The sequence below is a fragment of the Streptomyces endophytica genome (assembly GCF_026153355.1).
GTDB lineage: Bacteria > Actinomycetota > Actinomycetes > Streptomycetales > Streptomycetaceae > Streptomyces > Streptomyces endophytica.
The window spans coordinates 2,243,807-2,301,477 of sequence record NZ_CP110636.1 but is presented as its reverse complement, the minus strand read 5'-3'; the positions used below and the strand labels follow the sequence as shown (position 1 = coordinate 2,301,477).

Annotated in this window: 39 protein-coding genes, 8 tRNA genes, 8 pseudogenes and 1 riboswitch (2 of these 56 running past the window's edge); of the genes and pseudogenes, 25 read left to right on the top strand and 30 right to left on the bottom strand. The window is 72.4% G+C overall.

The features are described 5' to 3' along the window. Both OJ254_RS10385 and OJ254_RS10380 read right to left on the bottom strand, forming a co-directional pair. A pseudogene (locus OJ254_RS10385) lies at positions 1 to 661 on the bottom strand (aldo/keto reductase) (it extends 258 nt beyond the left edge of the window). A gap of 248 nt (positions 662 to 909) precedes the next feature. Continuing rightward, positions 910 to 2,157: a M23 family metallopeptidase gene (locus OJ254_RS10380; protein WP_265362114.1), complete on the bottom strand. Its 1,248-nt coding sequence runs from the start codon at positions 2,155 to 2,157 to the stop codon at positions 910 to 912. A 1-nt stretch (position 2,158) separates the two neighbouring features. After that, positions 2,159 to 2,301, bottom strand: a riboswitch (cyclic di-AMP (ydaO/yuaA leader). Positions 2,302 to 2,607: 306 nt separating this feature from the next. Between OJ254_RS10380 and OJ254_RS10375 the strand changes: the two genes are divergently transcribed. Continuing rightward, positions 2,608 to 3,927, top strand: a complete 1,320-nt coding sequence (locus OJ254_RS10375) for a DUF2332 domain-containing protein (RefSeq protein WP_265362113.1) — start codon at positions 2,608 to 2,610, stop codon at positions 3,925 to 3,927. A gap of 102 nt (positions 3,928 to 4,029) precedes the next feature. Here OJ254_RS10375 and OJ254_RS10370 read toward each other — a convergent pair. Next, positions 4,030 to 5,113 (bottom strand): annotated as a pseudogene (locus OJ254_RS10370) (PP2C family protein-serine/threonine phosphatase). 403 nt (positions 5,114 to 5,516) lie between these two features. On the opposite strand from OJ254_RS10370, the gene OJ254_RS10365 reads away from it, so the two are divergent. Both OJ254_RS10365 and OJ254_RS10360 read left to right on the top strand, forming a co-directional pair. Continuing rightward, complete coding sequence (locus OJ254_RS10365; RefSeq protein ID WP_265362112.1) at positions 5,517 to 5,999, top strand: hypothetical protein; 483 nt, start codon at positions 5,517 to 5,519, stop codon at positions 5,997 to 5,999. A 162-nt stretch (positions 6,000 to 6,161) separates the two neighbouring features. After that, the gene (locus tag OJ254_RS10360) at positions 6,162 to 8,372 is read left to right on the top strand and encodes a LysM peptidoglycan-binding domain-containing protein (RefSeq protein ID WP_265362111.1); all 2,211 of its coding nucleotides are present in this window, start codon (positions 6,162 to 6,164) and stop codon (positions 8,370 to 8,372) included. A gap of 109 nt (positions 8,373 to 8,481) precedes the next feature. Here the strand turns inward: OJ254_RS10360 and OJ254_RS10355 are convergent. Continuing rightward, positions 8,482 to 8,554 (bottom strand) — tRNA-Lys (locus OJ254_RS10355). 183 nt (positions 8,555 to 8,737) lie between these two features. Then, positions 8,738 to 10,957 (bottom strand): DEAD/DEAH box helicase, encoded by a 2,220-nt coding sequence (locus tag OJ254_RS10350; RefSeq protein ID WP_265362110.1) that lies wholly within the window; start codon positions 10,955 to 10,957, stop codon positions 8,738 to 8,740. A gap of 278 nt (positions 10,958 to 11,235) precedes the next feature. On the opposite strand from OJ254_RS10350, the gene OJ254_RS10345 reads away from it, so the two are divergent. Together OJ254_RS10345 and OJ254_RS10340 are read left to right on the top strand one after the other, a co-directional pair. Then, on the top strand, positions 11,236 to 11,484 hold the full coding sequence (locus OJ254_RS10345) for a hypothetical protein (RefSeq protein ID WP_265362109.1): 249 nt from the start codon (positions 11,236 to 11,238) through the stop codon (positions 11,482 to 11,484). A gap of 273 nt (positions 11,485 to 11,757) precedes the next feature. Beyond that, positions 11,758 to 11,982 (top strand): hypothetical protein, encoded by a 225-nt coding sequence (locus OJ254_RS10340; RefSeq protein WP_265362108.1) that lies wholly within the window; start codon positions 11,758 to 11,760, stop codon positions 11,980 to 11,982. 132 nt (positions 11,983 to 12,114) lie between these two features. Here the strand turns inward: OJ254_RS10340 and OJ254_RS10335 are convergent, their stop codons facing one another. Next, positions 12,115 to 12,465, bottom strand: coding sequence for a metallopeptidase family protein (locus OJ254_RS10335; protein ID WP_265362107.1), 351 nt, complete (start codon positions 12,463 to 12,465; stop codon positions 12,115 to 12,117). A 120-nt stretch (positions 12,466 to 12,585) separates the two neighbouring features. Here OJ254_RS10335 and OJ254_RS10330 point away from each other — a divergent pair, with 120 nt between their 5' ends. From OJ254_RS10330 to OJ254_RS10315, 4 genes are all read left to right on the top strand, one after another. Beyond that, complete coding sequence (locus OJ254_RS10330) at positions 12,586 to 14,304, top strand: metallophosphoesterase family protein (protein WP_265362106.1); 1,719 nt, start codon at positions 12,586 to 12,588, stop codon at positions 14,302 to 14,304. An 82-nt stretch (positions 14,305 to 14,386) separates the two neighbouring features. Beyond that, a tRNA-Glu gene (locus tag OJ254_RS10325) sits at positions 14,387 to 14,458 on the top strand. Between the two features lie 48 nt (positions 14,459 to 14,506). After that, a tRNA-Asp gene (locus OJ254_RS10320) sits at positions 14,507 to 14,581 on the top strand. A 4-nt stretch (positions 14,582 to 14,585) separates the two neighbouring features. Further along, positions 14,586 to 14,659: transfer RNA gene (locus tag OJ254_RS10315), tRNA-Phe, on the top strand. Between the two features lie 88 nt (positions 14,660 to 14,747). Here OJ254_RS10315 and OJ254_RS10310 read toward each other — a convergent pair. Continuing rightward, positions 14,748 to 15,878: an ABC-2 transporter permease gene (locus OJ254_RS10310; RefSeq protein WP_265362105.1), complete on the bottom strand. Its 1,131-nt coding sequence runs from the start codon at positions 15,876 to 15,878 to the stop codon at positions 14,748 to 14,750. Between the two features lie 123 nt (positions 15,879 to 16,001). Here OJ254_RS10310 and hrpA point away from each other — a divergent pair. The 3 genes and pseudogenes from hrpA (at position 16,002) to OJ254_RS10295 (ending at position 20,880) form a co-directional block, all read left to right on the top strand. After that, positions 16,002 to 20,113, top strand: a pseudogene (hrpA, locus tag OJ254_RS10305) (ATP-dependent RNA helicase HrpA). A 92-nt stretch (positions 20,114 to 20,205) separates the two neighbouring features. Beyond that, a tRNA-Asp gene (locus tag OJ254_RS10300) sits at positions 20,206 to 20,280 on the top strand. A 354-nt stretch (positions 20,281 to 20,634) separates the two neighbouring features. Then, on the top strand, positions 20,635 to 20,880 hold the full coding sequence (locus OJ254_RS10295; protein ID WP_265362104.1) for a DUF6274 family protein: 246 nt from the start codon (positions 20,635 to 20,637) through the stop codon (positions 20,878 to 20,880). A gap of 540 nt (positions 20,881 to 21,420) precedes the next feature. Here the strand turns inward: OJ254_RS10295 and bldC are convergent. Both bldC and OJ254_RS10285 read right to left on the bottom strand, forming a co-directional pair. Continuing rightward, positions 21,421 to 21,627 carry a developmental transcriptional regulator BldC gene (gene bldC / locus OJ254_RS10290; RefSeq protein ID WP_003949541.1) on the bottom strand — a complete coding sequence of 69 codons (207 nt, stop codon included), beginning with the start codon at positions 21,625 to 21,627 and terminating at the stop codon, positions 21,421 to 21,423. Positions 21,628 to 22,141: 514 nt separating this feature from the next. Beyond that, positions 22,142 to 22,977: pseudogene (locus OJ254_RS10285) on the bottom strand (DUF8083 family protein). Positions 22,978 to 23,197: 220 nt separating this feature from the next. Between OJ254_RS10285 and OJ254_RS10280 the strand changes: the two are divergent. Next, positions 23,198 to 24,316: a Leu/Phe/Val dehydrogenase gene (locus OJ254_RS10280; protein ID WP_265362098.1), complete on the top strand. Its 1,119-nt coding sequence runs from the start codon at positions 23,198 to 23,200 to the stop codon at positions 24,314 to 24,316. A gap of 313 nt (positions 24,317 to 24,629) precedes the next feature. Then, positions 24,630 to 24,881 (top strand): DUF3073 domain-containing protein, encoded by a 252-nt coding sequence (locus OJ254_RS10275; RefSeq protein WP_261956911.1) that lies wholly within the window; start codon positions 24,630 to 24,632, stop codon positions 24,879 to 24,881. Positions 24,882 to 25,073: 192 nt separating this feature from the next. Here the strand turns inward: OJ254_RS10275 and purM are convergent, their stop codons facing one another. Then, a complete protein-coding gene (purM, locus tag OJ254_RS10270; RefSeq protein WP_265362097.1) occupies positions 25,074 to 26,144 on the bottom strand; it encodes a phosphoribosylformylglycinamidine cyclo-ligase in 1,071 nt (356 codons plus the stop codon). 34 nt (positions 26,145 to 26,178) lie between these two features. Beyond that, positions 26,179 to 27,738, bottom strand: a complete 1,560-nt coding sequence (gene purF / locus OJ254_RS10265; RefSeq protein WP_265362096.1) for an amidophosphoribosyltransferase — start codon at positions 27,736 to 27,738, stop codon at positions 26,179 to 26,181. A gap of 127 nt (positions 27,739 to 27,865) precedes the next feature. Here purF and OJ254_RS31570 point away from each other — a divergent pair, with 127 nt between their 5' ends. Both OJ254_RS31570 and OJ254_RS10260 read left to right on the top strand, forming a co-directional pair. Beyond that, positions 27,866 to 27,985: a putative leader peptide gene (locus tag OJ254_RS31570; protein WP_362146486.1), complete on the top strand. Its 120-nt coding sequence runs from the start codon at positions 27,866 to 27,868 to the stop codon at positions 27,983 to 27,985. A 297-nt stretch (positions 27,986 to 28,282) separates the two neighbouring features. After that, a complete protein-coding gene (locus OJ254_RS10260; protein ID WP_265365110.1) occupies positions 28,283 to 29,752 on the top strand; it encodes a sulfatase family protein in 1,470 nt (489 codons plus the stop codon). Positions 29,753 to 29,799: 47 nt separating this feature from the next. Here the strand turns inward: OJ254_RS10260 and OJ254_RS10255 are convergent, their stop codons facing one another. From OJ254_RS10255 to purS, 4 genes are all read right to left on the bottom strand, one after another. After that, complete coding sequence (locus tag OJ254_RS10255; protein ID WP_265362095.1) at positions 29,800 to 30,597, bottom strand: maleylpyruvate isomerase family mycothiol-dependent enzyme; 798 nt, start codon at positions 30,595 to 30,597, stop codon at positions 29,800 to 29,802. 158 nt (positions 30,598 to 30,755) lie between these two features. Beyond that, positions 30,756 to 33,005 carry a phosphoribosylformylglycinamidine synthase subunit PurL gene (purL, locus tag OJ254_RS10250; protein ID WP_265362094.1) on the bottom strand — a complete coding sequence of 750 codons (2,250 nt, stop codon included), beginning with the start codon at positions 33,003 to 33,005 and terminating at the stop codon, positions 30,756 to 30,758. Then, positions 33,005 to 33,685, bottom strand: coding sequence for a phosphoribosylformylglycinamidine synthase subunit PurQ (gene purQ / locus OJ254_RS10245; RefSeq protein ID WP_265362093.1), 681 nt, complete (start codon positions 33,683 to 33,685; stop codon positions 33,005 to 33,007). Before purQ ends, purL begins: the two co-directional genes overlap by 1 nt. Next, complete coding sequence (gene purS / locus OJ254_RS10240) at positions 33,682 to 33,927, bottom strand: phosphoribosylformylglycinamidine synthase subunit PurS (protein WP_261956905.1); 246 nt, start codon at positions 33,925 to 33,927, stop codon at positions 33,682 to 33,684. The genes purQ and purS overlap by 4 nt, the downstream gene beginning before the upstream one ends. Positions 33,928 to 34,226: 299 nt before the next feature. Between purS and OJ254_RS10235 the strand changes: the two genes are divergently transcribed. The 4 genes from OJ254_RS10235 to OJ254_RS10220 all read left to right on the top strand — a co-directional run bounded on the left by OJ254_RS10235 (position 34,227) and on the right by OJ254_RS10220 (position 35,379). Then, positions 34,227 to 34,547, top strand: a complete 321-nt coding sequence (locus OJ254_RS10235; RefSeq protein ID WP_261956904.1) for a histone-like nucleoid-structuring protein Lsr2 — start codon at positions 34,227 to 34,229, stop codon at positions 34,545 to 34,547. Between the two features lie 119 nt (positions 34,548 to 34,666). Next, positions 34,667 to 34,738 (top strand) — tRNA-Gly (locus OJ254_RS10230). A gap of 74 nt (positions 34,739 to 34,812) precedes the next feature. Further along, positions 34,813 to 34,885 (top strand) — tRNA-Gly (locus OJ254_RS10225). A 418-nt stretch (positions 34,886 to 35,303) separates the two neighbouring features. Next, positions 35,304 to 35,379: transfer RNA gene (locus OJ254_RS10220), tRNA-Gly, on the top strand. A gap of 71 nt (positions 35,380 to 35,450) precedes the next feature. On the opposite strand, the gene OJ254_RS10215 is transcribed toward OJ254_RS10220, so the two are convergent. Further along, the gene (locus OJ254_RS10215; RefSeq protein ID WP_265362092.1) at positions 35,451 to 36,350 is read right to left on the bottom strand and encodes a phosphoribosylaminoimidazolesuccinocarboxamide synthase; all 900 of its coding nucleotides are present in this window, start codon (positions 36,348 to 36,350) and stop codon (positions 35,451 to 35,453) included. 87 nt (positions 36,351 to 36,437) lie between these two features. After that, positions 36,438 to 36,776, bottom strand: coding sequence for a DUF3140 domain-containing protein (locus OJ254_RS10210; protein WP_265362091.1), 339 nt, complete (start codon positions 36,774 to 36,776; stop codon positions 36,438 to 36,440). Positions 36,777 to 37,042: 266 nt separating this feature from the next. On the opposite strand from OJ254_RS10210, the gene OJ254_RS10205 reads away from it, so the two are divergent. Continuing rightward, positions 37,043 to 37,492: a DUF2267 domain-containing protein gene (locus OJ254_RS10205; RefSeq protein WP_265362090.1), complete on the top strand. Its 450-nt coding sequence runs from the start codon at positions 37,043 to 37,045 to the stop codon at positions 37,490 to 37,492. Between the two features lie 82 nt (positions 37,493 to 37,574). On the opposite strand, the pseudogene OJ254_RS10200 reads toward OJ254_RS10205, so the two are convergent. From OJ254_RS10200 to purD, 3 genes and pseudogenes are all read right to left on the bottom strand, one after another. Further along, positions 37,575 to 39,055: pseudogene (locus tag OJ254_RS10200) on the bottom strand (N,N-dimethylformamidase beta subunit family domain-containing protein). A 206-nt stretch (positions 39,056 to 39,261) separates the two neighbouring features. Beyond that, the gene (locus OJ254_RS10195) at positions 39,262 to 41,073 is read right to left on the bottom strand and encodes a hypothetical protein (RefSeq protein WP_265362089.1); all 1,812 of its coding nucleotides are present in this window, start codon (positions 41,071 to 41,073) and stop codon (positions 39,262 to 39,264) included. Positions 41,074 to 41,418: 345 nt separating this feature from the next. Continuing rightward, positions 41,419 to 42,684 carry a phosphoribosylamine--glycine ligase gene (gene purD, locus OJ254_RS10190; RefSeq protein ID WP_265362088.1) on the bottom strand — a complete coding sequence of 422 codons (1,266 nt, stop codon included), beginning with the start codon at positions 42,682 to 42,684 and terminating at the stop codon, positions 41,419 to 41,421. A gap of 334 nt (positions 42,685 to 43,018) precedes the next feature. Between purD and OJ254_RS10185 the strand changes: the two are divergent. Then, positions 43,019 to 43,585, top strand: a pseudogene (locus tag OJ254_RS10185) (SLATT domain-containing protein); the annotation flags it as partial. Positions 43,586 to 43,834: 249 nt separating this feature from the next. Here the strand turns inward: OJ254_RS10185 and OJ254_RS10180 are convergent. The 6 genes and pseudogenes from OJ254_RS10180 to OJ254_RS10155 form a co-directional block, all read right to left on the bottom strand. Continuing rightward, positions 43,835 to 44,485, bottom strand: coding sequence for a hypothetical protein (locus tag OJ254_RS10180; RefSeq protein WP_201811584.1), 651 nt, complete (start codon positions 44,483 to 44,485; stop codon positions 43,835 to 43,837). A gap of 139 nt (positions 44,486 to 44,624) precedes the next feature. Then, positions 44,625 to 45,293 (bottom strand): GntR family transcriptional regulator, encoded by a 669-nt coding sequence (locus tag OJ254_RS10175; RefSeq protein WP_265362087.1) that lies wholly within the window; start codon positions 45,291 to 45,293, stop codon positions 44,625 to 44,627. Positions 45,294 to 45,478: 185 nt separating this feature from the next. After that, positions 45,479 to 46,849 carry an aspartate aminotransferase family protein gene (locus OJ254_RS10170; RefSeq protein ID WP_265362086.1) on the bottom strand — a complete coding sequence of 457 codons (1,371 nt, stop codon included), beginning with the start codon at positions 46,847 to 46,849 and terminating at the stop codon, positions 45,479 to 45,481. 152 nt (positions 46,850 to 47,001) lie between these two features. Next, positions 47,002 to 47,811, bottom strand: coding sequence for a VTC domain-containing protein (locus OJ254_RS10165; protein ID WP_265362085.1), 810 nt, complete (start codon positions 47,809 to 47,811; stop codon positions 47,002 to 47,004). A gap of 201 nt (positions 47,812 to 48,012) precedes the next feature. Then, a pseudogene (locus OJ254_RS10160) lies at positions 48,013 to 48,765 on the bottom strand (RNA-guided endonuclease InsQ/TnpB family protein); the annotation flags it as partial. 438 nt (positions 48,766 to 49,203) lie between these two features. Further along, a complete protein-coding gene (locus OJ254_RS10155; RefSeq protein ID WP_261956893.1) occupies positions 49,204 to 50,490 on the bottom strand; it encodes an adenylosuccinate synthase in 1,287 nt (428 codons plus the stop codon). Between the two features lie 235 nt (positions 50,491 to 50,725). Between OJ254_RS10155 and OJ254_RS10150 the strand changes: the two genes are divergently transcribed. Then, positions 50,726 to 51,793, top strand: a complete 1,068-nt coding sequence (locus tag OJ254_RS10150; protein WP_265362084.1) for a diacylglycerol kinase catalytic domain-containing protein — start codon at positions 50,726 to 50,728, stop codon at positions 51,791 to 51,793. 257 nt (positions 51,794 to 52,050) lie between these two features. Here OJ254_RS10150 and OJ254_RS10145 read toward each other — a convergent pair. Further along, a pseudogene (locus OJ254_RS10145) lies at positions 52,051 to 52,572 on the bottom strand (GbsR/MarR family transcriptional regulator); the annotation flags it as partial. Between the two features lie 94 nt (positions 52,573 to 52,666). On the opposite strand from OJ254_RS10145, the gene OJ254_RS10140 reads away from it, so the two are divergent. Continuing rightward, complete coding sequence (locus OJ254_RS10140; RefSeq protein WP_265362083.1) at positions 52,667 to 53,611, top strand: ABC transporter ATP-binding protein; 945 nt, start codon at positions 52,667 to 52,669, stop codon at positions 53,609 to 53,611. Continuing rightward, positions 53,608 to 55,245 carry an ABC transporter permease gene (locus OJ254_RS10135; protein ID WP_265362082.1) on the top strand — a complete coding sequence of 546 codons (1,638 nt, stop codon included), beginning with the start codon at positions 53,608 to 53,610 and terminating at the stop codon, positions 55,243 to 55,245. Before OJ254_RS10140 ends, OJ254_RS10135 begins: the two co-directional genes overlap by 4 nt. Before the next feature lie 183 nt (positions 55,246 to 55,428). On the opposite strand, the gene OJ254_RS10130 is transcribed toward OJ254_RS10135, so the two are convergent. The 3 genes from OJ254_RS10130 to OJ254_RS10120 all read right to left on the bottom strand — a co-directional run. After that, on the bottom strand, positions 55,429 to 56,085 hold the full coding sequence (locus OJ254_RS10130; RefSeq protein WP_030414463.1) for a response regulator: 657 nt from the start codon (positions 56,083 to 56,085) through the stop codon (positions 55,429 to 55,431). Beyond that, complete coding sequence (locus tag OJ254_RS10125) at positions 56,082 to 57,443, bottom strand: sensor histidine kinase (RefSeq protein WP_265362081.1); 1,362 nt, start codon at positions 57,441 to 57,443, stop codon at positions 56,082 to 56,084. The genes OJ254_RS10130 and OJ254_RS10125 overlap by 4 nt, the downstream gene beginning before the upstream one ends. A 100-nt stretch (positions 57,444 to 57,543) precedes the next feature. Then, positions 57,544 to 57,671, bottom strand: partial view of an alpha/beta hydrolase gene (locus tag OJ254_RS10120; RefSeq protein ID WP_265362080.1) — the 3' end only. The gene runs 634 nt beyond the window's last position; 128 of the gene's 762 nt are visible here — the last part of the coding sequence; its start codon lies beyond the right edge, outside the window; it ends in the stop codon at positions 57,544 to 57,546.

Here is a 57,671-nt window from a genome sequence, read left to right as displayed (position 1 = left end):
TCGACCGCGGCACCCGGCCGGTACTTGCCGGTCAGGAAGCCGGAGGCCAGGGCGTAGTACGGCACCGCGGACACGCCGTTGCGGGCGGCCACATCGGCGAGTTCGCCCTCGTACGTGTCGCGGGAGACCAGGTTGTAGTGCGGCTGCAGGGCCACGTACCGGGCCACGCCCTCGCGGTCGGAGAAGGCGAGGGACTCCGCGAGGCGCTGCGCGGAGATGTTGGAGGCGCCGATCTCCCGGACCTTGCCGGCCCGGACGAGGTCGTCCAGGGCGGTCAGGAACTCGCCGACCTCGACCGACTCGTCGTCGTAGTGGGTGTAGTAGAGGTCGATGTAATCCGTGCGGAGACGGGTGAGGGACTCCTCGACCGCGGACTTGATGGTGGCGGCGGACAGCCCCTTGTAGTCGGGGTGCGCGCCGACCTTGGTGGCGATGACGATGTCGTCGCGATGGCCGCGGGAGGCCAGCCAGTTGCCGAGGACCGTCTCGGATTCGCCGCCCTTGTTGCCCGGCACCCAGGCCGAGTACACGTCGGCGGTGTCGATGAAGTTGCCGCCGCCCGCCACGTACGCGTCGAGTACGGCGAACGACTCGGCCTCGTCGGCGGTCCAGCCGAAGACGTTGCCCCCGAGGGAGAGGGGGAGACGGACAGCGAGCCCAGGGCCCTGGGGTGCGGGAATTGTTGCTTGTCGCGCTCATGGTGGGGCAGCGTCGCGGGGCGGGTGGTTATTCCCGCTGACGGAGTTGTTCCCGGTCCTCGGGCATCCCCGTTTCTCGGGCATGTTCGTTACTCGGACATCCCCTTTTCTCGGGCATCCCCGTTCCGCGGACATTCCTGTTCCGCGGACGGCGGCCACCGTCGCACCGTGGCCGCCCGTCCCGCCCCGCCCCGCCTCGCCCGTCAGGTGTTCAGACGTTGACGCCGTGGTCGCGCAGCCAGGGCATCGGGTCTATCGGGTCGCCGGCGCCGGGACGCACCTCCAGGTGGAGGTGGGGGCCGGTGACGTTGCCCGTGGCGCCGACCCGGCCGATGACGTCGCCGGTGCTGACCTTGCCCGAGGTCTTGACCATCGAGGACAGGTGGCAGAACCAGAGCTCGGTGCCGTCGTCGAGGGTCAGGACGATGCGGTAGCCGTACGAACCGGCCCAGCCGGCCTGGGTGATGGTGCCGGAGTGCACCGCCCTCACGGGCGTGCCGGTCGGGGCGGCGAAGTCCTGGCCGGTGTGGTCCGCGACCCAGCGGTCACCGGCCTGCCCGAAGCCCGCGGTGAGGGTGTACGAGGAGACCGGGGTGATGAAGCTCTGCGCCAGTTTCGCGAGGCGTTCGGCCTCCGCCTTCTGGCGGGCCTCCTCCTCGGCCTTGCGCCGGGCCTCGGCCGCCGCCTCCTTCTTGGCGGCCGCGGCCTTCTCGGCGGACTTCAGGTCCGCGGCGGCGTCCGTCGCGGCCTGCTTGATCGCGGCCTGCTCGGCGGCCTCGCGGGCCTCCTGTTCGGCGGCGCCCTGCTGGGTGTCGGCCTGCTGGAGGATGCGGCTGCGCAGCGCCTCGCCGGCGTTCGCGCCGGAGCCCGCGTCCGTGCCCGTGCTCGATCCCGCGTCCGTGTCCCTGCCCGGGCCGGTGAGCGGGTCGGCGGAGGTGGCGGCGGAAGCGGTGTGCGCGCCGCCGTCGTCGTGCGAACCGCCGTCGGATATCAGGTCGCCGACGCCGGGCAGGGAGGCGGCGTCCGGGAGGTGGTCGGCGACCGCGTCGGCCACTCCGCCGAGGTCGGGCATCGAGATCGGCACCGGCGGCCGGCCCTCGGCCGTGGCCATCCCGCCCGCCCCGACCGCCGCGATGACGCCGACGCCCAGGACCGTGCCGCCACGGGCGAGTCCACCGCCGCGCTGCTTGGCCACCCGGTGCTTGCCGCGGACCGGACGGACGGACTCCTCGGTGGGGTTCCATTCCTCCCACTGGCCGTCGGCGTCACCCTTCGTCCTGTCGGCCGTCGCGAAACGGGTGTCGGTGACGAAAGCGGGGTCAGTGACGAAAGCGGGGTCGCCGGAAGCCGCGAAGGCGTGGGGGGCGCCCGACGCGTACGGGGCACCCGGGCCCCGGTCGTCGGACTCGTAGGTGGACGGAGCCTCGGGAGGGGCCTGTTGGACGCCACGGGGGCGCACTCCTTTCCTTCCTTCTCGCCTACCGGGTTAGCTGACGGGTTCGGAGCAGGAAGGTCTCCTACGGGCACCCTCTGGCGAAGGCGTCCGATTCACCCCAAGGTGGTGGTTCCCCGGTTCCCTTGGTGCAGTTCGAGATGCTGGAGATGCGTGAAAAGCGCGTGCGGGATTCGGCGTCGGCGCGCGGTGCCGCCTCTTGCGGCGGCTGGGACGACCGCGCTGCGTTATCGGACAGTAATAGAGATCGCAGCGGTTTTCCAAGCCTTCCCGGGAATCCATATGCCTCGCGCACCAGCTTTGGCGTGGTCTTTTCCGGTCACCATGGCCATAAATCGGGCGAGTTGGCCGCACCACCCCGTGCCGCGCCTAAACGATCTCTCGGTGATTGTGCGTCAGTTGTTATGCGGAGGGGTGCCTGCCCCTTACGGAACGTGAAGACAGTAACGTCGGATCATGGTCGTCAACGCCGAGCGCCCTGGACACTCCGAGCGCCCCGGACACTCCGAAAGTCCCGGATACGCCGAGAGCCCCGGACCCGCCGAACGCCTCCGCAACACCGGTCCCGGCCGCCACGGCCGTCCCGGCCACCGCGGTGGCACGACCGGAAGCGCCCAGGACGTGGCGCGGCGGTACCAGGAGTTCTCCTGGCGTGAGGCGCGCGGGCGGTCCGACGCCCACGAGGAGTTGAGCGCACGGATCGGCCAGGACCAGGAGTTGTGCGAGCTGCTGGCGGGGTCGCTGCCGCCCGGCAACAAGCAGCAGCCCCAGCTCCTGCTCGCCGCCGTCCGCCATCTCGACGGCCCGCACGCGGAGCAGGGCCCGCGCGGCGCGGCGGCGTACGGCCGCTGGCGCGAATGGACGATCCGGCACTGGGACCAGGTGCGGGACGTCATCATGCGCCGCGGCACCCAGACCAACGAACCGGCCCGCTGCGCCACCCTGCTGCCGCTGCTCGCCCGGCTGCCCCAGCCGCTGGCCCTGCTGGAGGTCGGCACCTCGGCCGGGCTGTGTCTGCACCCGGACCGCTATCGGTACACGTATGCATACGGATCCGAAGACGGCTACGGGTACGAAGACGGGCACGGATACGGGGACGCGGGCGCGCCGGGTCCCGGCCACCCGGGCGGGCGCGGAACGGGAGCCCACCACCGGGTCGTCGACGCCGGAGCGCACGCCCCGTTCGTCGAAGTGGGCGCACCCGACAGCCCCGTGGTCTTCCCCTGTCAGGTGCAGGCACCGGCGCCGGCAGGGCAGGGACCGCACGTCCCCGCCCGTCTCCCCGAGGTCGTCTGGCGGGCCGGGATCGATCTCGCACCGCTCGACCCGGTCGCCGAGCCGGACGACCTGCGCTGGCTGCGGTCGCTCGTCTGGCCCGGCGACGAGGCGCGGGCGGACCGGCTGTCCGCGGCCGTCGACGCGGTACGGGCGGTGCCGCGGCCGCGGATCGTCCGCGGGGACCTGATCGACGAACTGCCCGCGCTGGCGGCCGAGGCACCGGCCGGGGCGACGCTGGTCGTGTTCCACACCTCCGTGCTGAGCTATCTGCCGCTCGCCCGGCGCGAGGAGTTCGCCCGGCTCGTACGGTCGGTCCTCGACGGGCGGGAGGGCGGCGGGCACTGGGTCTCCCAGGAGCACCACTCCGTGCTGCCGTGGCTCCCCCTGCCCGCGCACCGCACCCCGCGCCCGGACGACCCGCTGCAGCTGACCCTCGCCCTGGACGGGCACCCGGTCGCGCTCACCGGCCCGCACGGACAGAGCTTCCGCCCGCTGTAGTGGGCCCCTGACAGCCCTCCGGCAATCCCTTGTCAGAGCGTCGGCCCGCTGGAGCGCGCCGGGCCGGCGGCCTTGCGCGTACCCCCGCGGGTCGCCGCGCTCTCACTCCCCCATCGGCCGCTGCAGCGCCAGCAGGGCCATGTCGTCCGCCGGGGCCCCGCCGGTGTGCCGGGCGACGTCCTCGATGAGGGCGTCCAGGAGGCTGCCGGGGCCCGGGAAGTGCCGGCCGCGGAGCTTGTCCGCGGGGTCGTAGAAGCGGCCGCGCAGGTCGCGGGCCTCGGTCACCCCGTCGGTGAAGAAGAGGAGCAGCGCGCCGGCCGGGAAGAACGACTCGTCGGAACGGTCCGGCCAGCCCGCCACCTCGCTCATCCCCAGCGGCAGCGCCGGCGCGGCGGGCGTCAGCTCGCACAGCCCGCCGTCCGGGCCCAGCAACAGGGGCGCCGGATGGCCGCGGTTGAGGACCCGCAGCACCGACCGCCCGCCGGCCGGGATCTCGGCCAGGACCGCAGTGGTGAACCCCTCGTACCGGTCGAGCCCCGCGCGCCGCCCGCCCTCCCGTTGCAGTGCCCGCTCCAGCCGGCCGGCCACCGCCTCCAGGGTGGCCTCCTGTTCCGCCGCCTCCCGGAAGGCGCCGATGACGACCACGGCGGCCTCCACCGCCTCCAGGCCCTTGCCGCGGACGTCGCCGACGATCAGCCGTACGCCGTGCGCGGGTGTCCTGCACGGCGTAGAAGTCGCCGCCGATCCGGGCGTCCGCCCGTGCGCCCACGTACCGGGCGGCGACCGCGAGCCCGCCGAGCCGCTCGGGCGGCGCCGGCAGGACGGCCCGCTGCGCGGCCTCCGAGACGTCCCGTACGGACGCCAGGTGGGCGTCGGAGATCCGGACGACGCGGTTGATGGCGAGCGCCAGCAGGGCGACCACGAAGACGGTCGCGATCTCGGTCACCGACTCGTGGGTGTCCTGGGCGGCGCTGCGGTACGTCACCACCATGGACTCACCCGCCATGGCGGCCAGGGCGGTGAGGGCGGTGGCGGGCAGCGAGAAGAGCGGCGCCGCCACCAGCGGGGCGGCGGAGAAGAAAGGGGCGGCGGTATAGCTGGGCGGCGTCGCCATGTCGAACGCGAGGCCGCCGATGATGAGGACGGCGGGGAGCCAGCAGGCCAGGCTCCGGCCCACCGGGGACATCCGCGCCCGGCGCGCCCGGCGCTCCCCGTCGCCCGTGGAGGGCCCGTCGCCCTGCAGCATCCGCACCGGCCTGGCCTCTCCCCGCTCCGCCCGTCCGCCGTACGAGCACCGGCATACCGGCCGCATGCCGACGTCACCTCGACGTCCCCAGGCTGTCCGCTCCGGGACGGCCCGGCGAATCCACGGGGGCCGGACGGGTCGCTGCGGAACGGTTCCGCCGGCCCCGGTCGCTGATCGGCCGTATCAGGGTGGTGGCGCGGTGCGGGGGCGTCCATGGTGAAGCTGACCGCTTGCGCGGGCTCGGGCCGGGCCGCGGCGGTGGTCCTCCCGATCCGGTCCCGCCGAGGTGCGGCAGGCGCCGGGAGGACCGCGGAGGGCCGGTGACGACTGCTGGAGGCTGACTGTGCCATTGACCGAGAGTGTTCTGCTGGCGGCTGATGACGGCCGGCTGGAAGAGGTGTTCCGGGCCGCTCCGGCCGGTGAGGTGCCCCGCGGTCCGATGGAGGGCACCGCGATCCTGGGGGCCGGTACCAGCCTGGTGCAGCCGATCGCGGCACTGGTGCGGCTGGCCGTGTGGCGGGGAAAGGTGTTCAGCCCGGAGGGCGGCTACCTGAGCAACCGGCTCGGGCCGTTCGACACGTTGGCGGTGCTGGCCAGGGTGGCTCCGGGCCCGAGCCTGCTGGACGAGCGGGAGTGCATCGTCATCGACTACTCGCGCACGTCCTTGGTCGCGCGCGAGGTACGCGATGAGATCCGCCAGGTGGAGCCGGGCCTGTACCTGGGCGCGATCTGGCTGTCCGGCGCGTCGAGGATCGGCTGGTTCACCCTCCGCACGCCGGAGACCGACAGGGGTGCGGGCGGTGCCCCGGGCCGACCGGAAGGATGAGCCGGCCCGCCCGGGGCCGGCGTCCGTCCCGACGGCGCAGCACGCGTGGCGTTCCGGACGCCTGGACGTGGTGGATCCGGTATGCGCAGCACCCGCCCCGTTCAGCGGTGACATCCGTGCCCGGCCGGCCCTGCTGCGCCTCGTGGAAAGGCTTGTGACGCCATGACCGGACCCGCCGTACGCCGGCACGCTTTCCGCCGGCACGCCTTCCGGCGCCCCGCCCGGCGCCGCCGGCCGCGCTGGGCCCGGCCGGTGCCGGCGGCCGGCGCCACCCTCGCCGCGGCGTCGGCGGCGGTCACGCTGGCACTGGCCGCCGGCCCGTCAGGCGCACGGCCGGTCACGCCGTCGGGCGGCACGGTGCACGGCGCGGTGACCGGCGCGGGACAGCCGCTGCGCGGGGTGTCGGTGCGGTTGTGGGCGGGCTCGCAAGAGGGCAGCAGGGAGCTGGGCCGGGCCCGCACCGACGCGGCCGGGGCCTTCCGGATCCGGTACGCCCGGCCCGCCGGCGGGGTCCTGTACGTGGAGGCCACCAGCGGGCGCAGGCTGCGGCTGCGGGCGGTGGTCGGGGTCGGGTCCGGTGGCGCCGTCCGGCCGCGGACCCTGGACCGGGTGACGGTCGATGAACTCACCACCGTGGCGGCCACCTACGCGCTGGCGCAGTTCGACAGCGGCCGCCAGGTGGCCGGGCCCGCCCCGGGGCTGGAGAACGCCGCGGCGACCTCCTTCAACCTCGCCGACCCGACGACCGGAAAAGCCGGCCGGGTGGTCACCGGCGCCGCCAACGGTGCCCGCAACGAAACCCTGGCCACGCTCGGCACCCTGGCCGACCTCGTCTCCGCATGCACGACGGACGGCCCGCGGTGCGCGCGACTGCTGCGCCTGGCCACACCCCGCGGCGGCCCCGCCCCCACGGACACGGTGCAGGCCCTGCTGGCCCTGGCCCATCATCCGACCCTCTCCACCGCCGGCCTGTACGCCCTGGCCCGCACCACCGGCGGCCACACCCCCGCGCTCACCGCGCCCCCCGAAAGCTGGCTCCTGGCCCTGCGCTACACCGACACCGATCTGTACGCCCCCGGCCGCATCGCCTTCGACGCACGCGGCAACGCCTGGGCGACCAACAACTGGCTGCCGGGCACCCACACCGCCAGCCGCTACGTCAGCGTCCTGGACCCCACCGGCCACCCGGTCCTCGGCAGCCCCCTCAGCGGCGGGGGGATGAACGGCGGAGCGTGGGGCATCGCCGTCGACCACGCCGGTTCGGTGTGGGCACCCAGCTACGTCACCGGCGCCATGACGAAGTACTCGGCCACCGGCACCCCACTCTCACCCCCCACGGGGTGGGCGAACGGCGGATTCGACCGCCCGCAGGGCGTCGCCGTCGACCAGCGCGGCAACCTGTGGATCGCCAACTCCTTCGGCCTGCGGGGCAAACCGGGTCTGGGCAGCGTCGTCGTCTATCCGCACGGCGACCCCGCCAAGGCCTTCACCCTCCCCCACAGCGGCCTCAACCACCCCTTCGGCCTCCAGATCGACGCCCGCGGCCGGGCCTGGATCACCAACAGCCAGATGGACTTCGGCCAGCTCCTGGACTCCCGCAGAGCCGGTACTCCCGGCCGGCTCGGCGGCAGTGTCACCCTCATCGGACCGGACTTCACGACCCGGACCACCATCAACAGCAGCTCGTTCCAAGGGCCGTTGGGGCTCGCCCTGGACTCCCACGGCAACGCCTGGGTACCCAGCTTCTTCAACAGCACCGTCACCGAACTGCGCCCCGACGGCACCGTCGCGGGCGTCCACCGGCTGGCCCGGACCGTCTTCCCCTGGTCGATCGCCGTCGACGGCTCCGACCGGGTGTGGGTCGCCGGCTTCGGCAACGCCTCGGTGTCACTGCTGTGCGGCGAGAACCTGACCGCCTGCCCGCCCGGCGCCACCACCGGCACCACCCTGTCCCCCGCCACGGGCTTCCACCACAAGGCGATCCAGCACCTGACCGCGGTACAGATCGACCCCTCGGGCAACGTATGGCTGGCCAACAACTGGTCCGCGCTCCTGCCGCCCACCGGCGGGGTGGGCCTGGTCCAACTCATCGGCGCGGCCACCCCCGTCTGCACGCCCCTGACCCCCCAGCCGGTACGCCCCACGGCCACCGCCCAGCACCCCTGCCCGCAGCAGCCCGCCCCGGACCCGTCCGCCGGCCGGGCACCCGGCACCACGAGCCCCCACCGCTACACCGTCCGCCCCGGCGACACCCTCGGCAGCATCGCCGCCACCCACGGCACCACCTGGGCCCACCTCTACCGCACCAACACCGACACCCTCGGCACCGACCCCGACCGGATCCTCCCCGGCCAGGTCCTCGGCCTCGACTGACCCCCGACACGCCGGTGCGGCACGTACGGCAAAACGGAACGCCCCGGCCGGGGAATTCCGGCCGGGGCGTGGAACCGCACCTCAGGCGACGTGTCCTGGGGTGTTCCGGTGGGCCATCAGGGGCTCGAACCCTGAACCAATGGATTAAAAGTCCACTGCTCTGCCAATTGAGCTAATGGCCCGCACCGAGCAGCATAGCCCGAGGTCGTGCCGCAGCCCGAAGGCATTACCGAACGGCCAGGTCACAGGGGTGCCGCGGGCCGTGCGGCGGCCCCTCGGGCGGGGCGGTGCGACCGTACAACGCACCGGGCCCGTACGGCACTTGCGTGCGTACGGGCCCGGTGGTGAGCGGCGTCGGTCAGCGATCAGCCGTTGCGCTTCCAGCGCGGCTTGTCCTCGCGGCGGCCGTAGGAGCCGGCGGTGGCGCCACGGTGGTCGTCGCGGCGGCCGTAGGGGCGGTCACCGCCGGAGCGGTGGCCACCGGAGGAGGGGCGGCCGCCGGAGCGGTCATCGCGGTTGAAGGGCCGGTCGCCGCCACCGGAACGGTAGCCGCCGGAGCGGTCGTCGCGGTGGAACGGGCGGCTCGGGCGGTCGTTGCGGTCGCGGTTGAAGCCCCGGTCGTTGCGGTCGCGGTTGAAGCCGCCGCGGTCGTCCCGGCGGAAGCCACCGGAGCGGTCGTCACGGCGGTCACGGTCGAAGGACCGGCCACCGGAACGCTCGTCACGGTTGAAGCCACCACGGTCGTCGCGACGGTCGTCACGACGGTCCCGGCGCTCGAAACCACCCCGGTCGTCGCGGCGGTCACGGTCGAAGGAACGGCCACCGGAGCGGTCGTCACGACGGTCGAAGGAACGGCCGCCGGCACGGTCGCCGCGGTCGTCCCGGCGGAAGCCACCACGGTCGTCACGACGGTCACGGTCGAAGGACCGGCCACCGGAACGCTCGTCACGGTTGAAGCCACCACGGTCGTCGCGACGGTCACGGCGCTCGAAGTTGCCCCGGTCGTCGCGGCGGTCGGAGGCGGCCGGGCGACGCTCGTCGGCGGCGCTCCGCTCGGCGGCCTCGGCCTCGGCGGCGACCTCCGCCGCGGTGGTCTCGGCGGCGGCGGCCAGCACCTCGGCCGGGTCCTCACCGCGCTCGCGGGCGGCCCGCGCGGTCAGCCGGTCGGCGTCCTCGCGCAGCTCGGCGGCCCGGCGCTGCAGGCGCTCCAGCTCACGGGTGAGCTGGGCGACCTCGCGCTCGGCCTGCTTGGCGGAGTTGTTGGCGGACTCGGCCTGGACCTCGGTGAGCGAACGGGCGCCGGTGATCCGGGCGACGTCCTCGTCGAAGACGCCGGAGCCGACGATGTGCCGGGAGGCGTCCACACCGGCGTCCTCCATCAGGCGGAAGATCTGCCGGCGCTGGTGGGGCAGCGAGAGCGAGACGACCGTGCCGGACTGGCCGGCGCGGGCGGTACGGCCCGAGCGGTGCAGGTAGTCCTTGTGGTCACCGGCCGGGTCGACGTTGAGGACCAGGTCGATGCCGTCGACGTGGATGCCGCGGGCCGCGACGTCGGTGGCGACCAGCGCGTTGACGTAGCCGTCCTTGAAGTCCGCGAGCACCCGGGTGCGCGCGCCCTGGGTCATGCCGCCGTGCAGCGCGTCGGCCTTCACGCCGGACTCGACGAGCAGCTCGGCGATGCGGTCGGCGCCCAGCTGGGTGCGGACGAAGATGATGGTGCGGCCCTTGCGGGCGGCGATGGCGGCGGTGACCGGCGCCTTGTCCTTCGGCTTCACGACCAGGACGTGGTGGGTCATGGTGGTGACGTTGCCCTGGGCGCTGTCGACCTCGTGGCTGACCGGGTCGGTCAGGTAACGCTTGACCAGCGTGCCGATCTCGTTCTCCATCGTGGCGGAGAACAGCATCCGCTGACCGCCGGACGGCACCTGGTCCAGCAGCTCGGTGACCTCGGGCAGGAAGCCCAGGTCGGACATCTGGTCGGCCTCGTCGAGGACGGCGACCTGGACGTCCTCCAGGGAGCAGGCGCCGCGGTTGATGATGTCCCGCAGCCGGCCCGGGGTGGCGACGAGGATGTCGACGCCGCGCTCCAGGGCGTAGATCTGGTTGCCCATGGACGTACCGCCGCAGACGACCTTCATCTTCAGGCCGAGCACGTCGCCGTAGGGCTGGAGGGCGTCCGCGACCTGCATGGCCAGCTCACGGGTCGGCGTGAGGATGACGGCGCGCGGCTTCTTCTTCTCGGTGCGGCCGTCGGCGAGCCGGGCCAGGGTGGGCAGACCGAAGGAGAGGGTCTTGCCGGAGCCGGTGCGGCCGCGGCCGAGGATGTCCTTGCCGGCCAGCGCGTCCGGGATGGTCGCGGCCTGGATCGGGAAGGGGACCGTCACGCCGTTCTGCGCGAGCTTGCGCACGACGCCCTCGGGGAGGCCGAGGTCGGCGAAGGTGATGGCGTCGGCGTCGGCGTCGGCCTGGGCGTCCGCCGCGGCTTCGGCGTCGGACGTGTCCGTGGCCTCGGTCACCTCGGCGGCCGGCCGCTCGTCCTGCTCGTCGTGTGCGGGCATGACGGACTGATCAGTGGAAATGGACATGCGAAATGCGAAACCTTCCGGAGTCTCGGCACGCGCCCAAACTCCGTGTGTTTCACAACGACCGCCTCAATGCGGTCAGCCACGGCAAGGGAGAGAACGCGCCACGCGGCGCGCTTCTGTTCTGGCGCCGGGCAAATGGGATCAAACGATCTACCACCATACGCACTCCTCCCCCGGATGGCAAATGAGCCGCTGACCAGGGCTTTCGGGCCGGGCTCTGGGTCCGCCCGGTCCCACCCCGCGCCTTTCGGCCCACTTCTCCGCCTCCGCTCCCCCTTGTGAGCTCCGCCTCAGGCCCCCTCGTCCATGGTGCCCGGGTCCCCGGCTCCCCCGGTTCGGCCAGCGACGACATCGGCGAGACCGGGGACGGCCCGGACGCCTGCGCGGTCGGCGGGGGTGCCGGGGTGCTCGGCGGCGGGGTCGGGGCGGCGGTGGGGGTGCTGGGGGGCGTGGGGGTCACGGGCGGGGAGGACGGCCGGGCGGAGTGGGACGGCGAGGGGCCGGCGGGTCCGTGCGGTCCGCCGTAGCCACCGCTGTCGCCCGCGCCGGGTTCCGGGCCCGAGGGCTCCACCGGACCGGGGGTCGTCCCGGCCTCGGACGCCTTCGGCTTGGCGGACTTCGACTTCTTGCCCGGCTTCTCGTCCCCGTCGGCCGGGCGGGCCCCGCCGTTGCGGCCCAGCTGCCGCGCTCCGGCGCCGCGCCCGTCGGCGGTCGGCCCGCCGGGTCCGGGCCGCGCGCCCTTGCCGTCGTGCCGCGCGGCGCCGCCGGACGGCTTGGGCTCCCCCGGGTCGCTGACGCTCATGCAGCCGGCCAGGGACGCGGCCAGCGCGGTGACGGTCGCGGCGGCGACGGCGACCCGGGACAGCGCCCGGCCGGCCGGCGACCGCGGGACGGACGGCTGCGCGGCCGGCGACCGGGAGGCGCACGGCTGCACTGCGGGCGGCTGCGGCGACGGCACCGGTGGCTCCGGTGGCCGCGCCACCACGGGGGCGGACGGCGGTGTCGGGGACGGTGAGGGGCGGTAAGGGCTCGGGCGCACGGCGGGACCTCCGGATCCGGAGCGCAGGGACGGCGGCACGGACGCCCTGCCCAACTCCCGCCCCCCGCTTGAGGACACGCGCCCCGCGCCGCCGATCACGCCGGGGCGCCGCCGCGACTCAGCCGTAGCCGAGCGAATGCAGCCGGGCGTCGTCGATGCCGAAGTGGTGCGCGATCTCGTGAACGACCGTCACCTCCGCCTCGGCGACCACGTCCTCACGCGTCGCGCACATCCGGAGTGTCGGCCCCCGGTAGATCGTGATCCGGTCCGGCAGCACGCCCGCGTACCACTCGCCCCGGTCGGTCAGCGGCGTCCCCTCGTACAGCCCGAGCAGCTCGGGTTCGTCGGCCGGCGGCTCGTCCTCGACGAAGACCGCCACGTTGTCCATCAGCCGGGTGAGCTCCGGCGGGATCCGGTCCAGCGCCTCGGCGACCAGTTCCTCGAACTCCTCGCGCGTCATTTCCAGCACACCACCATTCTCCGCCACCGTTCCCCGCCTCCGATCGTCGCCGCCCGCCCGAAATCCCGCACCACCACTCGAGTCGCCGCACCCTGATTGACGGCCGCCGCCTCCGGGCATACGGGGCCAATGGCCCGTGCTGAGCGCTCCCGGACATCGGCCCCCGACCCACCGCGAAACCCCCTGCTCCGGTGGCTTCCCCGCCCGTTCCGCCCGCCGTGGCGTCCGGGCCGGGACCGGCCGCGCGGCGTATCCCCGCCGCCCGGAGCCGTCCGCCGCCCCTCCCGCTTGTGCCGTACGGAACCCGCCGTCGGCCCCCTCGACCCGCCGCGCCCGCTGGCCCGTTCGCTCGGCCTGATAGCCGTGGCCGCGCTCGGCTCCTGGCTGGGGCTGATCCTCATCGGCACCGTGCACGCCCCCGTCGGCCCGATGGACACCAGCATGGCCCTGCGCCCCTCATTGACCGGCGGGACCCGGATCGACGTCGCACCGCTCGGCGACCTGGAGCTGAGCAGCCACTACGCGCCGCTGCGGCTCGACGTCGACGTCGACCGGCTGGACCCGGTCCGCTCGCAGGCGCTGGTCTCCCACCCCGAACGGTTCGCCGGCCTGCAGGACGAGGTCGCCCATGACGTCACCCGCGGCGCCCTCGGGCTGGCGGTGCACTCCTGCCTCGCCGTGGCCGCCGGCGCCACCGCGCTGGGCCTGGTCGTCTACCGCCGCCCGCGCCGCGCGCTGGCCGCCGGCGGCCTGGCGCTCGCCCTGCTCGGCGCCTCCGCCGGCACCGCGTACGCCACCTGGAACCCGGACTCCGTCCTGGAGCCGAAGTTCTCCGGACTGCTGTCCTCGGCCCCGTCCGTGGTCGGCAACGCGCGCAACATCGTCAGCGAATTCGACGTGTACCAGAAGGAGTTGGCCCGGCTGGTCACCAACGTCACCAAGCTCTACGACGCCACCTCGACGCTGCCGGCGTACCAGCCCGACCCCAGCACCCTCCGCGTCCTGCACGTCTCCGACATCCATCTGAACCCGGCGAGCTGGCAGATCATCGCCTCCCTGGTGAAGCAGTACCGGATCAACGTGATCGTCGACACCGGCGACACCATGGACCACGGCTCGGCCGCCGAGAACCACTTCCTCGACGCGGCGTCCACGCTCGGCGCGCCCTACGTGTGGGTGCGCGGCAACCACGACTCGCGCACCACGCAGAGCTACCTGTCCGGCCGCCGGCACGTCACCGTCCTCGACAACGGCCGGGTGGTCCGGGTCGCCGGGGTGCGGATCGCGGGCACCGGCGACCCGCAGTTCACCCCGGACCGCTCGGTCGTGGCGGCCGGGGACGGCGCCGAGCGAGCCGCCGGCCGCCGGCTCGCCGACGTGCTGCGCACCGAGCGGCTGGCCGGGACGCCGGTCGACCTCGCGCTGGCGCACAACCCGGCCGCCGCGGCGGAGACCGACGGGCTGGTCCCGCTGGCGCTGGCCGGCCACATCCACCACCGCGAGAACACCACGCTGCCCGGGGGCACCCGGCTGATGGTCGAGGGCTCCACCGGTGGCGGCGGGCTGCGCGCGGTGCAGAACAGGAAGCCCGCCCCGGTCCAGGCGTCGGTGCTCTATCTGGACCGCAGGACCAAACGGCTGCAGGCGTGGGACGAGATCACCCTGGGCGGGCTGGGCCTGTCCCGCGCCGAGGTCAGCCGCCACCTCCCGCGGGAGAACCAGCCCGGCGCCACGCCGGCGCCGACCCGCTCCGCTCACCCGTCCGGCCCGCACGCCGGGCCGTCGGCCGGCCGCTCACCGGGGCCTTTTTCGCGGCCGACCAGGACCCCTTCCGACGGCTCCGGGTAAACCGTTTTGGCGAACGGTCCTCCCATCCCATATGCTTCTCACGTCCCCGACGGCGCCGGTAACGACGCCAAGGAGGCCACCAGCCCTCATCGTCTAGTGGCCCAGGACGCCGCCCTTTCAAGGCGGTAGCACGGGTTCGAATCCCGTTGGGGCACGCATTACCGTGTGTGAGAATGGTTCAGGCCGCTTTCACGCAATGCAAGGTCCTGTGGAGCAGTTTGGAGTGCTCGCCACCCTGTCAAGGTGGAGGCCGCGGGTTCAAATCCCGTCAGGACCGCTGCGGCTGGGTAGCTCAGTTGGTACGAGCGATCGCCTGAAAAGCGATAGGTCGCCGGTTCGACCCCGGCCCCAGCCACACCCATTGGACGAAGGCCCCGGTTCCCCGAACCGGGGCCTTCGTCGTTCCACCACCCGGCAGAATCCGTTCCGCAGCCCTCCGCCGCTCAGCCGTCCGCCGCATGGGCCGCGCCGGTCTCGCGGCCGCCCGGGTGGCGGTGGCGCCAGACCCAGAAGACCGTGCAGGAGAGCACCGACCAGCCGGCCAGCACGAGGGACGGGAAGGCGTGCTGGTGGCCGCCGAAGTAGACCGCGGTGTGCTGGGCGTTGACCGAGGCGCCCGGCGGGAGCCAGCGGCCGATGTGGCCGAGGACGGACGGCAGCAGCGGCCAGGAGACCGCGCCGCCGGAGGAGGGGTTGCCCAGCAGCACCATCAGGCCCCAGGTCGGGATCATGGCCCAGCGCCCGATGAGGGTGTTGAACATGGTGAAGACCATGCCGGAGGTGAACATGGTCAGGGCCAGGATCAGCCAGGACTCCAGGAACGGCAGCCGCAGGGCGCCCAGCCACCAGTCGACCACCGCCGCGATGGCGAACGCGCCGAGGAGCGCGTAGACGATCGTGCAGGCGGTCCGCTCGGCCGGGTTGAGGGCCCGGGCGTGCACGCTGAGCTGGATCGCGCCGACGAAGCCGATGATCACCGCGGCCAGGGAGATGTAGAAGAGGGCGAGACCGCGCGGGTCGCCCTTCTGGAGCGGGGTGATGTCCCGGATGCGGACGTCCACGCCGGTCGCCCGGCCGACCCGGGCGCCGGATTCGGCCAGCAGCTGGGCCACCGTGGCGCCCGAGGCGCCGGAGACGTCCAGTTCGACACCGCGTCCGTGCGCGCGCAGGACCGCGAACTCGCGCTGGTCGTCGATGGCCGCGCGGGCCGCGCCGTACGAGGGGTACTCGGTCAGCCGGAGCGAGGCGTGCAGGTCCTTCTCCATCCCTACGGCGAACGCCTTCACCTGCGGGGCGGAGGGGGAGCCGACCACCGCGGTGGGGATGTGCCGCGGCGCCGGGTTGGCCATGGCGTAGGTGTACGAGCCGGCGAAGAGGCCGGCGGCCGCGGCGAGGATGAAGACCAGCACGGTGGCGGGGAAGAACGGGGACCTCTTGTAGGCGGCCCACTTCTCCGCGCCGGTCCGCGGCCGGCCGTGGACACCGTGCGGGGGCGGGGCGTCCTGGTGGGGTCCCTCCTGGTGGGACGCGTCGGGTTCGCCCTGGGGGCCGGGGTCGCCGCGATCGTCGGACATGCGCACACGCTAAGCCACTGATGTCAGACATTCCCGTACAAGAGGCCGCATGCGGGCGGGCACCCGGCCGGGCCGGCAAATGGTTCGCCAGTCCTTCACCCGAGGTGAGATCCTGGGGGACGTATGTCCAGTCAGCCTGCCTCCGCCCTGCCCGACGGCATCTCCTCCACCCCGCCCGGCACCGCTGCTCCCACCCTCCCCGCGCTGAGCGCACGCCTGCCCGAGCTGATGCTGCGCGACGCGCAGCGGCTGGGGCGCCGGCTCGACGGCGCGCGCCGGATCCGTAAGCCCGAAGCCCGGGCGGCCGTGCTCGCCGAGATCGCCGACGGCATCGACGAGGCCGAGCTGCGGGTCGCCCAGCGGCGGGCCGCGCTCCCGGAGATCACGTATCCGGAAGAGCTGCCGGTCAGCCAGAAGAAGGACGACATCCTCGCGGCGATCCGCGACCACCAGGTCGTGATCGTGGCCGGCGAGACCGGTTCCGGCAAGACGACCCAGATCCCGAAGATCTGCCTGGAGCTCGGCCGGGGCGTGCGCGGTCTGATCGGGCACACCCAGCCGCGCCGGATCGCGGCCCGTACGGTCGCCGAACGCGTCGCGGAGGAGCTGAAGACCCCGCTGGGCGAGGTGGTCGGCTGGAAGGTCCGCTTCACCGACCAGGTCGGCGCCGACACCCTCGTCAAGCTGATGACGGACGGCATCCTGCTCGCCGAGATCCAGACCGACCGCGAGCTGCGCCAGTACGACACGATCATCATCGACGAGGCGCACGAGCGCAGCCTCAACATCGACTTCATCCTCGGCTATCTGGCGCAGCTGCTGCCCCGGCGCCCCGACCTGAAGGTCGTGATCACCTCCGCGACCATCGATCCGGAGCGGTTCGCGCGGCACTTCGGCTCGTTCGCCACGGTCGGGGCGGCGGACGCCACCGCGGACGACGGCGACGCGGCCCCCGGCGCGCCGATCGTCGAGGTGTCCGGCCGTACGTACCCGGTGGAGGTGCGCTACCGCCCGCTGCTGGAAGAAGGCGGCCAGGACGCGGACCGCGACCAGATCACCGCGATCTGCGACGCGGTGGACGAGCTGCAGGCGGAGGGGCCGGGCGACATCCTGGTCTTCCTCTCCGGCGAGCGGGAGATCCGCGACACGGCGGACGCGCTCAACAAGAAGCAGCTGCCGCAGACCGAGGTCCTGCCGCTGTACGCCCGGCTGTCGCACGCCGAGCAGCACCGCGTCTTCCAGCGCCATACCGGCCGGCGGATCGTGCTGGCCACGAACGTCGCCGAGACCTCGCTGACCGTGCCGGGCATCCGGTACGTCATCGACCCGGGCATGGCCCGGATCTCCCGCTACAGCTACCGCACCAAGGTCCAGCGGCTGCCCATCGAGCCGGTCTCGCAGGCCAGCGCCAACCAGCGCAAGGGCCGCTGCGGCCGGACCAGCGACGGCATCTGCATCCGGCTGTACTCCGAGGACGACTTCCTCTCCCGTCCCGAGTTCACCGACGCGGAGATCCTCCGGACGAACCTGGCCTCCGTCATCCTGCAGATGACCGCGGCCGGCCTCGGTGACATCGAGAAGTTCCCGTTCATCGATCCGCCGGACCGCCGCAACATCAAGGACGGCGTGCAGCTCCTCGAAGAGCTCGGCGCGCTCGATCCGCGGCAGAAGGACCCGAAGAAGCGGCTCACGCAGACCGGGCGCAAGCTGTCCCAGCTGCCGGTCGACCCGCGGCTGGCGCGGATGGTGCTGGAGGCGGACCGCAACGGCTGCGTCCGCGAGGTCATGGTCATCGCGGCCGCGCTGTCCATCCAGGACCCGCGCGAGCGGCCCTCCGACAAGCAGCAGCAGGCCGATCAGCAGCACGCCCGCTTCAAGGACGAGACCAGCGACTTCCTGGCGTTCCTGAACCTCTGGCGCTATGTGCGCGAGCAGCAGAGGGAGCTGTCCTCGTCGGCCTTCCGCCGGATGTGCCGCAACGAGTTCCTGAACTACCTGCGGATACGCGAGTGGCAGGACATCTACTCCCAGCTGCGCACGGTCGCCAAGACGATGGGGATCCATCTGAGCGAGGAGGACGCGGCACCGGACCACATCCACACCTCCCTCCTCGCTGGTTTGCTTTCGCACATCGGCCTGAAGAACGCAGGGCTGGAGGGCGGGAAGGAGGGGACCGCCAAGAACGAGTACCTCGGCGCCCGGAGCGCCAAGTTCGCGGTCTTCCCCGGCTCCGCGCTCTTCAAGAAGCCCCCGCGCTGGGTGATGTCCGCCGAGCTGGTCGAGACCTCCCGGCTGTGGGCGCGGGTGAACGCGAAGGTCGAGCCGGAGTGGATCGAGCCGCTCGCCCAGCACCTGGTCAAGCGCACGTACAGCGAGCCGCACTGGGAACAGAAGATGGCCGCGGTGATGGCTTACGAGCGGGTCACGCTCTACGGCGTGCCGATCGTCGCCCAGCGCAAGGTCAACTACGGCCGGATCGATCCGGAGACCTCGCGCGAGCTGTTCATCCGCAACGCCCTGGTGGAGGGCGATTGGCGCACCCACCACCAGTTCTTCCATGACAACCGCAAACTCCTCGGCGAGGTCGAGGAGTTGGAGCACCGCGCCCGGCGCCGCGACATCCTCGTGGACGACGAGACGCTCTTCGACTTCTACGACCGGCGGGTCCCCGACCACGTCGTCTCCGGTGCCCACTTCGACTCCTGGTGGAAGACCAAGCGCCGGGACGAGCCGGAGCTGCTGAACTTCGAGCACTCGATGCTCATCAACGAATCCGCCGAGGCCGTCACGAAGGACGACTACCCGGATTCCTGGCGGCAGGGAAAGCTGAAGTTCAAGGTCACGTACCAGTTCGAGCCGGGCGCGGACGCGGACGGCGTGACCGTCCACATCCCGCTGCAGGTCCTCAACCAGGTCGCCTCCGACGGCTTCGACTGGCAGATCCCGGGCCTGCGCGAGCAGCTGGTGACGGAGCTGATCCGGTCGCTGCCCAAGCCGATCCGGCGCAACTACGTGCCGGCGCCGAACTTCGCGGCCCGCTTCCTGGACTCCACGGTGCCGCTGCAGGGCTCCCTGACGGCCTCGCTGGCCGCCGGGCTGCAGCGGATGGTGGGCGTGCCCGTCGACCCGGCGGACTTCGACGTGGCCAAGGTTCCCGACCACCTCAAGATCACCTTCCGGGTGGTCGACGAGCGGCGGCGCAAGCTCGCCGAGGCCAAGGACCTGGAGGCGCTGCGGCACAAGCTCAAGCCGAAGACCCAGGAGGCCATCTCCAAGGCCTTCGAGCAGGCCGCCGAACGGCCCGGCCGGGCCCGCAAGGGCGGCGGGCCGCGGCCGACGAGGCGGCGCCGGCCGGCGTGGAGCAGCGCACCGGCCTCACGTCCTGGACGATCGGCGCGCTGCCGCGCACGGTCGAGACCCGGCGGGCGGGCCAGCCGCTGAAGGCGTATCCGGCGCTGGTGGACGAGGGCGGCAGCGTCGCGGTCCGGATCTTCGACACCGAGGCCGCGCAGCAGTCGGCGATGTGGGCGGGCACCCGCCGCCTCATCCTGCTCAACATCCCCTCCAACCCCGCCAAGTTCGCCCAGGACAAGCTGAGCAACCAGCAGAAGCTCGCGCTGTCCCGCAATCCGCACGGCTCGATCGGGGCGCTCTTCGACGACTGCGTGACCGCCGCCGCGGACCGCCTGATCGCGGCGCGGGGCGGCCCGGCGTGGGACGAGGAGTCCTTCCGCAAGCTGTTCGACGCCGTCCGGTCCGACCTGGTGGACGTCACGCTGCGGACGATCCAGCAGGTGCAGGAGGTGCTGGCCGCCTGGCAGGCGTGTGAGCGCCGGCTGAAGGAGACGTCCTTCCCCTCGCTGCTGCCGTCGCTGGCGGACGTCAAGGAGCAGCTGGCACAGCTCATCAAGCCCGGCTTCGTGACCGCGCACGGCGCCAAGCGGCTGCCGGACCTGATGCGCTATCTGATCGCCGTCGACCGCCGTCTGACGCAGCTGCCGACCAACGCCGAGCGGGACCGCACCCGCATGGCGAAGGTGAAGGAGATGCAGGACGAATACGCCTGGCTGCTGGAGCAGTTCCCGCCGGGCCGTGCGGTGCCGGCCGAGGCCCGCGAGATCCGCTGGATGATCGAGGAGCTCCGGGTCAGCTACTTCGCGCACGCCCTGGGCACCGCGTACCCGGTCTCCGACAAGCGGATCATGAAGGCGGTGGACGCGGCGGTGCCCGCCTGAAGGGCGGGCACCGGCATCGAGTTCGACCGCACCCCCTGACCTGCTGTACAGTCTTGCTTCGCAGCCCGCCGCAAGCGGAAAGCGAAACGCAAGGTCCTGTGGAGCAGTTTGGAGTGCTCGCCACCCTGTCAAGGTGGAGGCCGCGGGTTCAAATCCCGTCAGGACCGCTTTTTTACGGCCCGTATCCCCTGGGGATGCGGGCCGTACTGCTGTCCGGAGAGGCCGCGCCCGCGGCGCAGCCGCCACCGGAGACCGCAAATCCCCTCAGGACCGCAGCTGTTCGGCCCGCATCATCCTTCTTCGATGCGGGCCGTTCCGCGTTCGCGTGCCACGTTCGCGGGCGCCGTGCATGTCCGCCGTCCGCCGCGTGCCGTGCGCCGGTCCGGTGCCCGCCCGCCGCTGCCGCCGTTCGCGCGCCGTCGGCTGCGGGGGGTGACTGCTTTGCTGCCCGCTGTATTGACGGGACCTCCTGGCGCCGGTACTCACTTGGGGAGGTTGTGGGGGCCGGGGAGGTATGCGCGATGACGACTGCGGTACGACACGAAACCAGGGCGCTGTTGCGAGCCCATCTGGCCGCGGCCACGGGCTACCGCCATCTGACGCGGCACTGCCCCATCTGCCATCAGCTGCTGCGGCTCGCCATGGAGCCGCACACGGCCCGCTCCGGGCCCGCCACGCCGCCGTCCGCACCCGCTCCCGCCCCGGCCCCCGCGCCGGCCGTCAGCGAGCCGCCGGCGGCCGAGGACAAAAGTCCCGCGCCGCGGTGACCAAGGGCGCCTGCACGACGTCTTGTCCGGTGGCAGTGTGGGGAGTGGAAGGACCTCGCGGTAGGGGGCAACTCCCCTACCGCAGCGGGCGGATCGCTACAAGCAGCGCGCCGTGTGACGGGAGTCACCGAACAAGTTTCGCCGGGTAGGGAACTTACACCCGCCCTACAACGGGTCAATTTAATATGTGCAATTGCACCACCCTCCAGGCGCATCGAATGCCCTTTCCCGGAGTCACTCCTGAAGGCCCCCGGAGGGCCCCTGAAGGCACCGTGCGCGCCGCCGGGCGCCGGCCCCGGCGCCAGGTGGCCCGAGCCTCCTGACCGGCCCTGGAGCGGCCGTACACAAAAAAAATCGCGCTGGACCCGGCGGAGTCCAGCGCGATCGGTGACGTACCCAGGTGGAGCGGGTGTGGGCCTGTTGGGTCAGGCGCCGCGTCGTATGAAGCTGTGTGAAGCGTGGTGGAGCAGGTCGAGCCTGGTGCGCGAAGTGGGCGTTTTCGGGTTGGGGGCCCCGAAAACGGCCTGGCTACGCGGCTTTTCAGGCCTCGCTGCGCTGCTGCGGAATACCCGCCAGCAGTGCGCGGACCTCAGCCTCGCGGTAACGCCGATGCCCTCCGAGCGTGCGGATGGACGTGAGCTTGCCTGCCTTGGCCCAGCGGGTGACCGTCTTGGGGTCGACACGGAACATCGTGGCAACCTCGGCAGGGGTCAGCAGCGGCTCGGCGTCAGGGGTGCGAGCGGTCATGAGCGGCCTCCTCGGGAGAACCGAACCATCACGGTTCTTTCCTCTAAATTCTGCACCTTGACCCACGTTGCCCGAAATGGCGGACGCGGGCCGAGTCGGTTATAGGACGAACGGCTTGTCCTCGGCACTACAACTACACCATCTGTCCAGCCACGTCGGCCAAACCGATGGAATTGCCCTCTCAGGTGTTCAACCTCGGCGGATGCCGATGGACCGTGCCATAGCGGACAGTCACACCGCCGTGACGATCAGTCACAACGGGCTCAGCCGCCACGAGACCCCTCAAGGACCGCAATACCGATCTATCCGCCCTTAGTTGGACGGAAGGAGCCCGGGTCGGGCTCCTTGTCCTATTTTGGCACGAGGAAGAGGCTTGCTAGCAAGACCCGAAGTCAGTGCTTTAGGTCACGCTTGAGGCAATCGCCCGGTTAAGGACCTACGTCCCTTACCGCCCGACCACCGTGAAGCGAGCACCGTACGACAGCACCGTGAACTCGGGAAAGCGTTCGGGCGGTCAGCTCGAGAACTGACGTTCGCGGACCGCGCGCCACCGCTGGGAGAGCTTCTCGTACGCGGCACCGGCCCGCTCGCCGTCCCCCTCGCGCAGCGCCGCCAGTCCCTCCGCCACCTCGGCGGCGGAACGGTCCTCGGCGAGCTGCCCCTCGGGCACCGCGTGCACCAGCCCTCCGTAGTCCAGCTCCACGAGCGAGCGTGGGTGGAATTCCTCGAGCCAGCGCCCCACATCTACCAGGCCGTCGATCAGCGGCCCTCTTCCAGGGCGCTCCGCAGCGTCCGCAATCCGCGCGCGACCCGCCGCCTGGCCTGCACCATCGGCGTGCGGTAACGCAGCACGGCCCCCTGGTCACCCTCCGTGTACTCCCGCTCGGCGTCGTCGAAGAGGACGAACCAGCGGACCGGGACGTGCCAGGTCGCGCCGCGGATCCACGGCCGGGCGTCGGGGTTGCGTTCGCGCCACCGCTCGTAGTCGGTGGCAGCCTGCCGGCGCACCACCGGGGGCAGCGCCGCGTCGAGCACCGCCGCCGGCAGCAGCTCCTCCAGCCCCTCCAGGGCCTGCCAGCCGCGCAGCCGGGTGCGCCAGGGGCAGACGCACACGACCTCGTTCACCACCGCGACGAAGGCGTCCGCGCTCTCGTGGACCGGGACCGGCACCGGCGGGGTCGGCAGCAGGTCGGCCAGCGCCCGGCGCTGCTCGTCCTGGGCGGTGGGGGTGTCCTCCCGCTTGGCGTAGCGCGCCCAGTGGGAGCGCTCCGGCTCGGGGAACGCTGCCAGCGGCTCGTAGACCCGCAGGTATGCCATGTACGGGACCTGCACCGATGACGCCAGGGCCACACCCGCTCCTTACGAGGAAGTCCACCGCCCGAGGACCCGCCGCACGGCGTGCCCGACACGCCCGAGGGCCTCCGACCGGCCTGCGATACGACCAGATCGTCCCACGTCCGTCCCCCGGGAGAGGGTGATCCTCGGCACCTGACCGATCAACCGCCGCCGCAGGTCTTACGCTCTTCCCAACCGGCCCTCCCCACCCGTAGGAGGGCGTCCTTCGCGACTTATGGGAGTCACCACCGTGACTGACGTACGTCCGGCCCCCGCCGGCACCGACGGCGGCGTTCTGCACACCCTGTTCCGATCGGAACAAGGGGGCCATGAGCAGGTCGTTCTCTGCCAGGACCGGGCCAGTGGCCTGAAGGCAGTGATCGCCATCCACAGCACCGCGCTGGGTCCCGCGCTCGGCGGCACCCGCTTCCACGCCTACGCCTCCGAGGAGGAGGCCGTGCTGGACGCCCTGAACCTGTCGCGCGGCATGTCCTACAAGAACGCCCTCGCCGGGCTGGACCACGGCGGCGGCAAGGCCGTGATCATCGGCGACCCCGATCTGATCAAGACCGAGGAACTCCTGCTCGCCTACGGCCGGTTCGTGGCCTCGCTCGGGGGCCGCTACGTCACCGCCTGCGACGTCGGCACGTACGTCGCCGACATGGACGTGGTCGCCCGCACGAACAAGTGGACCACCGGCCGCTCCCCCGCCAACGGCGGCGCCGGCGACTCCTCCGTCCTGACCGCGTACGGCGTCTTCCAGGGCATGCGCGCCTCGGCGCAAACCCTCTGGGGCGATCCGACGCTGCGCGGCCGCAAGGTGGGCATCGCCGGCGTGGGCAAGGTCGGCCACCTCCTCGTCGAGCACCTCCTCAAGGACGGTGCCGAGGTCGTGATCACGGACGTCCGCGCCGACGCGGTGGCGCGGGTCCGCGCCGAGCACCCGCAGGTCACCGCGGTCGCGGACACCGAGGCGCTGATCCGCACCGAGGGCCTGGACGTGTACGCGCCGTGCGCCCTGGGCGGGGCGCTCAGCGACGACTCGGTGCCGGTGCTCACCGCGAAGGTGGTGTGCGGCGCGGCCAACAACCAGCTCGCGCACCCCGGTGTCGAGAAGGACCTCTCCGACCGCGGCATCCTCTACGCCCCCGACTACGTCGTGAACGCCGGCGGCGTCATCCAGGTGGCCGACGAACTGCACGGCTTCGACTTCGACCGCTGCAAGACCAAGGCGGCGAAGATCTTCGACACCACGCTGGCGATATTCGCTCGTGCGAAGGCGGACGGTATCCCGCCGGCGGCGGCCGCCGACCGGCTGGCCGAGCAGCGGATGGCGGAGGCGCGGAGGAGCTGACCGAAGGTTCCGGCCAGGGCGGCCGGAAACACCACCTTGCGCGGCCCGCCACGGCCGGTCGGGGAGACATCCCTCACCACCCGTCGGCGGGTCGCCGTACGGGACAGGTTAAAATCGCAGTTGACCAGCGGGGACGGGGCACCCTGCGGGTCGTGCCGAGCGGCGGGTGATGCGGGCGACGTACCGTATGGCCGCGGAAGCAGGTACCGTTAAAGCTCTACGGGCCGGTCTCTCTGTCGAGAGCCCGCTCTGATCCATGAACGCGTGTCAAGACTCTGGGGCCATCGAGCCCCGTCACTGAGGGGGTCGACCCATGGGGCGCGGCCGGGCCAAGGCCAAGCAGACAAAGGTCGCCCGCCAGCTGAAGTACAACAGCGGTGGGACGGATCTCTCAGCACTGGCCAGCGAGCTGGGTGCAAGTACGGCACCGTCGAGCCAGCAGCCTCCGAACGCGGAGCCGTTCGAGGATGCCGAAGACGACCCGTACGCACGGTACGCAGAGCTGTACAACGACGACGATGACGAGGATGAGGGCGACTCCTCACAGCAGCGTCGTCGTGCTTGACGTTCTGCGCGCTCGCGGCACCCGCTAGCAGCATCACGGACCCGGTCCTGGGCATTGCCCGGGCCGGGTTTTGTGCTGCCCGGAACGAGAGCGTCCGGGCGCCGGCCCGTCGGGAACCGGCCGTACCGGTCCACCGGAGGTGCGCCGCAGCGGCGGCCGCACCGGTGGGTCCCGGTGCGGCGGCCGGTCCGCTCAGGCGGCGTAGTCACCGGTCAGGGTCACCGCGTCGGCGTGGTCGCCGCGCTCGACGATCTCACCGCTGACCCAGGCGTCCACCCCGCGGTCGGCGAGCGTGGTCAGCGCCACGTCCACCGACTCCTGCGGGACGACGGCGATCATGCCGACGCCCATGTTCAGGGTCTTCTCCAGCTCCAGGCGCTCGACCGAGCCGGCCGTGCCGACGAGGTCGAAGACCGGGCCCGGCGTCCAGGTCGCGCGGTCGACGGTGGCGTGCAGTCCGTCCGGGATGACCCGGGCGAGGTTGTTGGCCAGTCCGCCGCCGGTGATGTGCGAGAAGGCGTGGACCTCGGTCGTGCGGGTCAGCGCCAGGCAGTCCAGCGAGTAGATCTTCGTGGGCTCCAGGAGCTCCTCGCCCAGCGTCCGGCCGAACTCGGCGACTTCCTGGTCGAGGGCCATCCCGGCCCGGTCGAAGAGGACGTGCCGGACCAGGGAGTACCCGTTCGAGTGAAGTCCGGACGAGGCCATCGCGATCACCGCGTCGCCCGTACGGATGCGATCGGCGCCCAGCAGCCGGTCCGCCTCGACGACGCCCGTGCCGGCGCCGGCCACGTCGAACTCGTCCGCGCCCAGCAGGCCCGGGTGTTCGGCGGTCTCGCCGCCGACCAGCGCGCAGCCGGCCAGCACGCAGCCCTCGGCGATGCCCTTGACGATCGCCGCGACCCGCTCCGGGTAGACCTTGCCGACGCAGATGTAGTCGGTCATGAACAGCGGCTCGGCGCCGCACACGACCAGGTCGTCGACGACCATGCCGACGAGGTCGTGGCCGATGGTGTCGTAGACGCCCATCTTGCGGGCGATGTCGACCTTGGTGCCCACGCCGTCGGTGGCCGAGGCCAGCAGCGGGCGTTCGTAGCGCTTGAGGACGGAGGCGTCGAAGAGGCCGGCGAAGCCCCCGAGCCCACCGACGACCTCGGGGCGGGTGGCCTTCTTCACCCACTCCTTCATCAGGTCCACGGCGCGGTCGCCGGCTTCGATGTCGACGCCCGCGCTCGCGTAGCTGGCGCCGGAAGGTTCAGCGGACATGGCTGAGAACTTTCGTGTCGTGTGTGTACGAGCTCTACGGGCGACGCAGCGCGTCGGCCCCGCCGACCCCGGCGGTGAGCGTCTGGACGCCGTCCACGTCGGACTTCGTCGGTGCCGCGGTCTCCGACTCCAGGAGGTGCTTGCCCAGCAGCTCCGGGTCGGGCAGCTCCATCGGGTACTCGCCGTCGAAGCAGGCGCGGCACAGGTTCGGCTTGGCGATCGTGGTCGCCTCGATCATGCCGTCGATGGAGATGTACGCGAGCGAATCGGCGCCCAGCGACTTGCCGATCTCCTCCACGCTCAGCCCGTTGGCGATCAGCTCCGCGCGGGTGGCGAAGTCGATGCCGAAGAAGCACGGCCACTTGATGGGCGGCGAGGAGATCCGGATGTGGACCTCGGCCGCACCGGCCTCGCGCAGCATCCGCACCAGCGCCCGCTGGGTGTTGCCGCGGACGATCGAGTCGTCGACGACGACCAGCCGCTTGCCGCGGATGACTTCCTTGAGCGGGTTGAGCTTGAGGCGGATGCCGAGCTGGCGGATGGTCTGCGAGGGCTGGATGAAGGTCCGGCCGACGTAGGAGTTCTTGACCAGGCCGGAGCCGTAGGGGATGCCGCTGGCCTCGGCGTAGCCGACCGCGGCGGGGGTGCCGGACTCCGGTGTCGCTATCACCAGGTCCGCGTCGGCGGGCGCCTCGGCGGCCAGCTTGCGGCCCATCTCCACGCGGGAGAGGTAGACGTTGCGGCCGGCGATGTCGGTGTCCGGGCGGGCGAGGTAGACGTACTCGAAGACACAGCCCTTGGGGCGGGCCTCGGCGAACCGGCTGCTGCGCAGGCCGTCCTCGTCGATGGCGACCATCTCGCCGGGCTCGATCTCCCGGATGAAGCTGGCGCCGACGATGTCCAGGGCGGCGGTCTCGGAGGCCAGCACCCAGCCGCGCTCCAGCCGGCCGAGGACCAGCGGGCGGATGCCCTGCGGGTCGCGGGCGGCGTAGAGCGTGTGCTCGTCCATGAAGCAGAGCGAGAAGGCGCCCATGACCTTGGGCAGGACGCGCGGCGCGGCCTCCTCGACGGTCAGCGGCTTGCCGTCCTCGTCGACCTGGCCGGCGAGCAGCGCGGTCACCAGGTCGGTGTCGTTGGTCGCCGCGACCTGGGTCGCGCGGCCGCCCTCGCGGGGCAGCGCGGCGACCATCTCGGCCAGCTCGGCGGTGTTGACCAGGTTGCCGTTGTGGCCGAGCGCGATGGAACCGTGCGCGGTGGCGCGGAACGTCGGCTGGGCGTTCTCCCACACCGAGGCACCGGTGGTGGAGTAGCGGGCATGGCCCACGGCGATGTGGCCCTGGAGGGAGCCGAGGGAAGTCTCGTCGAAGACCTGGGACACCAGGCCCATGTCCTTGAAGACGAGGATCTGGGAGCCGTTGCTCACCGCGATGCCCGCGGACTCCTGTCCACGGTGCTGCAGCGCATACAGCCCGAAATAGGTGAGTTTGGCGACCTCTTCACCCGGAGCCCAGACACCGAAGACGCCGCAAGCGTCCTGGGGGCCCTTCTCACCGGGGAGCAGGTCGTGGTTGAGTCGTCCGTCACCACGTGGCACGCCCCCGAGTCTAGGGCAGGTCGCGGATTCATCCGAACCGGGGATGGCCGCGGATCTGGATGAGTGCATGAACGGGACATGAAGCGTGCTTGACGTGGTCACGGCCACGCGGACAGGATTTCTGCCCATGCAGACCCCGCAGCCCTTGGCGCACCTGGTGTGTTGCCGGGCGCCCCGCTCCGCGCAGCGCCTGGTGCGCCGCCGCCACGTCGACCTCGGTCGCGTCGCGAGCGCGATCTGTCGCTGAGCACCAGCAGCGTAGCTGCGGGTGACGACGGGCCCCGCGAATTTCCCGGGCCACCCCACTGAGCTGGCCTTTCGCCACGCCGTCGCCCTACCTGCCACCCACCGGAATGTCGCTTCAGTCCCGTACGCACCACCTGCCGTACGGGCGCCCCGGCGTTCCGGTGTGAGATACGCGACGCCTCTCCGCCCGCCGCCGTCCCCGGGGGCCCGCGCGCCGCGCCCCGCCCCGAGACGACCACTCTGGAGAGCCGACCCCATGCCGTCCGTCGATCCCACCCGCGCCTCCGCGGCGCCCGATATGTCGCCCAACTCCCCCGATTCCGCTGATCCGTCCGCCCCCGTCCCGCCGACCGGCCTCTCGCGGCGCGCCTTCGGCGGGCTCGCCGGCGCCGGTGCCGCGGCCGCCGTGGGCGGGCTGGGCGCCGTCGCCCCGGTGGCCGGCGCGACCCCCGCCGCGGCGGCCGCCCCGTTCGCCGAGGAGGCGTTCCGTGCCGCGCCCGGCCGGCATTCCCGGCGCCCCAACATCCTCTTCATCCTGGGCGACGACCTGGGCTGGGCCGACCTCTCCTCGTACGGCTCGCCCCACATCCGTACGCCGCACCTGGACCGGCTGGCGCGCCAGGGCGTCCGCTTCACCCACGCCTACGCCGGCTCCGCCACCTGCTCGCCCACCCGCTTCTCCCTCTACACCGGCCGGTATCCGGGCCGTACGAAGGGCGGGCTCGCCGAGCCGATCGCGGACAAGAGCGTGGGCCTGGACCCGCACCACCCCACCCTCGCCTCGCTGCTGCGCACCGCCGGCTACGCGACGGCGCTGATCGGCAAGTGGCACTGCGGCTACCTGCCGGACCACAGCCCCACCCAGTCGGGCTGGGAGACCTTCTTCGGCAACTTCGGCGGGGCGCTGGAGTACTACTCGAAGCTGGGGCTGGCCGGGGAGTACGACCTCTACGAGGGCGACGCCGCATACAAGGACCTGCGCTACTACACCCGGATCATCACCGAGCGGGCGGTCGACTACGTCGAGCGCGACCATGACAAGCCCTGGCTGCTGAACCTCAACTTCACCACCCCGCACTGGCCGTGGATCGCCGACGGCGACGAGGAGGAGAGCGCGAAGATCGTCCGCCGGATCGAGGCGGGCGAGCCGGGCGCGCTCTGGCACCAGGACGGCGGCTCGCTGGAGAAGTACCGCGAGATGGTCGAGGACCTCGACCGCTCGATCGGCGAGGTGCTCGCCGCGCTCCGCCGCTCCGGCCAGGAGGAGGACACCCTGGTCTTCTTCGCCAGCGACAACGGCGGCGAGCGCTGGTCGTACAACTGGCCGCTGTCCGGGAACAAGGCGTCGCTCCAGGAGGGCGGCATCCGGGTGCCGACCATCGTGCGCTGGCCGGCCCGGCTGCGCCCCGGCCAGGTCAGCCACGAGCCGGTGTTCACCCCGGACTGGACGGCCACGCTGCTGGAGCTCGCCGGCGCCCGGCCGGACCGCGGGTACCCGCTGGACGGTACGAGCCTGGCCGGCTATCTGCTGCGCGGCGAGCGGATCGCCGAGCGCGACCTGTTCTGGCGGGTGCGCGGCGAGCGGGCGCTGCGGCGCGGTGACTGGAAGTACTACCGCGGGAAGAGCGGCAAGGACCAGCTCTTCCACATCGTCGGCGACCCCCGCGAGCAGGCCGACAAGGCGCCGGACGAACGGCAGCTGCTGGGCGAGCTGCGGGCGGCCTGGGAGGCGGTGGACGCCACGCTGCTGCCGTATCCGAAGGGCTGACCGGCCGCCTCGTGCCTGCGCCGGCCGCTCCGGAAGCTCCGCGGCCGTCAGGCCATCACCGGCAGGTGCTCGCCGAGGCCGGCCCGCTCGCCGCTGGCGCTGACCGCCGCGGCGGCCAGCTCCGCGTCCCAGGTCGTCCGGCCGGTGGCCAGGCGTATCCAGGTCAGCGGGTCGGTCTCGACGACGTTCGGCGGGGTGCCGCGGGTGTGCCGGGGGCCCTCGACGCACTGCACCACGGCGAACGGCGGGACCCGGACCTCGACCGACCCGCCGGGGGCCTTGACGGCCAGCGCATCGGCCAGCAGCCGCGTCGTGGTGGCCAGTGCCTGGCGGTCGTACGGGATCTCCGCGCCGGTCGCCGCGGCCAGGTCGTCCGTGTGCACGACGAGCTCGACGCAGCGGGTGACCAGGTAGTCGGCCAGCCGCATCGCGCCGGGCCGGGCGGCCACCAGGCGCTCCGCACCCTCCGGCGGCAGGGCCTGCTCGAACTCCGCCGCGGTGCGCGCCAGCAGCTCCACGGCGTCGGTGCCGGACGCCAGCGCGCGGGTGTCCGCGTCGATCCCGGGGGCGAGCGGCGCGGTGGCGAACGGCCAGTCCAGCAGGGCGGTCGTCACCTGCGGCGGAGCGGGCAGCGCGAGCGCACGCGGCACGCTGCCGACCGCCAGCGCCAGATGCGCCACGAGCTCCCGCACCGTCCAGTCGCCCAGCCGGGTCGGCCGGGCGAACTGATCAGCCGTCAGCTCACCCACGGCCGCGCGGACGTGCGCGAACTGCGCGAGGACGGCGGCGCGGGTCTTCTTCTCGTCGTACTGGCGGGAGCGCGACTTCCGGGCGGCAGGAGACATGCGATCAGCGTAAGCGGCAGCACTGACAACCGCCCGCGGCGCGGATCGCCCCCGAGCCGACGCCCGCACAGACGCGGAACGGCCCGCCAGACGTACTGGCGGGCCGTTCCGGCCGGGAAGGAACCGGGCCACCGGCGAACGGGGCCCGGGACGGGGCGTCAGGCAATCAGCCCCGGGATGGTGCCCTCATGGGCGGTGCGCAGTTCGCTGAGCGGGATGCTGAACTCGCCCTGGACGTCGATCTCTTCGCCGTCGACGACACCGATGCGGGTGGCCGGCAGGCCCCGGACGGTGCACATGTCGGTGAAGCGGACTTCCTCGCTCCGCGGCACGGCGACGACCGCACGGCCCGCCGACTCGCTGAACAGGAAGGTGAACGCGTCCAGCCCGTCGGGCACGACGAGCCGGGCACCGGTCCCGCCGCGCAGGCAGGACTCGGTCAGCGCCTGGATCAGTCCGCCGTCGGACAGGTCGTGGGCGGCGTCGATCATGCCGTCGCGGGAGGCGGAGATCAGGATCTCGGCCAACAGCCGCTCCCGCTCCAGATCCACCTGCGGGGGCAGACCGCCGAGGTGCTCGTGGATGACCTGCGACCAGGCCGAACCACCGAACTCCTCACGGGTGTCACCGAGCAGGTAGATCAGCTGCCCTTCCTCGGCGAACCCGATCGGCGTGCGGCGCGTGACGTCGTCGATCACACCCAGCACGGCGACGACCGGCGTCGGGTGGATCGCCGTCTCCCCGGTCTGGTTGTAGAGGGAGACATTGCCGCCGGTCACCGGGGTGCCCAGGGTCTGGCAGGCATCCGCCAGACCACGGGTGGCCTCGGCGAACTGCCACATGACGGCCGGGTCCTCGGGCGAACCGAAGTTCAGGCAGTCCGAGACGGCCAGCGGCTTGGCACCGGCGGCCGCCACATTGCGGTAGGCCTCGGCGAGGGCGAGCTGCGCGCCCGCGTACGGGTCCAGCTTCGCGTAGCGGCCGTTGCCGTCCGTGGCCAGCGCGACACCCAGGTTGGTGTCGGCGTCGATCCGCACCATGCCCGCGTCCTCCGGCTGCGCGAGGACCGTGTTGCCCTGGACGAAACGGTCGTACTGGTCGGTGATCCACGCCTTGGACGCCTGGTTCGGGGACGCCACGAGCTGCAGGACCTGGTCCTTCAGCTCCGCCGAGGTGGTGGGCCGGGCGAGTTTGCCCGCGTCGTCGGCCTGCAGCGCGTCCTGCCAGGACGGGCGCTCGTACGGCCGGTGGTAGACCGGGCCTTCGTGGGCGACGGTGCGCGGGGGGACGTCGACGATCTGCTCGCCGTGCCAGAAGATCTCCAGGCGTTCGCCGTCGGTGACCTCACCGATGACGGTGGCGATCACGTCCCACTTCTCGCAGATCTCCATGAACCGCTCGACGTGCTGCGGCTCGACGATCGCGCACATCCGCTCCTGCGACTCACTCATGAGGATCTCCTCAGGAGAGAGCGTCGCATCGCGCAGCGGAACGGAGTCCAGCTCGACCCGCATACCGCCCGAGCCGGCCGACGCCAGCTCGCTGGTGGCGCAGGACAGTCCGGCGCCGCCCAGGTCCTGGATGCCGGCGACCAGCTTCTCCTTAAAGATCTCCAGGGTGCACTCGATGAGCAGCTTCTCCTGGAACGGGTCACCGACCTGCACCGCGGGCCGCTTGGTCGGCTTGCTGTCATCGAAGGTCTCCGAGGCGAGCACGGAGACGCCGCCGATGCCGTCGCCGCCGGTGCGGGCACCGTAGAGGATGACCTTGTTGCCCGCGCCGGAGGCCTTGGCCAGGTGGATGTCCTCGTGCTTCATCACACCGATACAACCGGCATTGACCAGCGGATTGCCCTGGTAGCAGGCATCGAAGACGACCTCACCACCGATGTTGGGCAGCCCCAGGCAGTTGCCGTAACCACCGATCCCGGCCACCACACCGGGCAGCACACGCTTGGTGTCGGGGTGATCGGCCGCACCGAACCGCAGCGGATCGACCACCGCCACCGGACGAGCCCCCATCGCCAGGATGTCGCGGACGATGCCGCCCACACCCGTGGCCGCGCCCTGGTAGGGCTCGATGTAGGAGGGGTGGTTGTGCGACTCGACCTTGAAGGTCACCGCATACCCCTGGCCCACATCGACCACGCCGGCGTTCTCCCCGATACCGACCAGCAGCGCATCGTTCTCGGGCGCCTTCTCCCCGAACTGCTTCAGATGCACCTTGCTGGACTTGTACGAGCAGTGCTCGGACCACATCACCGAGTACATCGCCAGCTCCGCCCCGGTGGGGCGGCGGCCCAGGATCTCGCGGATCCGCGCGTACTCGTCCTCCTTCAGACCCAACTCTGCCCAGGGCTGGGCTGATTCGGGGGTCTCGGTGGCGTGCTTGACAGTGTCCAGAGTCATCAGGCGCCCACCAGCTTCTTCAGGATCGAGGTGAAGAATCCCAGGCCGTCGGTCCGGCCCGTCCCGATCAGCGGCTCCACCGCGTGCTCGGGGTGCGGCATCAGGCCCACCACATTGCCCGCCGCATTCGTGATGCCGGCAATGTCACGCAGCGAACCATTGGGGTTGCCGTCCAGATAACGGAAGACCACCCGGCCCTCCGCCTCCAGCTCATCCAGCGTGCGCTCGTCGGCGGTGTACCGACCGTCGATGTTCTTCAGCGGGATGGAGATCTCCTGCCCCGCCTCGTAGTCCGCGGTCCACGCCGTGGTGGCGTTCTCCACCCGCAGCCTCTGATCGCGGCAGATGAAGTGCAGATGGTTGTTGCGCAGCATCGCGCCCGGCAGCAGATGCGTCTCGGTCAGCACCTGGAACCCGTTGCAGATACCCAGGACCGGAAGCCCGGCCTTCGCCTGCTCGATGACGGTCTCCATGACCGGCGAAAAGCGCGAGATCGCCCCGGCGCGCAGGTAATCGCCGTAGGAAAACCCGCCGGGCAGGACCACGGCGTCGACCTGCTTGAGGTCCTTGTCACGGTGCCACAACGGCACCGCCTCGGCGCCCGCCAGACCGACCGCGCGCTGGGTGTCGCGGTCATCGAGCGTGCCGGGGAAAGTGATCACACCGATACGCGAGGTCATGACTCGACCCGCACGGTGAAGTCTTCGATGACGGTGTTGGCGAGGAACGTTCCGGCCATCTCGTGGACCCGGGCGAGGGCGGCCTCATCGACCGGTCCCTCCACCTCTAGTTCGAAACGCTTGCCCTGACGGACATCGGCGATCCCTTCGAAACCCAGACGAGGCAGTGCGCGCTGCACCGCCTGCCCCTGCGGGTCGAGGATCTCCGGCTTGAGCATGACGTCGACGACGACGCGTGCCACTGGCACTCCCGGTGGTGTGGTGCGTAAGGCGGTGCCCTCACAGTACCGTGTTCGAAAATCTACGCGCATAGATATCCCGCCTGCCCGATCACGGTGCGGTATCGGGCGGAGTGCCCCAAGGAAAAATCCTCGAAAAGATCCGGAGGCTGGATTGCGGGAAGACACGCTGACGAAATTAACTGGGCTTCACAATGCAATGCCCATCGCTGTACAAATGAAAAAGCATTGATCCCAATCAGCCGGATCCGGAGCATCACCCCACGTCAACACGGGGTCGCTCCACGAAAGGACCGATATCCGTGGCGCAGCGCGTAGTAGTAACGCTCTCCGATGACATCGACGGAGGAGAAGCCGCAGAGACGGTCGCCTTCGGATTGGACGGGAAGTCGTACGAGATCGACCTCAATCCCGCCAATGCGAAGAAACTGCGCGGTGCCCTCGCTCCCTTCGTCGAGGCCGGCCGCAAGCGGGCCAAGTCCGGCAAGGCCTACACCCGGACCGCGGTGAACCCCGACCCGGCCGCCGTCCGCGCCTGGGCCCGCTCGCACCAGATGGACGTCCCGCCGCGCGGCCGGATCCCCAAGAAGGTCTACGAGGCCTTCAACGCGGCGAACCACTAACCGACTTGCCGGCGTCCGCCGGCCCGGGCGCAGCCGACTTGCACAGCACCCCTACTGATCAGCTAGAGTCTGGAGCACGCCGAGGGGCGAGGCCGAAAGGCCGGGCCCCGAGGAGTCACGCGGGTGTAGCTCAGTAGTAGAGCGCCCCCTTTCCAAGGGGGAGGCGCAGTGTGCAATCCCTGTCACCCGCTCTGACAGTCTCGACCAGTCCTTTGGATCAGGTAGAGTAGCTGTCGCGCCACCGGTGAAAGCCGAGTGGATGCCTGCGGACGTAGCTCAGTTGGTAGAGCGCAACCTTGCCAAGGTTGAGGTCGCGAGTTCGAGCCTCGTCGTCCGCTCAGAATGAAGGCCCGGTCCTTGTGACCGGGGCCTTCTGCATTTCCCACCGCCGCCCGGAATCGTGATCTGCGGGAATTGGCGTGACGGATGTCACGGAGCCAAGTGATCGAGAGGGCGGGTCGGCCCGCAGATCGTTTTCCGGGTTCCGGGCATGACCGGCGAGAAGGTCCGGACCGTTCTTCGGGCCTTCCCGGCGGAAACGGTTTCGCCGGCCGGGAGTTGGCGGTCAAGAAGTCGAGTCCCCGGTGTTCCGCCGGCGCGGGGAGCCGGTGCGCGTCGGCCGCCCTCGGTTCCGGTGGGAGCCGGGCGAGGGTGATACGTCCTGCGGTGGCGGTCCCGGCTAGCCCTCGGGGTTGGCTATAGTGGAGCCCGCACCGCGCGGTAGGCGACTGGAAACAGGAGCTCGGCACGGAGCATGCGGACGTAGCTCAGTTGGTAGAGCGCAACCTTGCCAAGGTTGAGGTCGCGAGTTCGAGCCTCGTCGTCCGCTCCACGAAAGGGAGAGCCCCCGGTCGGTGACCGGGGGCTCTCTCCTTTTGTGTCCGGCCGGGCGTCCGGCGGCCGTTACGACCAGCTCAGGCCGGTGAGGCGCTCGTACGCCTCGATGTACTTGGCGCGGGTGCGCTCGATGACTTCCTGCGGGAGGGCGGGCGGCGGCTGCTCGCCGTGCCGGTCCCAGCCGGAGGTGGGCGAGGTCAGCCAGTCGCGGACGTACTGCTTGTCGAAGGACGGCTGGGGGCGGCCGGGCTGCCACTGGTCGGCGGGCCAGTAGCGGGAGGAGTCCGGGGTGAGGACCTCGTCGGCCAGGATGAGGGTGTCGCCGTCGAAGCCGAACTCGAACTTGGTGTCCGCCAGGATCAGTCCGCGTTCGCGGGCGATGTCGCGGGCCCGGGCGTAGACGGCCAGGGTGAGCTGGCGGAGCTGGGCCGCGGTCTCGGCGCCGACCTGGTGGGCGATCTCCTCGTAGGAGACGTTCTCGTCGTGGTCGCCGACCGCGGCCTTCGTCGCGGGGGTGAAGATCGGCGCGGGGAGCTCGGAGCCGTCGTCCAGGCCCTCGGGGAGCGCCAGGCCGCAGACCGTACGGGTGTCGCGGTACTCGACGAGGCCGGAGCCGGCGAGGTAGCCGCGGGCCACGCACTCGACGGGGACCATGCGCAGCGACTTGCAGACCAGGGTGCGGCCGGCCCAGTCGGCCGGGGCGCCGGGCGGGAGCTCGGTGGACAGCACGTGGTCGGCGGCCAGGTCCGAGAGCTGGTCGAACCACCACAGGGAGAGCTGGGTGAGCACCCGGCCCTTGTCGGGGATCTCGCTGGGCAGCACCCAGTCGTAGGCGGACAGGCGGTCGCTGGCGACCATGATCAGTTCACCGGCGGCGTTCTGGTAGAGGTCGCGCACCTTGCCGGTGTGGAGGTGGGTGAGCCCCGGGACCTCCACGGGCTCAGGCTTTTCTACAAAACCGGACACGCTTCCTCCGCGTAGGTTGATCCAGGAGTCGTACCGATTCTCCCGTACGCCGAGGTACGTCGCTGTCGCAGGGGTGGGGGTGCTCGCCTAGGCCGGCTTGAGGGGGTCGTGGCCCATGCTCATCAGGCCGTGACGCCAGGAGTCGCCGCCGGCCCGGGGGTCGCGGGAGGCGTCCCGCTGGGAACGGACGGTGTCGCAGACCTGCTCCATGATCCGTACGTCGTCCTCCGTGAGGTCGGTGCGGCGCTTGCCCAGGATTCCCAGGACCCGGCGGCCGGTGCGCTTGCCGGCCCGGTCGGGGACCTCCTCGGTCTCCTCGCCCGCCGCGTCGGTGCTCAGCCAGTCCCGCAGCTCGCGCGAGGTCATATTGACCAGGGCGTGGAACTCGTCCCAGAGCGTGTCGCTCACGGGCCCGGACTCCGCCATGAGATGCCTCCAGAAGTCGGCCGTGGGTCGGGATCTGTCGTTGGGTTCCCGGCGTTCCGTGACGACAAACACGGAAGAAAGGGGCGGGAGGAAGGGGTGTCCTCTCGGGTGGGGCGGGCGGACGGCGGGTTGAGCTCTTGAGGTGGATTGCGGGGCGGCGGCGGTACGGGCCACGCGGAAGCGGCTATTCCTCCCGAAGGTCCACCCCGCCCGCGATGGGTGGCGCGGACGCCGGGTAGGCGACGGCTGGGAAGGGAGGCAGAACCATGCAGCATCACGAGTTCCTCGCTCTGGTGCAGGAGCGCGCCTCACTGCCGGACCGGGGGGCGGCGGAACGAGCGGTTCGTTCGACGCTGGAGACGGTGGCCGAGCGGGTGCCCTCCGGGCTGGCCCGGCACGTCGCGGCGCAGTTGCCGCACGAATTGGCGGGCCATCTGACCCGGGAGCCACAGCAGGCCGGGGGTTCCACCGGACCTTCGGCGGAACGGGGCGGGGCGGCCCCTCCGGGCGACGGCGAGCGCTTCGACCTCACGGTTTTCGCCGCACGGGTCGCCTGGCGCGGCGGGGTCTCCGAGCAGGCGGCCCTCCAGGAGGCGGCGGCGGTCTTCGAGGTGCTGGACGCCGCGCTGGCCCCGGAACTGATGGAGCGGCTGAGCCACTCGCTGCCGCACGACATCCGCGAGCTGCTGCCCACCACCAGGGCGGAGGACGCCTGAGACGACCACGGACCCCGCGCGGGGCGGGCCTTCGGGCCCGCCCGGCCGCGTACGGGGCGCGTGGTCCGGCGCAGCGCGGCTCCTAGTCTCGTTTGCAGATCCGGTCGAGGAGGTTGGCGGTGGCGCGCTGGACGCGTTCGTCGACGTGGCCGGGGCGGTCCAGGGCGGGGGACCAGGCGAAGGTGCCGGAGGCGAAGACCAGGGCGCCGCTGGGGGCGCGGTAGAGGGAGGTCTCCTGGTGGCGGCGGGTGCCTTCGCCGTCGCGGTACGGGGAGTGCGCGAGCAGGATGCGGCGGGTGTGGTCGGGGAGGCTGGTGCGCGGGAAGTAGCGGTCGGCCTCGCCGGCGACCAGGCCGGGGAGCTCGTCGCCTTCGTGGGCGCCGGTGGCCTCCCAGAGCCAGTGGTCGCCGTTGCGGACGATCATCGGGGCCGGCTCGGGGACCCGGCCGGCGTACTGGATGCCCATCAGCCGCTGCTCGGGGTCGCCGAGCTCGCGCCACAGGGCGGGGCGGCCGGGGCCCTGGCGTTTTCGGCAGGTGAGCAGGGAATCGGGGCTGCCCGAGGGGGACGGGGCGAGCTCGACCTGCCAGTACATGGTGTTGGCGGAGAGGAAGACCAGGGAGGTGCCGGTGTCCCGGGCCAGCTCGATCGTGCGGCGCATGGGGACCGACCAGTACTCGTCGTGGCCGGGGAAGACCAGGCCGCGGTAGCGGGACGGATCGACCCGGCCGGCGTGCAGGTCGCGGGCGTCGGCGTAGGCGAGGTCGTAGCCGTAGCGCTCGGCCCAGCGGATGAAGTCGTAGGCGTGGCCGACGTGGAGGGGGAGGCCGGCGCCGGCGTAGGGGCGGTCGAAGGAGACGGTGGTGGCGGCGTCCTGCTCGCCGAGCAGGGCGCCCTTCTCGTCCCAGGCGTGGTACAGGCTGGCGCCCGTACGGCCGTCCTCGGGGAAGAGGTTGTACGCCTGCCAGGTGATGTCGGGCAGGAGCAGCAGGAGGTCGGCGGGGCGGTCGTCGCGGACCGTGAAGGGGATGTGGGAGCGGCAGCCGTCGGCGGTGGTCAGGACCGCGACGTAGGCGCCGAGCCGCCAGAACGCGGGGACCTGGAGGCGCCAGGACTGCCACCAGTGGTGGCAGGAGACGGTGCGGCCGGCGGCCATCGGGGCGGCTGGACGATGCCGGACAGCCGGGGGCTGGTGGTGATCTTGGAGGCGCCGGTGCCGGCGTAGTGGCCGATGCGGTAGACGTCGATGCTGAACGGCTGGGGCGGATCGACCGAGACCCGGAAGTCGATGGCCTCGCCGGGCGACACCGCGCCGGTGTCGGCGAAGCCCTTGATCTGGCCGTGGACGTCATCGGCGGTGCGCGGGCCGTTGAGCTTGCGGGGCGCGGGCGCCCGCAGATCGCCCTGGGCCACGGCGGGGTCGACGTACCAGGGGATGATGCGGCCGGAGTCGAAGTAGTTCTCGCTGCCGCGCAGCCAGGGCAGCGGGCCCTGCCCGAACGGGTCCGTGACCGCGTGGGCGAGGGCGCCCGATTCCCAGCGCCTGATGTGTTCCGTCGCCATCTTCCACTCCCCTCCCGCGTCCCCCACCGGCCGCGGCCGATCGGGCCGGTGTTGCGTCCGGCTGGGTGAACCCGGCCGCGCCCCAGCACATCACATTACGCACTCACTTCGTCACCCTTCGTCGTGAATTTAGATGCCCTTGGCTCCGAATCACGAACTGGAGGGGAACATTCAGCCGGTGCGGCGGGGCCCTGCACGGCCCCGGCTCACACCAGGCGGACGGGCTTCTCCGGACGCACGCCGACCGTGGTCAGCCAGCCGCGGAGCGGGCCCGCGTCGCCGTCGTCGACCAGGCTGAGGACCGGGCTGCCCAGGTCGGCCCGGCGGGCCCCGTCGACCAGCAGCGCCGGGCCGTCGAGCCAGTCCAGACCGGGGACCGCGCCGGCGGTGTCCACGGCGGCGCAGCAGACCATGGCCGTGACGTGGTCGGCGAGCAGCTCCCGGCCCGTACGGGGCGGTTGCAGCGGGAAGAGCGGCAGGCCGCCCTCGGCCAGGCCGTCGCCCCAGGCCACGCCCACCGCGGCGTCCTCGGCCAGGCTGCCGCGGGCGGCCTGGCGGGCCGCCTCCTCGCGCTCCTCGCGCTCGACCTCCGCGCCCAGCCGGGCGGCGACCAGGTCGCCGGCCTGCACGTCATGGGCGAGCCGGTCGATGACCCGGTCGAGCGTCGGGCCCGGCGGCGGCGCGGGCGCGGACGGCGGGCCGCCGGGGCGCCCGTCGCCGGGCCGGTGGTCCGCCGGGCCGCCGCGGCCCGCGGGCGGACCGGCCGGGCTGCCGGCGTACGAGAAGGACGGGGCGGGGGACGGCTCCACCGGGGGCGTGGCCGGCGCGGGACCGAGCGCCGGGGCCGGCAGGTCGTCGAGGACGCGGTGGAGGCGGGCGGCCTCCAGGCGCCACTTCCGGTCCACGACCTCTTCCGGGTACTGGTTCCAGCCGACCGGTGACCAGTCGGGGCCGGCCTCGGCCGGGCCGCCGTGGAAGAGGCGGGCGGCCAGCAGGGAGGCGGCGCGGTCGATGGCGCCGGGCTCCTCCAGGAGGTCGCAGGCGGGGCGCTCGCCCAGCCGGGAGGCGAAGCCGTCGGCGAGGCGGTCCCGGCGGGAGAGCTCGGTGAGCGCGGAGACCACGCCGGCGTCCAGGCGGGACGGCCAGCGGCCCATCCGCCAGGCGGGCAGCGCGACCCGGGTCAGCAGCCGGTCCCAGCCCGCGTAGGCCAGGCCGACCTGCTCCTGGGCGACGATCCGCAGGCCGTAGTCGACGCTCTGGGCGCGCTCGGAGGCGGCGGCCGCGACGGCCCGCTCCATGATCGTGGCGTGTTCGCGGCAGGCGCGGAGCAGCAGCCGGGCCACCCGGCCGGCGAAGCGGAGGGCGGGGCCGCGCAGCGGGCCCCGGGCCCGGGCGGCGACCGCGACGGCGGCGTCCAGGCCGCGGATGAAGCGGCGGGCGGCCGCTATGTCCGGATGGGCGGACGGGCCCGTGCCGGCCACCACGGGGGCGAGCAGGGCGCGCAGCTCGGCGACCCGCATCCACCACAGGAACGGCGAGCCGATCACCAGGACCGGGGCGGCGGACCGGCGCCCGGCACCGGGCTCGGGCCCCCCGGCGCCGCGCGGCGGGCCGTGCGCGCGGTGCGTACGGTCCTCCAGCCAGCTGTCGCAGTCCGGGGTGAGGGCTATGGCGGACGGCGCCGGGACCTCCAGCCGGTCGGCCAGGTCACGGACGAGGCGGTAGAGGTCCGGGGCGGATTCCTCTTCGATCGGCACGGAGGGGCTGAGCGCCGGCCGGGCGCGCGCGACCACCGCCCCTACCAGCGCGGCCAGGAGCAGGCTGACCAGCGCGAGCCCGCCGGCCACCCAGCCGGCCGGATCCCAGCCCGCGCCGATACGGCCGGTCGCGCGGCCGACGGCCAGCACCACCGCCACCGCTGCGGGCAGCAGCGCCACGGCCAGCGCGGCGCCGCGGACCCGCAGCACGGCGAGGGCACGGGCACGCGCCGCCAGGACGCCTGTTTCCGGACTTGCCACGAGCCTGTACACCCCCTGCTGTCCTGATGGAGCCGGACGGAGAGAACAGTGGACGGACGCCTTCGAACATTGCGCGTTGTGGTGCGAGCGAGCTCACTCACCACCACTCTGGCACCGGCCACTGACATCGCAATGCCGGTGAGCCACTTGCCGGACGTCCCCGTGGCCACCGCACCGGTATCGGACGCGGCGGCCGCAGGACGCTTGCGCGGCACCCTAGTTGGGGGGCTCCGTCTCGTCAGCCGGAATCTGGCGTGGTCACTCGATGGAATGGCTTTGGGCAAAGCCGGGAACCTGCGGCGGAGCGCCGTGTGCCCGGGGGCGCGGGCCCACGGCGCGGGCGTCTCAGGCGCCCGGGGCCTCCGCGGCGGCCTTGGCGGCGATGTCCGTACGGTGCTGGGAACCGTCCAGGGAGATCCGGCCGACGGCCCGGTAGGCACGCTCACGGGCGGTGGCGAGGTCGGCCCCGGCGGCGGTGACGGACAGCACCCGGCCGCCCGCGCTGCGCACCGCGCCGGCCTCGTCGAGCTTGGTGCCGGCGTGCAGCACGTAGGCGCCCGGGGCGTCCTGCGCGGCGACCTCGGCCAGGCCCTCGATGACGTCGCCGGTACGCGGGGTGTCCGGGTAGTTGTGGGACGCGATGACGACCGTGACGGCCGCGTCGTCGCTCCAGCGCAGCGGCGGCAGCGCGGCGAGGTTGCCGGTGGCGGCGGCCCGCAGCAGGCCGCCGAGCGGCGTCCTGAGGCGGGCCAGGACGACCTGGGTCTCCGGGTCGCCGAAGCGGGCGTTGAACTCGATCACCCGGACCCCGCGGGAGGTGATCGCCAGGCCCGCGTAGAGCAGACCGGAGAACGGGGTGCCGCGGCGGCGCAGCTCGTCGACGGTGGGCTGCAGCACGCTCGCCATGACCTCGTCGACCAGCTTCGGGTCGGCCCAGGGCAGCGGGCTGTACGCGCCCATGCCGCCGGTGTTGGGGCCCTCGTCGCCGTCGTAGGCGCGCTTGAAGTCCTGGGCGGGCTGGAGCGGGACGACGGTCTCGCCGTCGGTGATCGCGAAGAGCGACACCTCCGGGCCGTCGAGGAACTCCTCGATCACCACGCGGTCGCAGGCCAGCGCGTGGGCGCGGGCCAGGTCGACGTCGTCGGTCACCACGACGCCCTTGCCGGCCGCCAGCCCGTCGTCCTTGACCACGTACGGCGCACCGAAGGCGTCGAGGGCCTCGTCGATCTCTTCGGGGGTGGTGCAGACGTAGCTGCGGGCGGTCGGGACGGCCGCGGCGGCCATCACGTCCTTGGCGAAGGCCTTGGAGCCCTCCAGCTGGGCGGCGTCGGCCGACGGGCCGAAGACCGGGATGCCGCGCTCGCGGACCGCGTCCGCGACGCCCGCCACCAGCGGGGCCTCGGGACCGACGACGACCAGGTCGGCCTCCAGGCTCGCGGCCAGGTCGGCGACGGCCCGGCCGTCGAGGGCGTCGACCCGGTGCAATTCGGCCACCTCGGCGATGCCGGCGTTGCCGGGGGCGCAGTGCAGCGCGGTGACGTCGGGGTCGAGGGACAGAGAGCGGCACAGGGCGTGTTCGCGGGCGCCGCCGCCGATGACGAGGACCTTCACGACACGCAGCCTAGACGAGTGGGCCGGGCGGCCGGACGGCGGACGGGCCGACCGGAAACCGTCCGACGCCGCGGCGGCCCTCTTTCGGGTGAGATCCTCCGTCGTCCTCTACCCGACCTCGCACCACTTCTGGGCGGAAATAGCGTGATCTTGGAGCTGAGGCCAGCCGTTCGGCGGTAGGAAGGGGGCGGCGCGCGACGGTCCTCCCGTACTCCCCGCAGCCCGAAAGGCATGGGAGGGGTCCCATCGCAGGCACCGCAGGTATCCGTTCCGTAGAGCGCGCAGAGAGGGAGTGCACGGGTGAGTCAGCCGGAGATGCAGCCCGAGGGGCCCCCTGCGCAGGACGGCCGCCCGCTCCGCCGGTACGGCGTCCGCGGCCGGGCCCGCCAGGACGTCGCCGGCGGGCCTTCCCGCGGGCGGCTGGGGCGACCCGGGCGACCGCCTCGACGCGCTCTACCTCTGGACCGAGGACGGCGCGCTGCGGGCCGCCGACTGGTACCTGCACGACCGGCTGGCCAAGCGCCGGGGCGCCCGGGCGCTCCGGCTGGGCGCCGCCGCCGGGGTCACGGTGGGCGGGGTGCTGCCGCTGCTGGACCTGGCCGCGGTCTGGGAGGGCGGGGCGCCCTGGGGCTGCCTGTCGCTGCTGCTGGCCGCGGTGTGCGTGGGCTGCGACCGCTACTTCGGGGTGACAGCCGGCTGGATGCGGGACCTGGCGACCGCGCAGGCGATCCACCGACGGCTGGAGGCGCTGCAGTTCGACTGGGCGGCGGAGGGCGTGCGCGAGGTGCTCGGCCCGACGGAGGGCACCGCGGGCGAGGCGGCCGAGCGCTGTCTGGGGCTGCTCCGGCGGTTCAACGAGGACCTCGGGGAGCTGGTGCGGGCCGAGACGGCCGACTGGATGGCGGAGTTCCGCACCGGTCCGGTGCCGCGGGCCACGCAGTCCATGACGCCGTGGGCGGCCCCCCGCCAGGAGCACGCGGGGCCCCCGGCCGGTACGCGCTGCCGCACCGCGGCCGCCCCAACATGCCGCGCCAGCGGCCGCCGGAACCGCCGCGCTGAGGAAGGCGGGACGGCGACGGCGGGCGGGGCGGCGACGCGGCGGACGGGGCGGCGGCACGGCGCGCCCCACCGGAACCGCCGCCCCTCCGGATCAGCTGAAGACGATCATCGAGCCCTGGCCCAGGCTGCGGGTGGCCGCCGCGTGCAGACCGAGCCAGACATGGCGCTCCCGGGCGAACGGGCCGTCGTCCAGGGGCACCGCACCGGCCCGCTCCTCCAGCGAGGTCGGCCCGGCCGGCGGCTCCGGCGCGGCCGGCGGATTGGCCGGATCGATACCCAGGGATGGCGCAACCAGTTCCAGGTCCCGCAGCAGACCGTGCGAGGATCCCAACGGGCCGCCGCCCTCCAGCAGTTCGTCGTTGGCGAGCGGATGCGGGAAGTCGACCGGGACGTACGCGCCCGCGTGGTCGTAGTGCCAGACCAGGTGGGACTGTTGCGCGGTGGTCTCGAACATCTCCAGCAACTGCTCGTAGTCACCGCCCAGTTCGTCGACCGGGGTGACCTCCAGGCCGCACAGCCGCAGCAGGTAGGCGCGGCGCAGGAAGTGCAGTGCGTCGTAGTCGAAGCCGGCGATGGGGGCGACGTCCCCGGACAGGCCCGGCATGTAGCTGAAGACCGGGACCGGTGGCAGTCCCGCTTCCGTCAGGGCCTTGTCGTAGGCGGCGATCTCTTCGGAGAACGGGTTGTCGGGGCTGTGGCACAGCACATCGACGAGGGGTACCAGCCACAGGTCACATGCCACGGGTGAGGACTCGCTTCCGGTCGGGGACGGGGACACCGGCGCACGCACAGCTACGGGTGCGGCCCATTACGGCCGAGTCGGGACAGCGTAGTGCCCGCGGCGCCATCCGACGAGAGCGGGCGCGCAGGACGATCGCGGGCTACCGGACCAGTGCCAGGGCGTGCGCGTTGTACTCGGCGATCAGCCGCTGGGCGGTGGACAGGTCGCGCCGGACCAGGGAGTCGGCCAGGGCGCAGTGGCCGTGCCAGAGGCGGTTGGTGAGGTCGGGGGCGCGGCGCAGCAGCGGCACCGCGTACATCCAGGTCTGGACCCGGATCCGGTCCAGGAAGTCGCTGATGTAGGCGTTGTTCACGATGTTGCCGAGCTCGCGCCAGAACCGCAGGTCGTAGCCGATGAGCACGTCCAGGTCGCCGGCCCGGGCGGCCCGCTCGGCCTCGTCGGCGCGGCGCCGGATGGAGATCAGCACCTCGGCGGGGGTGGCGGCGAGCGCCTCCTCGGCGCCGCTGCGGAAGATCCCCTCGATGACCAGGGTGCGGGCCTCGACCATGGCCCGGAAGTCGTCGGCGGTGAAGGCGTGGACCTTGAAGCCGCGGTGCTGTTCGACGTCGAGCAGCCCCTGGGCACAGAGGTCGAGCAGCGCCTCGCGGACCGGGGTGGCGGAGACGCCGTACTGCTCGGCGATCTCCTTGACGGTGAACGGGTGGCCGCACGGCAGCCGGCCCGCCAGGACCTCGTCGCGCAGGGCGTCGGCGATCTGCTGACGCAGGGTGCTGCGACGTATGACTGTGCTGTCTCCGCCGGCCGCCATCGTGTGCGTCTCCTTCGCCGTCCCTGACCGCGGGTGGCAGCGGCCCCCGCCAACCATAGGCGAGGGCCGCGGGGTGCCGCTCCGCACGGCGGCCGCTCAGGCGGTGGCGTGCGCGTCGGCGCTCTGCACTGCGGGTCGTGGCCTCAGTGCGTGTGCGCGTCGGCGCCCAGCACTGCGGGCGGGCCTCAGTGCGTGTGCGCGTCGGCCGCGGTCAGCGCCTCGTCGAGGGCGGTCAGGCCCTCCTTGGCCTCGGCCTCGGTGATCGTGCAGGCCGGGACGACGTGGGTGCGGTTCATGTTGACGAACGGCCACAGCCCGCCGCGCTTGCAGGCCGCGGCGAATTCGGCCATCGGGGCGTTGGCCGCGCCGGACGCGTTGTACGGCACCAGCGGCTCGCGGGTCTCCTTGTTCTTGACCAGGTCAAGGGCCCAGAAGACGCCCAGGCCGCGGACCTCGCCGACGGACGGGTGCCGCTCGGCGATCGCGCGCAGGCCCGGCCCGATGACCTTCTCGCCGATCTCGGCGGCGTTCTCCACGATCCGCTCCTCGGCCATGGCGTTGATCGTCGCGATGGCGGAGGCGCAGGCCAGCGGGTGGCCGGAGTACGTCAGTCCGCCCGGGTACGGCCGCGTGTCGAAGGTCGCGGCGATCTCGGCGCTGATCGCGACACCGCCCAGCGGGACGTAGCCGGAGTTGACGCCCTTGGCGAAGGTGAGCAGGTCGGGGGTGACGCCGAACTGGTCGGCGGCGAACCACGCGCCGGTCCGGCCGAAGCCGGCCATGACCTCGTCGAGGATGAACACGATGCCGTAGCGGTCGCAGATCTCGCGGACGCCGGCGAGGTAGCCGGCCGGCGGGACCATGATGCCGGCGGTGCCCGGGACGGTCTCCAGGATGATCGCGGCGACCGACTGCGGCCCCTCGAAGGCGATGGTCTGCTCCAGGTGCGCCAGCGCGCGCTCGCACTCCTGCTGCTCGGTCTCCGCGTGGAACGGCGAGCGGTACAGGAACGGGCCCCAGAAGTGGACCACGCCGGCCGAGGCGGTGTCGGAGGGCCAGCGGCGCGGGTCACCGGTCAGGTTGATCGCCGCGGCGGTCGCGCCGTGGTACGAGCGGTAGGCGGACAGCACCTTGGCGCGGCCGGTGTGCAGCCGGGCCATCCGGACGGCGTTCTCCACGGCCTCGGCGCCGCCGTTGGTGAAGAAGATCTTGTCGAGGTCACCGGGGGTCCGCTCGGCGATCAGCCGGGCGGCCTCGGACCGTACGTCCACGGCGAACCCGGGCGCGAGCGTGCACAGCTTCCCGGCCTGCTCCTGGATCGCCGCGACGACCTTGGGGTGCTGGTGGCCGATGTTGGTGTTGACCAGCTGGGAGGAGAAGTCGAGGTAGCGGTTGCCGTCGTAGTCCCAGAAGTACGACCCCTCGGCGCCGGCGATCGGCAGCGGGTCGATCAGGCCCTGCGCGGACCAGGAGTGGAAGACGTGGGCGCGGTCGGCGGCCTTGACCGCCGCCCCGGCGGCGGGATCGGCGGCGGGAGAGGGGTGCGTCGTGGTCACGGTCAGTACCTCGGATCGGGTCGCTCGGGTCCGCCGAGGGATGGGCACGGCGAACGTCTCCCAGCGTAAGGATCACGATCCGCGCACCGGTACCGACAGTCTGTATGGCGCTCACCACGCCCACGGACACACTGTCTACGGTCTGGAGGAAGCTACGGGACCGCGCGCCCGCCCGCCGCCGGAAAGGCCGTCCGCACCGCGCGCCGCCAGTGCGCGGCGGTCAGCTCCGGGCGGAGGGCCGACAGCCCGCCGAGGTACTTGGTGAAGTCGGCTGCCCGGACGCCGTGGCCGTGCAGCAGCCGGTCGGCCGCGGTCGGCCGGCCGGTGGTCCTGGTCTCGACGAGGACCAGCCCGCCGTCGGCCCGTACGGTGCGGTCGGTGGTCAGGTCCCGGCAGAGCAGCGCCGCGTCGCAGGTGATGCGCTGGCCGTCCGCGACGAAGGTGGTCCGGGTGTAGGCGGTCTCCAGACAGTGGCCCAGGTCGGCGGGGGCGGCGATGCCGAACGAACGGTCCAGCACGGAGGCGAGGAAGCCGCGGGGGGCCGCGCCGAGGGGCTCGTCACCCGGCAGCAGCGGCTGCCGGTGCTTGACCGTCTCGCCGCGCCTCCCCTTGAGCTTGATCTCGAACTGCCGCTCCCCGGTGTCCTCGTAACGCCGCTCGCGGATCAGGTAGCCGGGCCGGCCGCCCGCCCGGTGATCGTGGAAGAAGCGCAGGTCAGGGGTGTCGTAGTGGACCGAGCGATAGCGGAACCAACGCCGCCCGTTGATGCACAGCACGGCGAACGGACCACCGGGCCGGCGCCGGTCGGTCAATTCGGCGGCCAAGGCGGCGAAGACCTCGACCGGGACGAGATAACTGTGTCCGAAGCGGGTGAGGAGTTCGGCCCGTGCCTGGACGTCGGCGAGCGGTACGGGGCGGGCGGCCATGGCGGCGCGGGCGAGGGCTCGTAACGCGGGAATCACACGGTCTCCTCGGCGGGCGGGACGGGGACGGACGATCGTGCGGATGCGGACGAACGGGCTGTGCGCGTGCTGGTTCTACGTTCCACAACCGCGCCAAGTTCCGCCACACGGAATTCGGCATCCACAACGCCGGGAATCGGCCACGTTCGGGGCCACAAAGACAGAGGGAGAAAGCGACCCCTGTCCCGCGCCGTCAGCGCACGTAGTTCTTCGCTGCCGGGCTATCTTCTTGTGAAGCTTGGCGGTCTGCCGCTTCGCCGAGCGGTAGCCCTTCGATACGGCCTGCGCGTGCTTGGGCTTCCTGCGGGCCATCATGCGCTGATACCGGGCAAGCTTCTGCGCGGCAGTCTTGCCGTGCTGCGCATGGGCAAGGTCGTGGTCGTCGGACGTGGTGGTTGCAGTCTCCTTCACGCCCCAGTCGATACCGATGTCCCGGCCCGTCGCGGGCAGCGCCTCGGTAGTCACAGGGACGACGAATGAGCAGTACCAGTGGCCGAGACTGTCCCGATACACGCGGACACTGGACGGCGGCTTGGGCAGGTCCCGCGACCACACCACGCGCACCACGACACCGCCGGCCAGGTGCAGACGCCCGTCCTTGAGTCGGAAGCCGCGCCGGGTGTAATTCAGCGTCGGCAAGGCTTCGCGCTTCTTCTTGTGCTTGGGCATCCCGGCCCGCTGCCGCATCGGCAACCGGGCCTTGAAATCCTTGAGCGCTTTGGCGCGGGACTTGCCGAAGTCGCGTATGAGCTGCTGCTGAGGAACCGAGCTGCCCTCGCGCAGCCACGGCGTGCGGGCACGAGCCTCGGTCAGCGTCATGTCCAGCCGCGCCGGACCGCACTTCTCACCTTCGGCGTGGGCCTTCTTCGAGCGTGCAACACACTCGTTCCACACCCACCGACACCGATCCCACTCGCCACCCAGCGCGGCGCGAGCACTCGCCGACACCCGCAGACGATAGGTCTACCGGGCATGCCCGACCCCTTCAGTTGACTGCACTTGCGTCGTCATAGCCCTCAACCTCGTTGGTGAGTACGGTAGTTGAGATCCCTGGATTTTATGGGCCGCCCACCGCCGCGACAGCCGGACGATGCATCACCCTGGCGATGGAGAGGCACCACCCGCACCCCGACCTGAAGGCCGGGGCATCGCCGGAGGAAGCCGGTGACGGTCTCGGGCGCGGCGGAGGTAATCGCCTCGAAGTCCCCTCCACCTGAGGCATGCGCTCGACCACAACCACCTGCTGCACTCCTTGCCGGACGAAAACCAGATTGCCGGGCATAGCCAGGCCCGGACAAGCGTTTCATGACGAATCACCCGTTCGAGTGCAGGAAAACACAAGGGCCCGCATCCGTCGGGAAGACGGGCGCGGGCCCTTGACGCAAGCGGTCCCTATGACAGGAACGAGTTGATCTCGATCGTCTCGTCGCGGCCGGGGCCGACGCCGATGGCGGAGATCGGGGCGCCGGACATCTCCTCCAGTGCCTTGACGTACGCCTGGGCGTTCTTCGGCAGGTCGGAGAAGGACTTCGCCTTGGTGATGTCCTCGGACCAGCCGGGCAGCGTCTCGTAGATCGGCTTCGCGTGGTGGAAGTCGCTCTGGCTGTACGGGAGTTCCTCGACGCGCTTGCCGTCGATCTCGTACGCCACGCAGACCGGGATCTGCTCCCAGCCGGTGAGGACGTCGAGCTTGGTGAGGAAGAAGTCGGTCAGGCCGTTCACGCGGGTCGCGTAGCGGGCGATGACCGCGTCGAACCAGCCGCAGCGGCGGTCGCGGCCGGTGGTGACGCCCCGCTCGCCGCCGATGCGGCGCAGCGCCTCGCCGTCCTCGTCGAAGAGCTCGGTCGGGAACGGGCCGGCGCCGACGCGGGTGGTGTACGCCTTCAGGATGCCGATGACCCGGTTGATCTTCGTCGGGCCCACGCCCGCGCCCGTGCAGGCGCCGCCCGCGGTCGGGTTCGAGGAGGTGACGAAGGGGTACGTGCCGTGGTCGATGTCCAGCAGCGTGCCCTGGCCGCCCTCGAAGAGGACGACCTTGTCGTCGTCGAGGGCCTTGTTGAGGATCAGGGTGGTGTCGGCGACGTAGCCCTTGATCTGGTCGGCATAGCCCAGCAGCTCCTCGACGACCTGGCCGGCCTCGATGGCGCGGCGGTTGTAGAGCTTGGTCAGCAGCTGGTTCTTGACGTCGAGCGCCGCCTCGACCTTCTGCGTGAGGATCGACTCGTCGTAGAGGTCCTGGACGCGGATGCCGACGCGGTTGATCTTGTCGGCGTAGGTCGGGCCGATGCCGCGGCCGGTGGTGCCGATCTTCCGCTTGCCGAGGAACCGTTCCGTCACCTTGTCGACGGTGATGTTGTACGGCGTGATCAGGTGCGCGTTACCGCTGAGCAGCAGCTTGGACGTGTCGACGCCGCGCTCGTTGAGTCCGCTCAGCTCGGAGAGCAGGACCGCCGGGTCGACGACGACACCGTTGCCGATGACCGGGGTACACCCCGGCGAGAGGATTCCGGAGGGGAGGAGATGCAGCGCGTACTTCTGGTCGCCCACGACGACCGTGTGGCCGGCGTTGTTGCCGCCCTGGTAGCGCACCACGTAATCGACGGATCCACCGAGCAGGTCGGTGGCCTTCCCCTTGCCCTCATCACCCCACTGAGCACCGAGCAGCACAAGTGCGGGCACAGGCGTACACCCCTTCCGGGCGGGGCATGTCCAACGTGCGTGGATGGCGTGGCGTTGCGTGTTCACGCGTCCGTCATCGCTGCAGCCGTCGAACCGGTGCCCCGGAATAGACGAAGCCCCTGGCGCAATAGCGCAAGGGGCTCTTGCACCGAGATGCTACCTGAGGAAGGACCGAGGTGTCGGCGCAGGCTTCTGGGCACTCTCCCGTGGACTCCGTTCGGGGGTACCCCTGCTCGTGGTCATCGATCCGGTCGCGCGCAGTACGGACGGGGAGTCTGTCCGGATCGCGCGGGATGTGCTGTGTGCGGGCGCGGGGGGTTCGGGGGCGAAGATCTGCCTGCCGGAGGGGCCGGAGGAGTTCGCGCGGGCGCTGGCCCGGCGGGGGCAGCGGCGGCCGGTGGTGATCGGCGACGACCGGGCGCTGCTGCGGGTCGTGGGGCTGCTGCACAGGGAGCGGGAGCTGGCCGGGGTGCCGGTGTCGATGGTCCCGGTGGGGGCGCCGGCCGCGGTGGCGCTGAGCCGCTCGCTGGGCGTCCCGCAGGACACCGTCGCCGCGGCGCGGACGGTGCTGGACGGTGCGGAGCGTGCGATGGACCTGCTGACGGACGACAGCGGTGGGATCGTGCTGGGCGGGCTGCGGATCCCGTGCGGGCGGGACGGCGGACGGAACGGCGGGCGGCGCGCGGCGGCCGGCCCGGGGCGCCGGGTGTTCGTGCCGGGTGCGGCCGGGCCGGTGGACGCCGGGGAGCCCGCGACGGGCGCGGAGGGCGCGGGGCCTTCCGGGGCGGACGGGTCGCCGGCCGTGGTGGGCGCCGACGGGCCCCGGCCGTGGTGGGGGCCGGCCGCCCGGACCGCGCGGACCGCGCTGGCGCTGCTGGCACCGGCGTCCGGGCGCTGGGGGTCGTCCCGTACGGAGGCCGGGGCGGCGGGCGGCCGGCGCGTGCGGGTGCCGGGGCAGCGGCTGCGGATCGAGGCGGACGGGGTGCTGCTGGCGGACCTGGACCGGCCGGTGCGCGGGGTGTCGGTGGTGCCGGGCGGGCAGGCCGGGGCGGGGTGGCCGGGGGCCGGGAGCGGTCGCGGCGAGGGTGTCGGCGACGGCCGGGACGGCGGCGGGGAGCTGGCCGAGGTCGTGGTGCACTGGCCGGGCGGCGGGCATCCGGTACGGGCCCGGGCGCGGGCCGTGACGGTGTCCGGCGCGGACTTCCACTACCGGGCGGACGCGGTGGTCGGCGGCCCGGTGCGGACCCGTACGTGGACGGTGCAACCGGGGGCCTGGCGACTGCAGCTGCCGCGGCGGGGGTGAACGGCGGGCGGCGGGGGTGAACGGCGGGCGGCGGGACCGAGGCTCCGGGCGGTGGGCCAGGGGCGGACGTCGGGACCGAGGCTCCGGGCAGTGGTCGAGCGGGCGGGCGGCGGGACCGAGGCTCCGGGTAGTGGTCGAGCGGGCGGGCGGCGGGACCGAGGCTCCGGGTAGTGGGCCCAGCGGGCGGGCGGCGAGGCTGAGGCGGGTGGCCGCCGGCCGCCGCGGCGCTCAGCCCTCGGGGCGTCGTAGCCCGCGCGCAGTTCGTCGCGGTGGTCGCGCCAGCGGTCCAGCAGGACGGGCAGCTCCTTCTGCAGGAACGCGAAGAAGACCAGGGTCTCGTTGAGCCGGCGGCCGGCCGGGGAGTCCGGGCCGAGGCTGTCGACGCCCTCGCGCAGCGTGCCCTCCCAGCGGGCGAGCACGTTCTCCCGGCGGGTCAGCGCCTCGTACCACTGGTCGCTGTGGACGCGGTAGCGGTCGCGGCGGGAGCCGGGCTCGCGCTCGCGGCTGATCATGTCGACCTGGGAGAGGTAGCGCACCGCGCCGGAGACCGCGGCCGGGCTGATCTGGAGCCGTTCGCCGAGCTCGGCGGAGGTCAGCACGCCGGAGTCGGAGGCGAGCAGGCAGGCGAAGACGCGGGCCGGCATGCGGGCCATGCCGGCGTCCACCAGCTGGGCCGCGAACCGTTCGACGAACTGGGAGATCGCCTGGGGGGCGCGGGGGTCGGCAGCCCGCCGCCCGTCGCCGCCGTCCGTACCGGCCGCACGTCGCGCATTGCTCATGTCCGCATCCTCTCCCCTGATCAACGCCACCCCGCTCAACTTTATACGGTTTCTTAACTTCACAAATTTGTGAAACACGCGTAGCTTCCAAAGCATGACCAAGCCAATCGCTCCCGCTCCCGCGATCAGGGTGGACGGTCTCCACAAGGCCTTCGGGCGGACCCACGCGCTGGACGGCCTCGATCTCACCGTCGAGGCCGGCGAGGTGCACGGCTTCCTCGGGCCCAACGGCGCCGGGAAGTCCACCACCATCCGCGTGCTGCTCGGCCTGCTGCGCGCCGACCGCGGCACCGTCCGGCTCCTGGACCGCGACCCCTGGCACGACGCCGTTGCGCTGCACCGCCGCATCGCCTACGTCCCCGGCGATGTCACCCTGTGGCGCAACCTCTCCGGCGGCGAGGTCATCGATCTGTACGGGCGGCTGCGCGGCGGACTGGACGCGCGGCGCCGTGCCGAGCTCATCGAGCGCTTCGAGCTCGACCCGACCAAGAAGGGGCGCACCTACTCCAAGGGCAACCGGCAGAAGGTCGCCCTGGTCGCCGCCTTCGCCTCCGACGTCGACCTGCTCATCCTCGACGAACCGACCTCCGGGCTCGACCCGTTGATGGAGGAGGTCTTCCAGAACTGCGTCGCCGAGGAGCGCGACCGCGGCCGTACGGTACTGCTCTCCAGCCACGTACTGTCCGAGGTCGAGGCGCTCTGCGACCGGGTCAGCATCATCCGCAAGGGGCGGACGGTCGAGTCCGGGTCGCTCGGCGAGCTGCGGCACCTGACCCGCACGTCGATCGTGGCCGAACTGGCGGGTCCCCCCAATGGTTTGGCCGCGCTCCCCGGTGTCCACGACCTGGACGTCCAGGGACACCGGGTCCGGCTACAGGTCGACACCGACAAGCTCGACGCCGTGCTGCGGTCGCTGGGCACCTCTGGGGTGCGCAGCCTGACCAGCACCCCACCCACCCTGGAAGAGCTGTTCCTGCGGCACTACCAGGACGACGTACGGGGCGGGGCCGACCGCGACCGGACGGCGGTCGCCCGATGACCGCCGTGGCCGCCGCGGTGCCCGCCGGCACCGCCCGCTCCCGCCAACTGGCCGGTACCGGCGCCCTGTTGCGGCTCGCCCTGCGCCGCGACCGGGTGATGATCCCGGCCTGGGTGCTCGGCCTCGGCCTGGTCGTGGCGAGCATGGGCTCGTCCTTCGAGGCGCTCTACGACACCTCCGCCGAGCGCGCCGAACTGGCCGGCTCGATGACCGCCAACGGCTCGCTGCGGGCGCTGTACGGCCCCGTCTTCAGCGACTCCCTCGGCGGCCTGATCGCCTGGCGGATGGCCGGGTTCGGGGCGGTGCTGGCCGCGGTGATGAGCCTGCTGATCGTCGTCCGGCACACCCGCGAGGAGGAGGAGACGGGTCGTCAGGAGCTGCTGTCCGCGGCGATGGTGGGCCGCCGGGCACCACTGACCGCGGCCCTGCTGGCGGCGCTGCTCGCCAACACCGTACTCGTCGTGCTGATCGCGGCGGGGCTCGCCCGGTCCGGCCGGCCGGCCGCCGGCTCGCTGGCCCTCGGGCTCGCCATCGGCGGCACCGGCATGCTCTTCGCCGGACTGGCCGCCATCGCCGCCCAGCTCACCGAGAGCGCCCGGATGGCCAAGGGGCTGTCCGGCGCGGTGCTCGGCCTCGCCTTCGCGCTGCGCGGCGCGGGCGATGCCGCCGACGGCACCGCCGGCTCCCCGCTCACCTGGGCCTCACCGCTCGGCTGGGCGGAGAACCTGCGGGCGTACGCCGACGAGCGCTGGTGGGTGGTGCTGCTCTTCCTGGCGGGCACCGCGCTCACCGTCGCCGCCGCCTACGCGCTGACCGCCCGCCGCGACCTCGGCATGAGCTTCCTGCCCGCCCGGCCCGGTCCGGCGGTCGCCCCGCGCACGCTGGCCGGCCCGTTCGGTCTGGCCTGGCGGCTGCAGCGGACGACCCTCGGCGGCTGGACGCTCGGCTATGTGTGCGCCGGCGCGGTCTTCGGCGGGATCGCGAGGGGCGCGACCGACATGGTCGGCGGCAACCAGCAGACCCGCGAGATCTTCGAGCGGATGGGCGGGCAGGCGCGGCTGACCGACGCCTTCCTGGCCACGATGGTCGGCATGCTCGGCATGGTCGCCGCGATCTACGCGGCCGGTGCGGTGCTCCGGCTGCGCGGCGAGGAGACCGCCGACCGGGCCGAACCGGTGCTGGCCGGTGCGGTGGGCCGGCTCCGCTGGGCCGCCGGCCATCTGGCCGTCGCCTACGCCGGCACGGCCGTCGTCCTCGGCTTCGGCGGGCTGGCGCTGGGCGTCTCGTACGGCATCTCGGTCGGCGACCTGGGCCGGGTGGGGCCGGTGCTGGCCGCGGCGCTCGCCCAGGTCCCGGCGGTCTGGACGCTCACCGGCCTGGCGGTGCTGGCCTTCGGGCTGCTGCCCCGGGCCACCACGGCCGTGTGGGCGGTGGTCGGCGGCTGCCTGGCGCTCGGCTGGATCGGCCCGGCGCTGAAGTTCCCCCAGTGGGCCATGGACCTTTCGCCCTACGGCCACCTGCCCAAGCTCCCGGGCACGGAGGCCACCGCGGCCCCGTTCGTCTGGCTGCTGGCCCTCTCCGCCGTCTTCCTCGCCGCCGGCCTGGCCGGCTTCCGCCGGCGGGACATCGGCTGATCCCGCCCGGCGGTTTCACGTGAAACGGCCACCCGCGGGCGTAGGCCGCCGTTTCACGTGAAACACCAACCCGCCGACGTACGCCGCCGTTTCACGTGAAACACCCCCACAGCCGTACGCCGCCGGAGCTGTAGCGGACTCCGGCGGCGTACTCGTGTCCACAGGCTGTGGATCGCGGTGGGGTCAGGCGCCGGGTGTCACCAGCCGCGCCTCGTACGCGAACACCGCCGCCTGCGTGCGGTCGCGCAGGCCGAGCTTCACCAGGATGCGGCTGACGTGCGTCTTCACCGTCGATTCGGCGACGACGAGATGGGCCGCGATCTCTCCGTTCGACAGGCCCTGGGCGACCAGCACCAGTACCTCGGTCTCGCGTTCCGTCAGATCGGCGATGCGCTCCTGGGCGGGCGCGCGGGGCGTCCCCAGCCGGGAGAACTCGGAGATCAGGCGCTTGGTGACGGTCGGGGCCAGCAGGGCCTCGCCGGAGGCGACGATCCGCACGCCCTCGGCGAGCTGGCCGGCCGAGGCGTCCTTCAGCAGGAAGCCGCTGGCCCCGGCGCGCAGCGCCTGGTAGACGTACTCGTCCAGATCGAAGGTGGTCAGGACCAGGACCTTGGCGTCCGCGTCGGCGGCGACGATCTCGCGGGTCGCGTCCAGACCGTTCATCTCCGGCATGCGGATGTCCATCAGGACGACATCGGGCTTGAGCTCCGCGACCTTCCGCACCGCCTGGCGGCCGTCCACGGCCTCCCCGACGACCTCGATGTCCGGCATGGCGTTGAGCAGGACGGAGAACCCTTCGCGGACCATCACCTGGTCGTCGACGATCAGCACCCGGATCATGCCGCACCTCCCTTGGCGGTGGTCTCGGACGGGGCGACCGGGATGAACGCCGCGACCTCGAAGCCGCCGTCCTCGGTGTGGTCGGCGGTCATCTCGCCGCCCAGCATCTGCACCCGCTCGCGCATGCCCAGCACACCATGTCCCGCGCCCGGGGAGGGCTTGGCCAGCCGGCTCGGGGCGCCGTTGACGATCCGCAGGCCGAGCCCGCCGAGCACGTAGGAGATCTCCACCCGGGCGTCGGCACCCGGCGCATGGCGCAGCGTGTTGCTCAGCGCCTCCTGCACGATCCGGTACGCGGAGAGCTCCACGCCCTGCGGCAGCGGACGCGGCGCACCGACGATCACCGCCTCGACGGTCAGGCCGGCGCCGCGGACGCTGTCCAGCAACGCATCGAGGCTGGCCAGGGTCGGCTGCGGGGCCTCCGGGTCGACCTCCCTGAACGCGTCCGGGTCCTCGGAACGGACCACGCCCAGGATGCGGCGGAGCTCGGTGAGCGCGGCGACGGCGTTCTCGCGGATGGTGGCGAAGGACGTGGCGAGCTCGGGCGGGGTGTTCTCGACCCGGTACGGGGCCGCCTCGGCCTGGATGGCGATCACGGACATGTGGTGGGCCACCACGTCGTGCAGCTCACGGGCGATCAGGGCGCGCTCCTCCAGCAGCGTGCGCCGGGACCGCTCCTCGGCGGTCACGGTCTGCGTCTCGACGACCTGCCGGCGCTCCTCGCGCCAGGCACGGACCGCGGCGGCGGAGATCAGCACCACTCCGGCGAAGACCGCCGTCGGCGGCACATCGCCCGGGTCGCCGCCGGTGAGCGCCGTCAGCACGGCCGCCAGCGAGAAGGTGACCAGCCACATCTCCACCGCCAGCCGCGGGCGGGTGCGCAGCACCACGAGGACCATCGTGGCGATCAGGGTCGCGAAGGGGGCGGCGGCGAAGTAGTTGGCGAAGGGGGAGAACGCCGCGGTGGCGAACACCGACACCCCGAAGGCACTCAGCGACAGCCAGAAGGCGCCCACCGGCCGGAAGAGCGTGATCGCCGGCGCGGCGGCGATCAGCAGGCTGAAGCCGGCGGCCAGGACGTCCGCCACCGGCCCGACGCCGTGGTACATGGTGAGGCTCGCCAGGAAGACCAGCCCCGAGAAACCGCTGACGAAGAGGTGCGGCAGCCAGCGCGCCCAGTGCCGCAGCCGTTCCGGCAGCCACGGGACCCACCGGTTCACCTTGGCGTCCTCCAGCGGCGGCATCGGGCGGAAGGCGAAGGCGTCGACGAACAGGTCCTGGCGCAGCCGATGCAGCGCACCATGAGCTATCCGGGCCTCTGAGCGCAGGGTGCTCTGCGACTGGGTCTTCTCGTTCACGCAGACAACGGTAAGCAGAGACGGACCGCCGGGCGTCCCCACCAATGGGGATCTGCCGGGGTCCGTCTCAAGTACTACCTGGTCGGCGCGGTGCCGGGGATCACCGCGGAACGGGCCCGGGCAGCAACCCGCACAGGGTGGCGCAGGCCGGGGTGCCCGGTGTCACCGGGGCGTAGTGCCCGACGCCCGGCAGCTCGCGCAGCTCGGTGCTGCCGGGGTGCGCCGCGG

Coding starts and splice junctions, on each gene's coding strand:
- OJ254_RS10330 (WP_265362106.1), top strand. CDS start 12,586: ATGGCCCGTGCTGAGCGCTCCCGGACATCGGCCCCCGACCCACCGCGA.
- OJ254_RS10140 (WP_265362083.1), top strand. CDS start 52,667: ATGACCAAGCCAATCGCTCCCGCTCCCGCGATCAGGGTGGACGGTCTC.
- OJ254_RS10295 (WP_265362104.1), top strand. CDS start 20,635: ATGACGACTGCGGTACGACACGAAACCAGGGCGCTGTTGCGAGCCCAT.
- OJ254_RS10340 (WP_265362108.1), top strand. CDS start 11,758: ATGCAGCCGGCCAGGGACGCGGCCAGCGCGGTGACGGTCGCGGCGGCG.
- OJ254_RS10205 (WP_265362090.1), top strand. CDS start 37,043: ATGCAGCATCACGAGTTCCTCGCTCTGGTGCAGGAGCGCGCCTCACTG.
- purM (WP_265362097.1), bottom strand. CDS start 26,144: ATGTCCGCTGAACCTTCCGGCGCCAGCTACGCGAGCGCGGGCGTCGAC.
- OJ254_RS10375 (WP_265362113.1), top strand. CDS start 2,608: ATGGTCGTCAACGCCGAGCGCCCTGGACACTCCGAGCGCCCCGGACAC.
- OJ254_RS10360 (WP_265362111.1), top strand. CDS start 6,162: ATGACCGGACCCGCCGTACGCCGGCACGCTTTCCGCCGGCACGCCTTC.
- OJ254_RS10275 (WP_261956911.1), top strand. CDS start 24,630: ATGGGGCGCGGCCGGGCCAAGGCCAAGCAGACAAAGGTCGCCCGCCAG.
- OJ254_RS10175 (WP_265362087.1), bottom strand. CDS start 45,293: ATGGCGGCCGGCGGAGACAGCACAGTCATACGTCGCAGCACCCTGCGT.
- OJ254_RS10255 (WP_265362095.1), bottom strand. CDS start 30,597: ATGTCTCCTGCCGCCCGGAAGTCGCGCTCCCGCCAGTACGACGAGAAG.
- OJ254_RS31570 (WP_362146486.1), top strand. CDS start 27,866: ATGCAGACCCCGCAGCCCTTGGCGCACCTGGTGTGTTGCCGGGCGCCC.
- OJ254_RS10130 (WP_030414463.1), bottom strand. CDS start 56,085: ATGATCCGGGTGCTGATCGTCGACGACCAGGTGATGGTCCGCGAAGGG.
- OJ254_RS10310 (WP_265362105.1), bottom strand. CDS start 15,878: ATGTCCGACGATCGCGGCGACCCCGGCCCCCAGGGCGAACCCGACGCG.
- OJ254_RS10350 (WP_265362110.1), bottom strand. CDS start 10,957: ATGTCCATTTCCACTGATCAGTCCGTCATGCCCGCACACGACGAGCAG.
- OJ254_RS10260 (WP_265365110.1), top strand. CDS start 28,283: ATGTCGCCCAACTCCCCCGATTCCGCTGATCCGTCCGCCCCCGTCCCG.
- purL (WP_265362094.1), bottom strand. CDS start 33,005: ATGACTCTGGACACTGTCAAGCACGCCACCGAGACCCCCGAATCAGCC.
- OJ254_RS10280 (WP_265362098.1), top strand. CDS start 23,198: ATGGGAGTCACCACCGTGACTGACGTACGTCCGGCCCCCGCCGGCACC.
- purQ (WP_265362093.1), bottom strand. CDS start 33,685: ATGACCTCGCGTATCGGTGTGATCACTTTCCCCGGCACGCTCGATGAC.
- OJ254_RS10210 (WP_265362091.1), bottom strand. CDS start 36,776: ATGGCGGAGTCCGGGCCCGTGAGCGACACGCTCTGGGACGAGTTCCAC.
- OJ254_RS10135 (WP_265362082.1), top strand. CDS start 53,608: ATGACCGCCGTGGCCGCCGCGGTGCCCGCCGGCACCGCCCGCTCCCGC.
- bldC (WP_003949541.1), bottom strand. CDS start 21,627: ATGACCGCTCGCACCCCTGACGCCGAGCCGCTGCTGACCCCTGCCGAG.